This is a genomic window from Candidatus Moraniibacteriota bacterium, from assembly GCA_016699795.1.
Lineage (GTDB): Bacteria > Patescibacteriota > Minisyncoccia > Moranbacterales.
Map to the genome: position 1 here is coordinate 690,842 of CP065011.1, position 57,671 is coordinate 748,512.

The following is a 57,671-nucleotide window of genomic DNA, read 5'->3' on the forward strand; positions in this document are numbered from 1 at the left end:
AATCCTCGAAAAATTTTGGGACGAACACCTTCCCCAATACTATACCCAGAAAAAATGTACGAGCTAAATGGACAAGTTCCTCAAATCGTTTTTCCTTCTGGAGCACTTATTCAGGATGATATTCTTCATATTTATTACGGAGCAGCAGATACCCGCTGTTGTGAAGCTTCAGTTCATTTAGCAGATCTTTTGGAGCAATTACAACAACATCCACCACGGATTAAATGTAAGCGTTTTGAACAAAATCCTATTATTTCTCCTCTCAAAGATCATTCATGGGAAACAAAATATACTTTGAATCCAGGGGCTATTCGCTTGGAGGGATCAACACATATATTGTATAGAGCGATGGGTGAGGAAGATACTTCGGTATTGGGTTATGCGAGATCATCGGACAATGTACATATCGAAGAGCGTTTGAGTGATCCTATTTATGTACCAAGGAAAAATTTTGAAATTAAAAAAAAGGAAGGTTTTTCTGGTTGTGAAGATCCACGACTTACTTTGATAGATGATCGTATTTATATGTGCTATACAGCTTTTAATGGACAAGATACTGCGGGCGTTGGATTTACCTCTATTGCAAAAGATGATTTTCTTTCACGAAAATGGTTTTGGGAAGAACCTAAACTTATTTCTCCCGCAGGAAGATTTGATAAGAATGCATCTCTTTTATCCAAAAAAGTTTATGGAAAATATATTTTTCTTCATAGGCTTGATGATTGTATTTGGGGAGATTATAGAGATAGCCTTGACATTTCTCAAGAGATAAATCCTTTGGGAGGAGAGATTCTTATGGATGTTCGCCCTGAATCTTGGGATAGTTTGAAAATTGGTATTGCTGGACCACTACTTCCTCTTAACGAAGAAGGAACCCAATGGTTACTCCTTTATCACGGAGTATCTAAATATGATAGTCAATACCGTATCGGAGCTGCTATTATAGAAGTTCTTCCTGGAGATGCGAATATAACGCATCGATTGCCTTATCCTATCCTTGAGCCAGAAGAGGAATATGAACATCAAGGATATCGACCTGGAACAGTTTTTGCTTGTGGTTCAGTGGAATCTGAAGAAAAAATTTATATTTATTATGGAGCAGCTGATCAATATTGTGCAGGAGCTTTTGTTTCAAAGAAAAAACTTGTAGAAGAAGTTATGAAATTTTCAGTGAAATAAAATTTTTGCAAAAAAGTATAATGCGAAATATATTCTTTTAGAAAGAAAAAATTGAATACACAGATTATATATAATAGGTTTTCTATGAGAAAAAAAATATTAAAAAAAATGCTACTCGTTTTTATTTTTGGTTTGATTTTTAGCATCCCTGTGATTTCAAAGGCCGCTCCGACAGGGGAGGGTGAGGGATTAGTTCCTTGTGGAGCTACTTCAAAACATTCAGATATGTGCAATTTATGCCATCTCGTCGTGGGAGTTGATAATATCGTTGATTATGTTTTGATGGTATTCGCAATTATTGGCTTTCTTATGCTTGTTGTTGGAGGTATTACCTATATTGTTTCGGGAGGGAATCAATCAATAATAGGAGCTGCAAAAAAAACTATCTGGAGTGCTCTTGTAGGCTTTGCGATTGTTCTTTTGGCTTGGGTTATTATAAATACTGTTCTTCTTTATTTACTACCTCTCTCGGGTAATACGATTGGAGAAAAACTAAAAGCATGGTCTGAATTTAGTTGTGAGACTTAGGATCTTTTTTAGACATTCAAAAAAATACAAATGTGTTTTTAGTAAGGATTATAAAATTTCGTTCGTAAATTTTTAAAATCTTTCTGTCTTTTTGAAAATTTTTAAAGAGAATAAAAATAATAGAGAAAGTGGTGACTTTCTTTAGATAAATTTTGTTTCGAAGTCTTTTATTTTACTTAAAAAGATACTTATTTTTTGAGAGTACTTTTCGATTTTACAGAAATCTTTATTTTGCTTTTTCTGGAGGAATGTCAGTTGGAGAGATAGAAGCTATAATATCATCATATCCACCATCAAGTGTATAAACTTGAAAAAATCCCATATCAAAAAGACGAACACCTGCCTGAAAACTTTCTAAAGCATTGGATCCAAAAACAACAATAGTTTGTCCTCGAGAAAGAGAATCTTTTTCAATTTCAAGTTTTTGAAGAGGGATATTTTTGGTGATATCAAGATGATCTTTTGTATAATCAGAGGGATTACGCACATCGATAGTGAGAATATTTGTTTTCGAAGTAATAAAGGTAAGTATTTCTGAAGATTTTATATATTCAACTTTCGTTTGATCTATAGGATTTGTAGGGTCACCTGCGCGAAGAGTAGGGTAGGAGGCATTTTTCCAAGCTTCAAAACCGCCAGAGAGTGAAAAAACTTTTATACCTGGTAGTGCTGTTGTGAAATATTTAGTAATAACGGAGAGGCTTTCTGATTTCTCAGCATAAGTTACTAAAAGAATAACTTTTTTTGTTTCATTTTTGGAGCGAAGTGTTTCTATGTATTTCGTAATTTCATTTTGAGTGAGATTGATTGAATTAATAAGATGTTCTCTATAAAAATCAGATTCTGAACGGAGATCAAGAGCTTCTAGATTTCCAGATCCTAAGAGCATATTAGCTTCTTTAAGGGATATAAATTCAATATCTTTAAGAGAATAAACAGGTTCTTCTCCTTTTGGATCAGTAATCTTTTCTTGAGAGAAGCGAGGAATACCAAAAGAAAAAATGAGTGTTATTGCAATAAGGATAACTCCCACAAGAAGAACATAAGCTTCATTATTTTTTTGAGGGGCGGACATATTTTAATTTTTTAGAATTATTTTTTAAAAAAGAAGAGTATTTAGTGTATTCCTATAGCCAGAAAGAAATAAATCTGAGGAAATAGGGTTTTTCCCTTCAACTTGAATTTTTTTTATGATAATACTTTTTCTATCCCCGGTAACAACGAAAAGTTTTTTTTCGAACTGTTGTATTGTTCCAGGAGGATTGGAATGAATAGTTATACTATCGGTAGTAATGTCAAGAAATTTTATACGTAAAGATTTATCTTTTATTTTTAGGAAAGCATGAATTCCCGGCCAAGGAGTGAATGCTCTAAAGGTATTATACACGGAATCTGCCGTTTGATTCCAGTTAATATGGCCGTCTTCTTTGTGTATTATTTTGCAGTAGGTAGCTAATTTATCATCTTGCTTCTTTGGCTCAATACAGTTTTTTATCCAATCGGGCAATATCTCTAAGACGAGCTCCGATCCTAAATAAGCAAGTTTTGGGGTAAGTGTTTCGGTTGTATCATTTTTCTCAATAAGAATACTTTTACTTTTAAGTATGGGTCCTGTATCGAGACCTGGCTCCATAATCATGAGAGTTATGCCTGTTTCTGTTTTTCCATCTAAAATTGCATTTTGAATAGGAGAAGCGCCTCTATAGAAAGGAAGAAGGGATGCATGTATATTGAGACATCCTTTTTTGGGAAGAGAAAGAAGTTCTTTGGGAAATATTTTTCCGTAGGCACAAACAATGGCTATATCTGTTTGAAAGGAAGAATAGAGGGAAAAAAAATCAGCATCTAATTTTTTTGGAGTAAGTGTGGGTATGTTTAAGGATTGAGCATTTTGCTTAACAATACTTGAAGTAAGTATTTTTTTTCTTCCAACAAGTGCATCTGGTTTAGTAACGATGACAACAGGAAGATGACCAGCTTTAACAAGGGCTTTGAGAAGTATGTTTGAAAATTCTGGAGTGCCAAAAAAACCTATTCGCAAAGATAATTTATCGTTTTTTATTTTGTTCATGATAGCGGTCAAGAATAATAATTCCATTAAGATGATCAAGTTCGTGTTGGACGGCTCGGGCCAAGAGTCCAGATGCTCGCATTTTTCGTTCAACACCTTCTTCATCGGTATAGCGAACCGTTACTTTCCAATGACGTTCGATGGGAAAAAATTTTCGAGGAATACTCAGACACCCTTCATCATCGGTGTGCATATTTCGGGAGAAAGATGTGATTTTTGGATTAATGAGTGTATGGAGGTTTCCATCAACGTCAATGACGCATATTTGTAAAGCTTTTCCTATTTGTTGGGCCGCAAGACCCACACCCTTAGATTCGTACATAGTTTTCGTCATTTCTTTTGCAAGCTGACGCATACTTTCCAGATCTGAAGTGGATATTTTGGTTCCCGTCGTTTCGAGTACGGGATGAGGATAGAATGTGAGGGGAAGAGTAGTATTTTTCATACGCATAAAAGGGATAGTATTATTGAAGAAAAAATAAAATAAACTTGTGTAAGGAAATTATTTTATAAAAACCTTAGTATAAGGGGATTATCTCATACAATTCCTTCAGAATCAATATCTGAGACCCAATTGATAGGAAGTGATTGAAGATCTTTTATGATTTCCTTTTCAAGAGGATTTGTCCAAATAGTAAAAATTTTTAGAACAAGAGCAAGGTGCTGAAAATGGAGATCTTTTTTTTGAATAGGAATAAAAGATTCTCCAAGATTTAGAATATCTGATGAATATTTTGAAAAAATTTTTCGAATAAAATCAGATTGTTTAAGGAGAAGCGTAGTATCATTATGTTTGCCTAAGAGTGTTATTCTTTTTGCAAAGGGAGGGTATTGTAAAACACGACGTTCTTCGAGAAGTTCTGTTTCGAAAGAATCTTTTCCTTCTTGAGAAAGGAGCGCTTTAATGACTCGGTGATGAGGTTGGTATGTTTGAAGTGTGAATGTGAGTGATTTTTCGGCCAGGTGAGAAAAAAGGTGGAAAGCATTTTCTTCCGCAAGATAATCAGGCCATTTCCAGAAAGAATCTGTATCAATAACGCCGGATCCTCCTATTCTTTTTCCAAAATATCGATAGATGGCTGTGGGTGTTCCTATAATAATGTCATTTTTTGAGAAAAAATCATCCGTTCTTTCTAAATTCTTTATATCTGAATCAATTCGCATGATTGAAGCGTGAGGAAACTGTTGTTTTATGAGCTTTTCTACTGTTTGAGTTCCTTCGATTTTTCGAGTAAATTCCATTTCATGACAGGAAGGACAATGAGCAAATATATCTAAAGTGTAGGAACAATGACCGCAATAATAAGTTCCATTAGAACGTGCTATAAGAGCATGATCGCACTTTGGACAAGAGAGTATGTTCTTACATTGATTACAAACATTAAGAGCTCCCATTCCTCGTCGAGAAACAAGGAGGAAGAAATTACGTTTTTTTTCAAGAGTTCTTTGAATAGTATTTTTAAGGTCATTGGAAATATGAACTGATCCAAAAGGAATCTTTTTATTTTTTGTATAATATTTCTTTTGAAGAATTTTTCTTGGGTACGTGACGTGAAGAGATGGTATAAATCTCGTTTGAATTTTTTGGATGAGCCATTTTTCTTTTTTTGCAAGGAAAAGGGAAGAGATGCTTATAGTAGTGCTTGTAAAAAGAAGTTGAGCAGAATAGATATCGGCAAGTTTTCGAACAACTCTTTTTGTGTCATAACGAGGTGTTATTTCTCTTTGTTTATGAGAAGATCTTTGTTCTTCTTCCAAGATAATAAAACCGAGATTTCTAAAAGGACAGAAAAGAGCGCTTTTGGTTCCAAGTATGAATCGAATTTCTTTTTTTTCTTTTATTGAAGTAAGGGCGAAAAATTTCTTTCTTGGAGTGAGAGATCCATGAAAAATCACGAATGTTTTTGGATCCAAAAATTTTTTTATGAAAGATTCGGCAAAAAAAAGAGATGCTTTATCTGGAAAAAGTATAAGATGTTGTTTTTCAGGTTTTGTTTTTTCTCGTAATGCGAAGAAAATAGCTTGTAATCTTTCTTCACTAGGAGGACTTATAAGGAGTGAATGCCTTTTCTTTTGAAAAAGATCAAGGAAGGAAGTTTCAACCTCGAGATAATTTTTTGGAAGATAAAGCTGTCTGAGAGGAAGATGAGAAAGAGATTCTTTTTCAGGTTTTTTTGGTTTTTTGGGAAGAAGAAAAGATCGGAAGATTTTTTCAGGAGGGGTGAGATATTCTTCTGAAAAGAAACGTGCAAGCTGAATTTGCTTTTTTGTAAGCATATTTTTTTGAAGAACTTTTCTAATGGCTCGGTACTTTCTTTCTTCTGGCTGTTTTTTGTGAAGAGAAACAACAATTCCGGAAAGAATTCTTCGACTAAAAGGAATTTGCACATAATCCCCACACTGAATATTTTTGTCGCAAGTATAGGTAAAGAAAATATATTTTTGTATACCAAAAATTTTAGCAAAAACAGCCACATCAGCAAAATATTGTAATTCAGATTTCATAAAATCATTGTGAATGGCTTTTTTGTGTTTGACAAGATAAAATTATTTAAAAAATCTCGTGTTTATCTTTTGAAATGGTTTTTTCTTTTATTAACTTTTTGAGTTGGGGAAGTATGTTTTTTGTTGCTTTTTCCCCGAAAAGAATTTTATCCTGACCATTAACAAATGTATACCATCGATTTTTTTCAAGATTAATTTCTATGGTGATATCAGCACTTTCTGAATTAAGAAGCGCTAAATGATGCCGAAGAATACGAAGGGAATCATTAGCTATATCGTACCAACCAGGTTTCCATTGTATATTTAAGTAATGCTTGTCTAAATTGACAGCAATAACAATATCAGCTCCCATACCCCGTACGATTCTCGCTGGTACAGGAGAAGATAATCCTCCATCAGCAAGAATTTTCCCTTCTTTTTCTGTTGGTTTGAATACAAGAGGAATGGACATACTTGCTTTAATAGCCGATGCCATAGCACCCTTATTAAGAAGAACACATTCTCCAGTTTTTAAATCAGTAGCTACGGCAGTAAAAGGAATTCGGCATTTTTCTATAGTTTTTTCTTTGAGGGTATCGTTGAGAAAACTTTCAACTTTCCCTCCATTAAGAAGTCCATGCCGAAGATTGGGATCGAAAAGTACAGAAAGGAGCTTTCTCCAATTTGTTCCAGAAGCAAGAGATTCTATTTCAGACACAGACAATCCTGATGCATAATATCCTCCTATCATAGAGCCAATACTAGACCCTGCTATGCAATGAATAGGAATATTATTTTCTTCTAAAATCTTAAGAACTCCAATATGGGCTAAACCTCTCGTTCCTCCACTTCCTAATGCGAGGCCGATAATAGGGGATGAGGAGGATGATTTTTCTGGCATATAATTTTTTGTGAAGAAGTAGAAATATTTTTTGAAAATATATACTGGTGGACTGTTACCAATTTCCATTTTCTATTGCAATTTTCAAATTTTCACTGCAAATTCGATAAAGATTTCATTTACGAAAAGAGATTGACAATAGTTCTATACTAACTTTTATCCAAATAGAGTCTTTTGTCAAAATTTTAAGAGTATAGAGAAAGATGAAAAATTTTTTTGAAAAATCGTAAATATTGTGTATACTCTAAGAAAAGACTAAGATGGAAGTATGGTACGAAAACTTTTTATAGGGATACAAATAGATGGAAGAGCAAATGCTGTAATAGAGAGAAATCTTAAAGAATTTTCTTCTTTTCAAGTTTTTTGGACAGAGGCCCAACAAAGATATATTACATTGCTTTTTTTGGGAAATGTAGATGATGAATATCTTCCTCATATAAGTGAGGGAATCCTTCGCGCTGTTGAGGGAATGGAGGTGTTTGATATTTTTTTAGAAAAAATTTCATCTGGTCCGGACAAGAACAATCCTAAATCAATTCGCGCTTGGGGTGAAGAATCTGATGAATTAAGTAAATTACATGATAGATTAGCAAAAGAATTAAATTCATTTGCGAAAATAGAAAAAAAACGTTTTTGTTCACACGTAACACTGGGACGATTTCGTCGCATAAAAAATAGGAGTGATTTAGGTGAAGAAGATTATTTTTTTGAAAAAAAAATTCATATTCCCGTTTCTGTTTCTACTGTAACACTTTTTGAAAGTGCGGAAGAAAATGGAAAAAGAGAATATTTCCCAGTAGATGTTTTTGATTTATAAAAAAGAAAAAGTTTCGAAAAAAATAAAAATATATGGAATTTTTTTTGTGGTATTATCATGATGGATTAAAAAGCTTTTTCCGTGTTTGGAGAAATTATCTTGAACACGGATGGGATTTTTTTTCTACGAAGGATCTCTTGAAAACACTCTTTTCTCCATGGAGAAAAGACATAACCCCCAAAACATGGAGAGGTCTTGCTCCCTTGAGATCAATGCGAAGATTTATAGAAAATATTTTTTCTCGATTTATCGGATTAATTGTTCGATTCTCAGTAATTATATTTACAATTGTTTGGGAATTTTTTATTTTCTGTATTGGTTCTATTCTACTTTTCATTTGGCTAAGCGCACCCTTTTTGCTTTTAGTTGGTCTTCCTTTGGGATTTCTCTTTGAAACTTTTTTCTTACTTTTCTTTGTAACGTTTTTTGTTTTTCTTTTTTCTTTATTTTGTTTTTTTCAATCAAAGAAGGTGTTTTTTTCGAGAATGGATCTTGCTGACCTATACGAATTCCCAGTATTTTCACGAGTATTGGCGAGAGTGGATATAGATCGTTCTGAAATAAAAAAAGAGGATCTTCTTTCTAAGAAATCAATTATTGCTTTTTTGGAAACGAAAAATGTTCGTTGGGAAAATTTTGTAAAAGCTCTTGATTGGGAAACTTCTTTGGCTGATGAAAAATTTCGAAAATCTTTATTTTGGACTAAAAGTCAGCTTTTTCGTATTCAACCGATAGGAAGACAATGGAAATTTGGATACACACCTCAACTCGATGATGTGAGTGAAGATGTTATTTTTTCTTTATCTGGGGAATTTTCTTCTATGCGAGTATGCTCTCATAAGAGAAATCTTGAAGTTTTGACGCTTATTCTTTCAAGATCGGATCAAGATAATGCTCTTCTTGTAGGAAGATCTGGATCGGGACGAAAAACAATCGTGAATTGGTTTGCTAAATATATACATGAGAGGGTGCTTGAGGGATCTTTTCGAGACGTAAGAATTCTTCGCCCCAACATGGAACAAATTTTTTCTTTGGGATCTCAGATGGGATCTGTCGCGACTTATATTGAACATCTTTTTGCTCAAGCCGCATTTGCGGGCAATGTTATTCTTGTTATAGATAATCTTGAAAACTATATTGGTGAAGGTGCTATAAAAAATGGAAATCCTGACATTACTCCCACGTTAGAAAAATTTCTTCCTCTGGGAAGTTTTCGTCTTATCGCTACTGTTTCTGAAGAGGGTTTTCATTCTTACATAGAAAGAAATAGTTCCATCGTTAAACATATGGAACGTATTGATGTGGAAGAAATTTCTGAAGAAACCGCTATAGATATTCTTTTGGACGAGTTTACTCAGCTCGAAGAGAAAGAAATTGTTTTTACGGTAAAAGCCTTTCGATACATTGTAAGTCAATCAGGAAGATTTAATTCTGGAGTTCCTCTTCCTGAACGAGCATTGGATCTTGCTAAAGAAGTCCTTATTTATAGATCGAACCATCCCAAGGGAGGAAGAATTGATTCTCACGCTGTGAATGAATATATTACTCTTAAAACGGGAATACCTATCGGAGCTATATCAGAACAAGAGCGAGAAAAACTTACTGATTTGGAAGTCCTTATGGCTCAGCGCATAGTAGGACAAAAACATGCGGTTTCGCAGTTGGCGAAATCTCTTCGAAAAGCACGAAGTGGTGTTGAGGAGTCATTTCGTCCTATAGGATCTTTTCTTTTTCTTGGACCTACTGGAGTAGGAAAAACAGAGATGGCTAAAGTGCTCGCAACTACTTATTTTGGAGGAGATGCTCGTATGGTACGTTTGGATATGAGTGAGTTTCAATTGCCCTCTTCTTTGGGAGATCTTATTGGTTCGAGAGAAATGGAAATGACAGGAAAATTAGCTTCTCTCGTTCGAGATAACCCTTACGGAGTTCTTCTCTTGGATGAATTAGAAAAAGCTGATCGCAGGGTTTTGGATATTTTCTTACAGATTTTGGATGAGGGTTTTTTTACGGATGCATTTGGTTCGAAGGTTCGTTTTAATAATCTTATTATTATTGCCACATCTAATGCTGGATCTGTTTTGATAAAAGAATATTATGAAAAAAATCCTGATGGAAATGTTGAGGAAATAGAAAAAAAGGTTTTAAGCGCAATGGTGAATGAAGGAACTTTTCGGGTAGAATTTCTCAATCGTTTTGATGATGTTATTTTCTTTTTTCCGCTTTCTCAAGAAGAGCTTTTGCAGGTTACTGAAATACTTTTAAAGGAATTTGCTCAAAATGTCTGGAAAAATAAACATATACGAGTTTCTTTTGACACAGACATTGCTCAACTTATAGTTACTCATGGCTATGAAGCTTCGTTTGGAGCCCGATCTATTCGAAGATATATAACTGATTCGGTAGAAGCTTTTATTGTAGACGCTATAATTTCTCGGAGTATGAATGAAGGGGAAGAGCTTTTCGTTACGGCTAAAGATTTACAAATTATTTTTTCATAAGAAAAAAAATGGATATTTTGAAATTTTTCTAGTAAATGGTAAAATGAAGATATAATTTTGGAATAAAAATAGTATGATAGAGAATGTTGCAGATATGCTTGTGGAAGCTCGTCGGGAAAGATATGCTGTTGGGGCTTTTAATGTTATGAATTTAGAAACAACACACGCTGTTTTGTTGGCTGCAAAGAAAATAAGAGTCCCGGTCATTCTTCAGTTTACAGAAAGTACTATGAGGTATATTGGGGGGCGTGCAATTTTTTATACAATTAAAAATCTTAGTGAATGGTATTATCCTGATGTTCGAGTGGGTATCCATTTGGATCATGGAAAAAATATAAAAGTAATTCAACGATGTTTGGAAATGGGACTTCCCTCCGTTATGTTTGACGGGTCTCGAAGAGACTATGAAGAGAATATTCGCCTTACTGCTGAAGTTGTTCGTATGGGACATAATCGAGGAGCCTCTGTTCAAGGAGAACTCGGTTCAGTTCCTTATTCTAGTGAAATGAAAGATATTGAAATAGATTGGGATAAATATATGACAGATCCTGATCAGGCGAGAGACTTTGTGGCAAGAACGGGAGTAAATACTCTTGCCGTTGCTATTGGGAATGCTCATGGATTGGCTAGAGAACGAGTAACGCCTGATTATGATCGATTAAGTCGTATCGTTGAAAAAATAAATATTCCTATTGTTATGCACGGCGCTTCTGATTGGGAAAAAGATCGTGTTCACGAAGTCGTTTCTCGAGGAGTTTCTTGTTTTAATGTGGATACTAACTCTAGAGTAGCTTTTGCAGGGAGTCTTTCTCGGGCATTTCAAAAAGAAATAAAATTAAATACGGACTTGCGTCAAATCCTTGGAGATGCTCGAGACACCATGCAAGAAGCTGTTGAGAAAAAAATGCGAATGTTTTCTATGGAATAAATATAAATAATCTAAAAATAAATATGAAAAAAATAGCTATAAATGGGTTTGGACGAATTGGTCGAGCTGCATTTAAAATTGCACTTTCTAAAAATGATATTAAAGTTGTTGCTATAAATGATTTGGCAGATGTCTCGTCTTTGGCACATCTTCTTAAATATGATACGGCGTACGGAAGATACGAAAGAGAAATTTCAAGCAAAGAAAAAACTCTTGTTGTAAATGGTGTTCAATTTCCGGTTTTTTGTGAATCAGATCCAAAGAATCTCCCATGGAGAGATCTTGATGTGGATGTTGTTTTGGAGTGTACTGGAAAATTTGTAAAACATGATGATGCAAAAATGCATCTTGATGCTGGAGCAAAAAAAGTAATTCTTTCAGCTCCTTCTAAAGGAGGCGAAGTCCCAACGGCTATTTTGGGAGTAAGTGATGAGTCGATATTTCAAGAGGGGGATTTTTTTTCTAATGCATCTTGCACAACAAATTGCATTACTCCAGTAGTAGAAGTGATAGAAAGAATCTTTGGTATAGAAAAAGCTATGATGACAACTATTCATTCTTATACTGCTGATCAAAGACTTCAAGATTCTCCTCATGATGATATGAGAAGAGCTCGAGCTGCTGGGGCTAATATTGTTCCCACAACTACGGGTGCGGCTATTGCAACAACGGAAGTTATTCCGAGTCTTTCGGGAAAATTTGATGGACTTTCAATGAGAGTTCCTACTATTGTAGTATCTTTGAGTGATATGACATTTGTCTTGAAACGAAACACTACAGTTGAAGAAATAAATAATGCTTTAACAGAGGCTTCGAGAGAAAATCGTTATCGGGGAATTTTGGGAGTTACTGACAAACCTTTAGTTTCATCTGATTTTATAGGAGATTCTCGATCATCAATTGTTGATTTGGCACTTACTAAAGTGGTGGATGGTAATCTTGTGAAGGTGGTTTCTTGGTATGATAATGAATGGGGATATTCTCAACGATTGGTTGAAATGGCACAAAAAGTATAGATTGAAATTTCTTAGTAATATCCTGATTTAAAATTCTAAATACAGCCATTTTGAAGCAAAAACACTTCAATTTTATTGGTTAAAGTTCTAGAATTTCGGTTTTAAGTTTAAAAAATTTTCTCAAAATATCTGGATATTCTGTTAAACTTTCATCGAAATCACAGTAAAAATTTGAAAATCGCACTAGAAAACGGAGAGACCTTTAATATTTCTCAAAATTTTTGTGAATTTATTTCAGAAATTATTTGATTCATACTTTGAAATAAGAATTTTAAAAAACAATCTCTTGCATAAAGGGTCTTTTTAGGCTTGAATGAATTTTTAAGAATTATTATATGAATGAAATGAAAAAAATAGCAGAAATTATGGCGCCGGCTGGAAACTTTGAATCTTTAGAGGTTGCGATCCAGGCAGGGGCTGATAGTGTGTATTTTGGTGTGACACAACTGAATATGCGAGCAGGATCTTCTTCGGCAAGTTTTGCTTTGAAGGATATAGAGAAAATCGTAGAACGCTGTAAAAAGGCAAAAGTAAAAACATATATTGCAGTAAATACACTTCTCTATGATCATGATATGGAAGTTGCTAAAAAAATAATTAATAGCGCCAAGGAATTTGGAGTGGATGCTGTTATTGCTTTTGACTTTGCTGTGTTGCAATACGCACAAGAAATTTCAATGCCGGCACATATTTCTGTTCAATTTTCTGTATCAAATTATGAAGCGCTTAAATTTTTTGCACCACTTACGAATAGAGTAGTTTTGGCTCGTGAACTTACATTAGAGCAAATAAAAGCAATTCACGAAAAAATTCAAGAAGAACAACTTATGGGAAATGAGGGGCGATTGATGGAAATAGAAGCTTTCGCTCATGGGGCGCTTTGTGTAGCGCAATCGGGAAGATGCTATATGAGCCTTTTTACTGATAATGCTTCTGCTAATCGGGGTGTTTGTCGACAAAATTGTCGTGCTCAATATAAAGTTACGGATGTGGAAACGGGAAAGGAACTCGTTATTGATAATCACTACGTAATGAGCGCTTCTGATATTTGTACTATTGATTTTTTGGATAAACTTATTGACGCTGGTGTGAGTGTGCTGAAAATTGAAGGAAGGGGGCGTTCCCCAGAATATGTTTCTATTGTAGTTTCTACATATAAAAAAGCTCTTAAAGATATTGAAAAAGGTAACTATACCCAAGAAAAAATAGAGAATTATTATAAAGATTTGAAGAAAGTTTTTAACCGAGGACTTTCTCGAGGGAATTATTATCTTGGCCAAGAATTAGGTTCTTATAGCGGAAGCTATGGTTCACAGGCTCAGGAGTCTAAGGAATATATTGGGGAAGTGACGAATTATTTTGGAAAAATATATATTGCTGAAATGAGAATGGATTCTGGAACTTTAGCGTGTGACGATGAGATATACGTTATCGGAGAAACTACAGGAATACTTCGTATAAAGATTCAAGAATTAAGAATTGATAATGGTGAGAAAAGAAATAGCGTAGAAAAGGGTGGGCTTATAAGCTTTCCTTCAAAAGAAAAGCTTCGCAGAAAAGATCGTGTTTATAAAATTGTTTTGGCAAATCGTGAAAAATAATTTTTTAAAAAAGGGGAGGTAAAAATTTGAAAATTTCATGATAGAAAGAGTTTGATGAGGATAGTTTCATAAAGGGAAGGTTTAAAAATACAGAGAAAATATGGATATTCAAAAAATTGAAGAAATTTCACGTAAAATTCGAAATTGGTGCGTAAAAATGACAACTATTGCGGGTTCAGGACACCTAACATCATCTCTTAGCGCTGTAGAAGCTATGGTGGTTTTGATGTTTTCCAAGAAGCATTTTTTTCGTTACGAACTAGAAAATCCTGAGCGTATAGATAATGACCGATTAATCTTTTCAAAAGGACATGCTTCGCCATTATTTTATTCACTTTGGGCTATGGCTGGTGGTGTGAATGTGGAAGATCTCAAAACATTCCGAACATTCGAAAGTGTTCTTGAAGGGCATCCCACAAGAAGATTTCCTTTTACGGAGGTTCCCACTGGATCTCTTGGGCAAGGTATTGGTATTGGTGTAGGAGAAGCACTTTATGTAAAAAAATTTTTTAAGGAAAATCAGAATATTCCTCGTGTGTTTGTTCTCTTGGGGGATAGTGAATTGACTGAAGGTTCAGTTTGGGAATCAGCGATGATAGCTTCTCATTACAAACTTGATAATCTCGTGGCTATTGTGGATGTGAATCGTCTTGGTCAACGTGGAGAAACTGTAGATGGCTGGAATCTTAGTGTGATAGGAAAAAAATTTGAAGCATTTGGTTGGAATGTTGTAAATGTGGAAGATGGACATTCTCCAGAACAAATTGAGAATGCTTACGAACTTGCAAGAGAAAAGAAAAAACCATGTGCAATACTTATGAAAACTTTGAAAGGAAAGGGAATTTCTTTTCTAGAAAATAAAAATAATTGGCATGGAAAAGCGCTTAATGATGATGAAGCAAAGCGGGCTTTGGAAGAAATTGATGATAGGAAAGAGGACTTTTTTTTGAAACTTCCGAAACCTGAAGAATATGAAAAGAGAGAGATTCTTGTTGATCTTTCAGAATATCAACAAGAAACTTTTACTAAAGGCTTACGAATGGCCCCTCGGAGAGTGTGTGGAAAGACTCTTGCTCGTATGGGGAAATATGATGAGCGGATCGTGGTTCTTGATGCAGAGGTGAGTAACTCTACTTCAAGCGAAGATTTTGGAAAGATATACCCAGAGAGATTTCTAGAAATGTTTATTGCTGAACAAAATATGGTTTCGGTCGCAACTGGCATGGCAAGACGTGGGGCGATACCTTTCATTTTTACATTCGGAGCTTTTTTTTCTCGAGCATTCGATCAGATTCGTATGGCTGGCTATAGTGATGTCTCGATGATTTTCATTGGATCGCATGTAGGTGTTTCTATCGGTGAAGATGGTGTTTCGCAAATGGCTTTAGAGGATATGGCTATGTTTTCAACTATTGAAAATGTTCATATTTTTTCTCCTTCAGATGCTGTTTCTATGGAAAAATGTTTATATCTCGGAAAAGATTTAAAGGGGTTAACATATATTCGTTCTACGCGAGCTGAGCTCCCTGTTCTCTATCAAGAGAATGAAATATTTTCCTTGGGCGGATCTAAAACACTTCAAGAAAGTAAGCAAGATGTTGTTACGGTTATTGTTTGTGGAATAACTGTACACGAAGCACTTCGTGCGTATGAGATATTAAAAAAAGAGAATATCTTTATTCGTATTGTAGATGCTTATAGCATCCGGCCTTTAGATAAAGAGATGATTCTTCGAAATGGAGAAGAAACGAGTGCTATCATCACTGTAGAAGATCATAGAGGGCATGGAGGGCTTGCGGATGCTGTGAAAGAGATATTATGTGAAATTGAAGGAATGTCTGTAAGATTTCGATCCCTTGCTGTTCGTAAAAGGCCTCAAAGTGGAAAACCAGAACAACTTCTTCATTGGGAAGAAATTGACGCAGAGGCAATTGTAAAAACAGTAAAAGATCTTTTATAGCGAAGGATTGCTTTGCGAATAGCTATAAATTTATAAAACAAAAAGATATAGACGGGACATACTTTATGAAGATACATGATATAACACAAATGCTTTCTCCTAAGATGTCGATTTATCCTGGAAACCCTCCGGTAGAGTTTGAAATATTTGAAGGAGAAACCTCGACTCATACTAAGGTATCTTTTGGAACACATACGGGAACGCATATTGATGCACCTAAACATGTTTTCAAAGATGGTCTTGGTGTAGATAAAATTCCTTTGGAAGCTCTTTATGGTGTGTGCCGAGTTCTGGATCTTTGTCAGGTAAAGGAATCTATAAAAAAATCTGATTTAGAACTTTACAATATACAAAAAGGAGAACGAATTTTGGTTCGTACAAAAAATAGCACCCTTGATTCTTCATATTTTTATCCTGAATATATCTATTTAGATGGAGATGCTGCTGATTGGCTTGCAAAAAAAGAAATAGCACTTTTTGGTATTGATTATCTTTCGGTTAAAAAGCGTGGAGGAGCTGATCATCGACCACATACAGCACTTCTTGAAAAAGGTATTATTATTTTTGAGGGATTATGTCTTCAGGATATAAAAGAGGGAACGTATGTATTTATAGGGCTTCCTCTTAAATTTGAAGGACTTGATGGAGCTCCTGCTCGAGTTATTCTGATAGAGGAAGAATAAAAATTTTCTTGTATGAGATTAAGAAACTTTTTTAGTCTCTCTAAAATAAAAACTTTCTATTTTAGGTTTATGAAAATCGTACAAGAATTTATAGAACTGTGTCATAAATGAGACAGGAATGTTTTTAAGTCATTTTGTTTTAACTCTAAGGCAAATCGAGGTAATGATACAATCTATTGTAAGAATATTTCACGTATGCTACATTAAAAATAGCTTTTTTAATAAAAAAATAAAATAAATACATAAATAATATATATGTCAAAAACATATCTAGGTTTCAAAAGTAAAAGAATATTCCTGTTTTCTGTTTTTCTTGCTCTTTGTACTATCTCTCTTTTTGTCTATCAGATGTCTGGAAAATTATTTCAAGGCTGGTTTATGAAAGAAGAATCAGCTAACAATCTTTCTTTAGAAAATAAAATAGAAACCATTACTATTATTCCTCAAGAAAAAACTATTCTCAATAGTGATTATTTCTTTATGGAACTCAAATTGGGAGACGTTCATAAAGAAGAAGAAGCTACTTGGAAGTCTTCTGATACTACTATAGCTAATGTGTCAAATACTCCCGGAACAAAAGGTCAAGTGACTACGGGAGGAAAAGCAGGATCAGTTATTATTACTGCTGAGTATGAAGGGAAGATATACACAAGCAAGCTTCAAGTAGAAAATGCAGGATTGGAAGTTTCTTGTTTTCCTCGTAAAAATCCTATAAAAGTAGGGGAAAAAGTTGAATGGGTTCTTCTCTACAAAGAAATAGGTGTCCCTAATTATACCTATGAATGGACAGGAGATATTACTTCGAATATTGCACTGCCTGAAACAAGTTTTGACACTCCGGGAATAAAAAATGTTCATGCAAAAACAGAAGATGTAGTAGGGAATATGGCAGAAGCTCAGTGTGATCCTCTGAAAGTAATACAATAATTTTTTTAAAAACAGAAATATGAAGAATAAATATCTTTTTTCACTGGTTAAACCAATTATTTTTTTTGTAATATTTGTTTTTAGTTTTGTCTTTTCAGATTCTGTTTCAGCTGATTTGAGAGCAATATCGGGCACTTCTTATTGTCGTGGTCAGGATAATAAATATCCTTCGTGGGGTTATCTTTGTGGTGAACAAGCGAATCTTTCTTCTATTGAACACGGGAAAACCTTTGAACCAGGAGATTCGGTTACTTTTAGAGGCTTTGTTCTAGCAAGAGATACGGATATCGCTTGTAAGGCTTCTGTTGGATTTGGTACACAATGGAGTGGGGAGGGTCCACAGGGGAATCAATGGAGTGAAAGTCCAGAAAGAATAAAATATGCTTTAGGTATTATACCGGGCAATCTCGTGGTTCATAGTGATGGGAAAACATATTGCGAATTTAATGAAACACTTACTATTCCCAATGTAGAATTTCGTGAGGATAAGAAATTTAGAGCTATGGTGTATGCTCTTTACCAAGAAGGGGGAATGAGCTCTTACTCAAATCGTGGTACATTTTGGGAACATGTCTATATTAATCCTCCAGGAGGAGAGCGTCCCGTAATGAGAATTCAACTTGATGCTCATGGTTGTTCCGCAGTTACCCTAGAAAGACTTAGTGTTTCAAAGGCTAAAAAAAATGCTCAGCCATGCACCTTTACTTCAACTCCAGATAATGAAGATTGGAATAGTCTCATTCTTACGACAGGTGCGGATGGATCGGGAAGTATCCCTCAGAGTAAGTCTATAAAAACGCCAGATTTTAATAATGGGAGATTAACATTAAATGTCTCTTGCGTAGATGATAATGGGCAATCAGCAAGTTCTTCCGTTGTGACAACTTCTCAGACACCCTGCGCTTGTACTCCTCCTAAGCCAGTTAGTACACTTTGGCATCCAGGTGATAATGAAAATTTAACTGAATCTCAATCTTCGAAATATTCTGAATTTGATAATGAAGAACAATGCGAATTTTATTGTCCAACGGGATCTACTTGGAATGGATTTGCCTGCGTAGTTATTCCTTCCTATTCATGTACAGGGCTCGATCCCGCGAACGCCTTATTGTGTTCAGGCGACGATACTGATCTTTCTGAAAATAGAGCAAAAACTTTAGTAAATAGCTGTAGTCTTCCTGTAGGCTCAGCACCAAAATGCGAATTCATTTGTAAATTTGGATTTACTTTTGACTTAACTTCAAATTCCTGTATTGATAGTACCCCACAATACTCACTTAACGTTTCAAAAGATGGTCCTGGGTCGGTGAGTTGTACACCTACTAATTGTTCTTCAACAAACGTCAATAAGGGAGTTTCTATTACTCTTAGAGCTACAAAGGACGCTAATGCAATTTTTAACGGATGGACTTCTGATGGAGAAAATAAATGTCCTAATATTCTTGAAAATTGTTCTTTTCTTATGACTAAGGACGAAACTATAGTAGCTCATTTTGATTGTGAAAATGGTTATACTCTAATTGGAGGAATATGCCGAGCCGTTGAAGGAAAATGTAATACTACCTATACTACTTCTTGTTATGAAGGGGATCTTTCCGAAAAGGGTGCTGATGAGCTTTGTATTAATTCGAGGTTTGGTTCTCCTAGTGATCCAAAATACGCTTCTGGAAAATGGTCATGGACATGTCAAGGAGGTACTGGAAGTGCTGTTACCTGCGAAACAAATCAATGCGCACGATACAAAGAAGTAACTCCCTAAAAAGTACAAAAACGTAAGAATTTAAAGAATAAAAACTTAGAATAGAAGACTCTTCCTGAGGGAGGAGTCTTTTTGAGAGAATGTGTGTTTTAAGGAGAGGGGATTTGGATGCTTATGGAAACAACGTACGACGATTGTTCTCTTTGTATAACAAATGTAGGTTTGAGACTTTACTTTAAATCATTTTCTGTTAGTATATAAGGATTTTTTAAGATATATTCTATGCGTTTAGCATGTTTGGTTTCAGGGGGTGTGGACAGCTCTGTAGCTCTGACTCTTGCCAAAGATTCAGGTCATGAAGTTCATGCTTTTTATCTTAAAATTTGGCTTGAAGATGAAATGGCATTTCTCGGAGAATGTCCATGGGAAAATGACCTTACTTTCGTTCGTTCAGTTTGTAAAAAACTAAACGTTCCTCTTACGATTGTTCCTCTTCAAAAAGAATATCATGATCGAGTTATTTCGTATGCACTTTCTGAGGTTCGAGAAGGGCGAACTCCTAATCCGGATATTATGTGCAATTCTTTGATAAAATTTGGAGCATTTCAAGAATGGCTTGAAAAGAATGATACTTCGTTTGAAAAAATTGTTACTGGCCATTATGCCCGTTCAGGAGAATACAAAAAAGTTCATGGAGAAACTTTTTCGATTATGAAACTTGCCTGTGATAGAGTAAAAGACCAGACTTATTTTCTCTCTCGACTCACAAAAGAACAACTTAGGAGAACGTGGTTTCCTTTGGGAGAATATGAAAAATCTAAAGTTCGAGAAATGGCAAAAGAGAAAAACCTCCTTACTTTCGATAGACCAGACTCTCAAGGTTTATGTTTTTTGGGAAAGATAAGGTATTCAAGTTTTATTAAACATCATCTCGGAACGATGATGGGAGATATTGTGGATATTTCTACAGGAAGGATTCTTGGAAAACATGAGGGTCACTGGTTTCATACCGTTGGACAACGACACGGATTAGACCTTTCTGGGGGTCCTTGGTATGTAGTGGGGAAGGATATTCAAAAAAATAATATTCTTGTTTCTCATCGACTTAAAATGCCTGAAACGGAAAGAGCCTTTTTTGGTGTACGAAATACTTCATGGTTTTTGGACGAAGAAGATCTTCAAAAAAATTTCTTACAAAAAAAGCTTTTTTGTAAAATTCGACATGGAGAGAAAAGATATCAAGTTATTTTAGAAGGGGTTTCTCAAAATATTTCAGATTTTTCTGTTCGAATTCTTAAAGAAAAAGAAAGAGGAATTACACCTGGGCAATTTGCAGTTTTTTATTCTGATGATATGTGTTTAGGAAGTGGTGTAATTGTAGAATAAAAGAAAAAGAGCAATCTTTAAAAAAGATTACTCTTTGTGAATGAAAGCGTCCTCGAATTGGATAGGATAGAAAGAATGGGAAAAGTTGATACTGGGAATTAAGTATTAAGAAACCCAGAATATCAAGAGATCCCAGAAAATACTTATAAATCCTAGAAAGGCAGCTGCCCAATATTTTTTTATTAGGACTGCAAAGCCAGAGAGTATTACAAATAGCAAGGAAAGAACAGCATAAAGCCCAATAGAAGAACTCATTATAAAACCCTCTCTTTGTATTATGAGATCCAAGAAAATACTTATAAATCCAAGGAAGGTAGCTGTCCAATACTTCTTTATTAAAGCAGCAAAGCCGGAGAGTATTACAAACAGCAAGGAAAGAACAGCGTAAAGTCCGATAGAAGAACTCATTGTAAAACCCTCTCTTTGTGTGAAAAAAAAACATATTCGCCAAATAAAAGCGAACGAATTAGAAAATAAATGGATTTTCATAATTTGTCAAGATGTTTTTTGTCTGATATAGTAAATAAAATTTTGAAAAACTCTATTTTTGAGAATACATTAAAGAAAGAAATTATTATATTTTTTATGATACATGATGATTATCCGGAAAGACTGACCTATTTACAAGATAAACTCCCGCTCGTGCGGGACTCTCTTTGACGTTCCTAAGAAAAAAGAAAAACTTAAAGAGCTCGAACAACTTTCTTTGGCTGGAAACTTTTGGGAAAATAATGATAATGCCAAGGCCATTCTTCAACAAGCAGAAGCTCTTCGAAAAATAATTATACGCTTTGAAAAACTCTCAGAAGACATTTCTGATATCAAGGAATTTTTGGAAATATCTAAAACAGATGAAGAAAAAAGACAGATTGGAGAAATGCTTCGAGTGGGAGAAAAGGAGATGGAGGATTTTGAAAGATTTGTACTTTTTTCTGGTGAATATGATGAAAACAATATTTTTCTTACCATACAAAGTGGAGCTGGTGGAGTGGATGCTCAAGATTGGGCGGAAATGTTGTTACGAATGTATCTTAGATGGTGTGAATTGTCCGATTATAACGCAAGGATTATTGATGAATCTCGGGGGACTGAAGCTGGGATTAAAAGTGTAACCGTTCAAATCGAAGGGATATATGCATATGGAAATCTTAAGCATGAAGCGGGTATTCATCGACTTGTCAGGCTTTCACCATTTAATGCGGACCAGCTTCGTCAGACATCTTTTGCTCGAGTTGAAGTATTGCCAATTATTGATTCTTTGAAAGAAATAATGATTGAAGAAAAAGACCTTCGGATTGATACTTTTCGCGCTTCAGGGGCGGGGGGTCAACATGTTAATAAAACAGACAGTGCTGTTCGTATAACACATCTTCCCTCAGGAATAGTAACAAGTTGTCAGAACGAGCGATCTCAATCGCAAAATAAAGAGCGTGCTATAGCTCTTCTTTTGGCAAAACTTCATCAGCAAGCAATAGAAGTTAAAAAACAAGAAACGAATGAAATTCGAGGAGAAGCAAAAAGTGCGCAGTGGGGAAATCAAATTCGTTCCTACGTACTTCATCCTTATATGCTCGTAAAAGATCATCGAACAGGCGAAGAAACCCCACATACTCGAGAGGTTTTAAATGGAAGTATCGATCGTTTTATCCAGGCATCACTTCGAGGGCAGAAAAAACAAATGTAAATATTAAAGAAGACATTTAAATATTTTCACGTTTTCATTGACAAATAACCTAAATTGTGATTTAAAGAATAGGAGTTTTTTTACAACAACCCATAACCTATCGGAGATTTCAATGAAACAATTTTTTGTTTCCGTTGTCGTAACTCTACTTTTTCTTTTGAATGCGGGATTAAGTAATGCTTCAGAAGAGAGTTTTACTCTTAGCAGAGGTGAGACTCTTTTCGCTCTCTGTGCCAAGATTCGTCCGAATATGACGAAGGATGCCTGCTCTAAGGAAATTCTTTTTGCTAATAAAGATCGACTCAATGCTTCGTGGAATACTGTTTCCGAAGTAGAGCTTTCTTTTGGAAAGAAACTTTGGGCAGGTTATGCATATAACCTTCCAAATGAATTTATTAGTAAAGCCACTGACACTCCGTCACCGTCAGTACCAGCTAAAGAGGGGGATCTTGTCGTTCAAGAGAAACCGATTTCGCAGAAAGAAATCATTAAAGAATCTGGTGAAAAGAAGGAGGGGGGAAATTCTGTGGTGAAGACCCCAGAAACAAAGAATGACCTTTCTTCGGTGGTAAACCAAGAGAAAAAAACGGAAGGCGCAATAATTTCGATAGAGGTAACAAAACTAGAGGAAAATTTAAAGAAAAAGGATGCTATCCTTTTTCAGATTAAGGAGGAAAATTTTCGCCTTCAGCGAGAGTTTGATCGAGTGAAGCAATCCGAAGAAGCCTTGAAAGTTTCTTTGAAGGAGAATACTACTCGTTTGGAAAAACTAAATTCTTCTTCGGGAACACTTCTTCTTGTTTCTCTTGTAACCTCTCTCCTTTTACTTCTCGGAGGAATAGGATTCTTTTTCTCTCGAAGGAATTTGAAGAAAAATGGATTTACTAGGAAAAAAAGGATAGATTCTTTCTATCAAATTCCTAATGAAGAGTTAGAAGAAGATTCTCTTGAAGAAGAAACGTTGCAAAAAGAGAATGAGGAACTCAGGAGAAAAATCACTTCTCTAGAAGAGGAGAATGAAATTCTTTTCGAAAAAAAAGTTTATCTCTCTATTGGAGGAGAAACTCACGCCTTCGAGGTTAAAAGATTCATTCGGGATAAGTGGGGTGGTATCGTTCCGATGATTGCCGTTGATGGGGGTGTTTTATACAAAGCTCAAGGGAAGAAAGTTCCAAAGCAATGGGAAGAACGCCTCAAAAATTTAAAAATGGCAGCTTAAGTATAGGATAGAAAATCTATTCATACTCTTTTTTTAAAAACGCATTTTCTTTAGGAAGATGCGTTTTTTTCTTGCCAGAAAAGATATTTTTTGATAGTCTTTTTTTGTGGGGTTTTCTATTTTAAGATAATGTGTTTGGGGAATCGCCAAGTGGTAAGGCAACGGGTTCTGGTCCCGTCATTCGGGGGTTCGAATCCCTCTTCCCCAGCTAAGATAAAAATCCCTCCTTTGTGGAGGATTTTTTATTTGAGTATGAGAAGGGATTCGAACGGGTGGAAATGAGTCCTCGAATGTCGACAGACGCGAATGAATGAGCGTTTGGCGCCACCCCGGACAACGAAACGTCGTTTCGACGGTGAGGCGAAAATCCCTCTTCCCCAGCAATAAACCAAAACACATTCTTTCTAAATGAAGGTAAAAATTAAGAAATTTTAAAGGCATTTCTTGAAATGAAATGAACTAGGGGAATTATACAATTACGCCATCTTTTAAATTAATGTGACGTGAAGCAAAACTAGCTGTGAAAGTATCATGAGTAACTAAGATTATAGTTTTTCCTTCTTTTTCATTTAAGATTTTTAGGGTCTCCATTACCTCTGAAGAGGAATGACTGTCCAAATTTCCCGTTGGTTCATCTGCTAGAATAATACTCGGATTATTAATAAGTGCTCTCGCAATAGCTACTTTTTGTTTTTGCCCTCCAGAGAGTTCATTGGGATAATGAGAAATCCGATCATGTATTCCAAATTTTTTAGCTAATTCAATAGCTTTTTGTTTATCTTCTTTGCCTGCGTATAAACTTGGTATAGTAATATTTTCGAGGACTGTTAAATCAGGGATTAAATTAAAATTTTGGAAAATAAAACCAATCAAATCGTTTCGAATTTCAGACAAAGAATCTTCCGAAAGTTTGGAAACATCCATACCTTCCAAATAATATTCTCCAGTATCAGGGACATCCAAACACCCGATTATATTCATGAGAGTGGATTTACCACTTCCAGAAGGCCCCATTAAAGCTATAAATTCACCATTTTGTATAGAAATAGTAATAGTATGAATAACGGGAACTAATGTTTTGCCAAGTGTGTAACCTTTGGAAACATTCTTCAGATAGATGCTGTTTTCCATAGGTATTTTTATTTGAGAATAACAACCTCATCTCCTTGTTCTAATCCGCTTTTTATTTCAACCTTTTTTCCATTTGTGAAACCTGTTTGAATCTCTCGTTCGGAAAAATTATCACCATTTTTTAGAGTGACGGTTTGTTTTCCTTTGACGTTTTTTACGGCACCATTAGAAATCATCAAAACATTTTTCGCTTCTTTCGAAATAATTTCTGCTGATCCAGACATGTCACTTAAAAATGTAGTATCTCCATTATTGAGTATCTGTATTATTACTTTATAACTAGACAAACCATTCGTATCTATTTCTGGCACTATAGAAATAAACTCTACTTTAGCCTCGAATTCTTTGTCGGGATAAGCATCTAATGTTAGAGAAACGAGCATATCTTTTTGTGTTTTGAGAGCGTCAGTATCTTCTAATAAAGCTTCAAACCAAAAATTATCTTTATTGATAAGTGTTATAAATCCAGCATTGTTATCTTCTGAATTTGTATTGTTTTGAGTTGCCACATCTCCAACATTGCCATGTATACTGTCTACGACAATATCATTTCTGGGAGCTATTATATTGAAGGCATTGGTATTTTCTAAAGCCAAAGCATAGGTGGAAGAATTTTTTGATGATTCAAGTTTCGCTTTTTTATAATTTTCTTCCACTTGTTTCATTTGATATTTTGCATTATTAACATCAGCTTTGGCCGAAGAAACTTTTACTTTTTGGGCTAATGCTTGTGAGGAATTTTTCCCATTATCTTGAACATACTCATCATACAAATCCTCTTCTTTATCTAATTGATCAAGAGCATCATCATAAGCAACCTTTTTTATCTTATAGTCGACGCCATTCTTGGAAAGCCTATCCAAATCAACGTAAGAAGCTTCCAATATTGATTTTGCTTGCAATGCTTGATTATTGCTCTTTTCGATATCGAGGCTGGCGAGAATTTGTCCTTTTTTGACGATATCACCAAGCTTTACATTGATCGTGTCTACAATGCCTGAATTAAGAAAATTTAATTCCCATTTTTCATAGACAACTTTTCCATCCACCGAAAAAGAAACAGCAACATTGCCACGAACAACTTTCTCAATGGTATATTCAGGGGTTTCAGTATTTTTTTTAAGATCGTTTTTCCAAAATTGCCAAATTCCTACAAAAAAAATAAAGATAACAATAAAGATTATTACAATTTTTTTCATGAAATTCTAATTTAAACCTTTTATTTTGACGGCTTCTATACCAGTTTCTGTTGCCCAAATGGATAGATAAGTTCCTTTTTTTATTTCACTTAAATCTGATTTTAGTAATCCACCAGTACCCGTGCCATCAGCTTTGTAGATAGGGACACCAACAGGAATAGTTAGGGGGGTATCTTCAGTTTTAACATCTGCTAACTCTGAAGCACGAAGAGCCTGACGTTCTACCTCGGTTAATTTTTGTCTCTCAGCTTTCCTTTGTGCCATTTGTTCTTCAGTTAAACTTTCTTTTCCAATTTCTTTTTTTATAATAATTTCATTTCCCTCAATCGAGGAAACAACACCATTTATTTCGGATGCACGAGTCGGAAGAGTCATTTCATCCTGTGATAAAAGTATATTCTTTTGGGATTCTGATTCAACAGTAATCTGATCTTCATTTGTTCCAATACATCCACTAAGGAAGAATACTGAAATTAAGAATGATCCAATGAGAGGTAACTTTTTCATAGCGTTATTTTTTATAATATTACTTATTCGTATCTAATAGTATCTATAGGTTTGAGTTTAGCTGCTTTTAATGCCGGATAATAGCCAAAGAATATGCCAATGCTAACGGTAAAAATTGCGGAAAGTCCATAACTCCACCATATAAAAATAATATCTAATCCATATTTTTTCAATGCATAATAAAGAAGAGAGGCAAGGAGAAGGCCAATAAAAGCACTAAAAAAGCTTAAAATAAAAGCTTCTGTTAAAAAGTGAAAAAGAATATAATTTTTCTTTGCACCGATAGCTTTTCTAATTCCTATTTCTTTGGTTCTTTCTTTAACGACAATACTCATTACATTCATAATTCCAATACCTCCAACTAATAAAACTACCAATCCAACACTTCCTAATAATAAGGCCATAGTTTGGGCGCTGTCTTTAGCTGCTTGCACATTAACACCCATATCTCTTACGCGAAAATCTTCTGGCATATCCGGACGTAAATTGTGCTCTTCACGTAGGATAGCACTAACGTCCTCAATAGCGCTATTAATGCTTTTAATATCTTTGGCCTGTAAGTTTAAATTAAATTTACCATTTATACCGAGGACATAACGATAAGAAGAAAAGTAGGGCATAATAATGCTATCATCTAAAGAAATCGGTCCCAATGAACCACCTTTATATTTGGAAATGCCAATAATTTCAAATTGTTTTTTTCCTATTGTTATTTCTTGCCCGATTACATTAGGATTGGCTGTTCCAAATAATTCTTCTGCTACCGTTGAGCCAAGCACTGCTACTTTGAGGTGCGTATCCTCTTCTTCCTGAGAGAAAAAACGACCCCTTATTAATTCTATATTAGCTAAATCTTTAAGTTCAGTGGTGCTACCAAGAATACCAGCTTGATAGATAGTTTCTTTTGACTGAGTTTGAACTTTTCCTGTTAATTGGGGTACAGCAGAAGAAATAAAAGGACTTTTCATAACAGCTGAAACATCATCAATATTTAAGCGAGAAGCAGCACCTCCTTCAGTTGGAGATGGTGCATTAACGAGGATGGTCGTGACACTCATATTGGAATATTGTTTTTCGATTTCAGCCTTTGCGCCAGCTCCCATTTCGATCACAAGAACGATAGTGGCTGAACCAATAATTATTCCGAGAGAAGTTAGAAAAGAGCGAAATTTATTTTTATTTAAGCTTCGCCAAGCTATTTCGAGAGTTTTTAGGTAAACGTAGGCATTTTTTCCTATGTATTTTGAACGAAGTTTTTTCATGAGATTTTCGATAGAATAGATTAGTATTGTAATAGGAAATGAAATCTATTTCAATTTTTGTTCAGTTGCAGAGTTAAAGTTATTTTTTGAAAGCTTGGTGTATAGCGAAAATCTTTTATAAAAGGTGAAATGCTTAAAAATAGATAAGAATAAAAATGATGAATATTTTTTAGTATTTAATTAATGAGAAATAGCCTTTCTAGATTTTTTCTGAGCATGTTCTTTTTCAAAAGCTTCAAGAGCTAAATAAAGTGAGACCATAAGGAGCCCAACAATATCCCAGCCGATAAAAATATAAGAAGGAACGCCAAAAATAGTATTTTCAACAGAATAAGACCAACGACTAATATTAACAGCAACAAGATCTCCCAATGCTCCGCAACCAAGGGCATTTATGCCAACAATAGCGAAGGGAGCGCTTCTTATTATAAAAACAAGAAAGATATCAATGAGAATAAATAAAATAAAGACAAGAGATGGCTCGCTCCAAAAAAAGTAAATACTTAAAATGGAAAAAATAAAAGCAAAAATAAATGCCAAAAAGATAGTGGAGGATTTTGGAGGATTATGGGGTAAAGATTGAAAAATTTTAAGAGTAAAAATTCCCTTATAAAGACTAATACAGAGAATGCTTATATTTCCCCAAACGAAAGGAAGATAGAGAGGAATTGAAAGAAAAGATGTTTTATCGTAAGTCCAAACATTCATGGAAATAAAAAACATTTCATGAAGGCTTCCAATAAGAGCAAATGTATAATAAACAATGAGGAGTTTTTTACTTTTGGAAGCATAAAGCGCAAGAATCCCAGAAAGTAATATGGGGATTGTTGCAAGCCAGGGAGTGTGCCCAAGAAGCCAAACAGAAAGTAAATTTATAAAAAGAAAACAAAGAAGAATGATAAAATTTTTGAGAGGTGAGTTTTTCTTATGAGAGAAAAGAAAAGAAAACATAAAAAATAAATTACTATATTAGCAAAGATAGTATACAAGAGAGATGTGGAAGAAGAAAGATTTTTTATATACTTAAAATCATAGCATAAAGCTTGAAAATGAATTGTATAGATAGCCTCTTTAAAAAGAAAGTTTTTTATTGGTAGCTGAGGACGTCACGAAGTATCTCACTTGCATGTTCTTCGGGTTTAATTTTTTCGTATATTTTTTGGATTTTTCCTTCCGTATTAATAAGGAAAGATATTCTTTCTGTCCCCATATATTCACGTCCCATAAATTTTTTCTTTCTCCAAGCCCCAAACATTTCTACAAGTTTTCTGTCTTCATCAACAAGAAGGGGAAAGGGAATTTGATATTTTTCTCTAAATTTTTGATGAGATGTAGCATTTTGGATACTTACACCAAGAACTGAAATATTTGCTTCTTTAAATTCTTTCCAAGAATCTCGGATGGCGCAAGCTTCTTTTGTACATCCGGGAGTGTCGTCTTTGGGATAAAAATAAAGAAGGAGCCAACGGCCAAGATATGTTTTTTGTGAGTATTCGAAACCCTTTTCATCAAATGCTTGGAACTGTATTTTTTTGCCAATGGAAATCATATTATTTTTTTGAATGTATATAGTATCTCGAGTATAGCAAAAAAAGAATGAAATACATAAAGGAGTTGTTACTAATTTTCATTTTTTACTGAGCATCGTTGAAGATTTCGTAACAGAAGAAAACTAACAATGATCTTATGTAATAACTTTTCGCAAATAATAGTGTAACGATGTATACTAAAAAAGAAATTTTAGTAACCAGATTGTGCGGAGATTATGATGGTGTGAGGAACGCTTTTGCTTTTTTAATAATTTTTAAAAGCAATTTCAAAAAAAAGTAATAAAAACATATAAATACTATGATAGAAAAATTTTTTGGTTCCCCATGGTATGCTGGAGGAAGTATTATTATTTCTTCTCTTTTTTTAGGGATTGATATATTTTTTCCTTTCCCAATGAGTTCTTTTTTATTAGGAACAGCTGTTGTGATAGGAGGTGCTCCTGTTTTTCTTTTAGGAATTCGCTCACTTTTTCAATGGCATCTTTCTATAGAAGTTTTCAATGCATTTGCTATTATTTTTGCCTTTTCTATAGGAGAATTTCGATCTGCTTGTTTTATTGTTCTTATGCTTGCATTCGCTTCGATTTTGGAATGGAGAACAGAAAGGCGCTCTTCTCGATCAATAGAAGAACTTTTAGCCCTTCGACCGCGTATCGCATTTCGTGAAAGGCAGGGAAAAATTCAAGAAATATCTGTAAATGAAGTTCAGAAAGATGATATTCTTCTTGTTCATACGGGTGAACGAATTCCAGTAGATGGTGTTGTGATTTTTGGTTTTGGAAGTATAAATGAATCTTCAGTAACAGGTGAATCGAAATTAGTAGAAAAAATAGTTGGCGATTTCGTTTTGGGATCAACTCTTAATGAAGGAAATCCTTTAAGAATTCGTGCCACGAGAGTGGGAAAGGATTCAACTCTCGAAAGAATGATTGCTTTGGTTTTAGAAGCTGGTAAAAATAAATCAAAACCAGAGCGTTTGGCTGATCGTTTTGCTGGGATATTTCTTCCTTTCGTTTTACTTTTGGGTGCGATTGCTTTTTGGATTACAAAAGACGCATCGGTAACAGCAGCGATTTTTCTTGTAGCATGTGCAGATGATATCGCCGTTGCTATTCCTCTTGCTGTTACAGCGACCATAGGATATGTGGCGAAAAATGGCGTGATTGTAAAGGGTGGAGGACGTCTTTCTCTTTTGGCGCAAGTAAAAACTATTGTTTTTGATAAAACAGGAACACTTACATTTGGATCTTTAGAGCTTCGAGATATTCACATAGAACCATGGATTCCCCAGAAAGAATTTTGGAAATATTTAGCTATTGCTGAGAAATTTTCGGATCACCCTGTTGGACGCGCAGCATTTCGAAGGGCAAATCGAGAGTATGGAGAAGACGTTCCTGACTCAGATGCTGTGGAAGTTTTAAAAGGAGTGGGAATAACTGTTTCAGTAGAAGGAAAAAAAATATCAATAGGGAAAAATATTCTTTTTGAACCTTTTCTTTCCAAAGATTTACGAACGGCATTATTGGATACCTATGGACAAGATTGGCTTTATTCGGCAGATGCTGTGGTAATAGATGAAAAAATAGCAGGATTTTTCGTTGTAGAAGACATTCCCCGATTAGAGTCAAAAGAAAGTTTAGAAAGACTTCGATCTTTGGGAATTGAGCATCTTGTGATGCTTACAGGAGATGATGAAAAAACTGCTCGAAAAATAGCTTCGGAATTGGGAATAACTGAAGTTTTGGCAGATATGACGCCAGAGCTAAAACTTCGTGTTATAGAAAAATTTTCAAAGAATTCTATTACAGCTATGATCGGCGATGGTGTGAATGATGCTCCATCACTTGCCCGTGCTGATATTGGCATTGCTATGGGAGGAGGAACGGCATCAGCTATTGAAACGGCTGATATTGTTATTCTTTCTGATAATCTTTCTCATCTCGGTGATGCTATAGAGGTAGCCCGAAGAATGCGATCAGTCATATTTTTTGATATGGGTATTTGGTTTGTGACGAATATGATTGGAATAATACTTGTTTTTATGGGAGTTTTCGGTCCAGCACTTGCAGCTTTCTATAATTTTTTTACGGACTTTTTGCCAGTAATTAATTCTCTCCGATTATTTTGGAAAAAAACATAGAAAATGAGAAATATATTTTGGAATTTTTCTTTTGTATGGTATTCTTAAAAAAGAAAATGTTCTCATTATTTTTTGGGAAATCACAACATGGGTATGGCTATTGAAAATGAAAATGAAAAGGGTGCGGAACAATTGGAAAAACAACAAAAACAGTTTAATGATAGAATAGTTACAGTAAGAAATTCCATACGAAATAAATTGCAAGAGACGCGAAAAAAAGAGGGTTTGGAAGAAGGAAATAATTCAGTCGAAAGAGAAAATCCATGGAAGCTTCTTTTTAATGATATAAACTATCATCAAGGAATGTCTTCTCTTACAGAAGAACTGGTAATGGATTTTGAAAAAAGATTTCAGGAGCTTTCGGATAATTCTGTTGGAATGAAAAATGAAGCAACTTCGGAAAATACAAAAGAAAAAATAGCAAATGATTTTTCTAAAGAGATTCAAGAAATGGAAGTATTGGATGTAAAACTCCAAGAAAAACAACGTAGTTTGGATGATATTGATGAACAAATCGAAGAACTTCTTGGTCAGGGTAAAAATATTCAGTTGGATATAGATCAATTGGAAGAAAGAATGGGGACTATTCCGGAAAAAGAATGGTTTGAGGCTTTAAGAGATGTGGAAAATATAAATCATGATATAAAAACAAAACATAGAAGAAAAAGTGAAATTGAAAAAGAAGTAAATACTTTGCATTCGCAAGTTTTGGAACGTTTTGAAAAAATTCCCGAAGAAAAAAAACAAGAACTGAAATTGAGAGAAAGTCTTTTTTCTATAAGGATTTTTGGTGAGCATAAAGAGAAGAAAGTAAATAAAAATGAAGATATGGAGAATTTTTTGAGAGAAAAAGGTGAGCAATTACCCTCCGGGGAGTCTCAAAAAAAACAGGTGAATGAAAAAAGTAATCCTCAAGAGGAGGAAATAGTTCTTTCTTCTCATGATACGCAAGAAGGAAAGAAACATGAAGAACTTCGAGAAAAGATGAGTGATGCAATGCAGGAATTGGCGAAGAAAAAAACTGAAAGAGAGAGGTTTGTGGAGGAGAAACGAGAACTTGAAGATAGGAGTAGAAAATATGGCATAGAATTGAATGAAGATTTTGATAATATTGAAAAACAAATTGAAATAATTGAAAAAGATATACAAAAGCAAGAAGAGTTTGTGCAGGTGATGCAGAAAGAATTTGAAGGGGGTTTTGTGAATAATTCTGGAGGCACCCCGAATGATTTTGAAAAAGAAACTCTCTCACAGTCTTCAGGTGAAACTGAAAAAACACAAGAGGAAGAAAAAGAAAGTAAAGAAAGTGAAATTCTTGAGGGAGAGTATATTCCCAAAAACAAAGTTTCAGGGAGTTCGGAAAGAGAAGAGCGGGTTGTTATTAACGGTGAATACTCGAGAGTGGACGATAAAGAAGAAACAAACTCTTCGCAAAAATCCGAAAAAGGCGAGCAGCGTTTTTCTCCAGAAGAATTTTCAAATCGAAAACAACGTATAGAGGATATTCAAAAGAAAATTGATGGCTATGAGGAAGAGAAGAATAAATTACAAAAAGAATTAAATCTTTTGGGAGGTGAGCAAAAAGAAATCGAAGCAGAATTAAGTTCCTTGGAAGGGGGGATGAAACAAGAGGAGCGAGGCGGAAAGACTGTCTATAGAGGAACGCTTTCAGTGGGAGAGATTGAAGAATTAAAAAAGAGAAGAGATGAAAATAATCGAAAAATACAAGAAAAAAAGGCGTCTATAGAGGTAATTCAAATATCCATCCAAAATGCACAAGATGAACAAAAAGCTCTAAAAGAAAAGTTTATTGCGGATTTTGATATGTACGCGGGTAGAGTTTCTCCGGGGGAAGAAGCTCAGACATTACTTGATTTTTTTGAAGATGCGGAGAGATACCGGAAAGAACTTGATGGTTCTTTAGATATTTTGCCTAAGAATGTTTCTGAAAATAAGGAGGGACCATCAGAAAAAACAGAAGAAAAACCTCTTTCTGCTACGGACGAAAAAAAGAACTCTGAGAAGGGGGATGAAGAAGGTGAATTTTTGCGAAAACTTACGAAGGATTTGGAAGATGCTCGAGAGGCATTTGCTTTGGATATGAAAAATCCCGAGAAGAAAAAAAAGTATGATGAATATTTGCAAAACTACAATAGCGAAGTGGCGAAAAGATTTTCGGATTATATGGAAGCGAAAGAATTTGAACAGATGATGCGTGCCAACGAAATAGGTGAACAAATAAAAATAAAAGAAGCGATAGCGGACGATCGATTGAAGGATGTTTCTTTTATGGGCAAGGCAAAAAATATGTTTATGAGTGGGATAGAGAAGTATCAAAAACTTCCATTCAAACAAAAAATTGCTCTTAGTGTTGGACTTATAGGTGCCGGAGCTTTAGGAGGTGCTGCTGTGGGTGCGACAGCAATAGGCATGACTGCTGCCGGACTTGGAATGCGAGCCCTTTCTTTTACATCGTCTTCTGTGGGTTTCAATACTTTTTTTAAGGATATTTCCGAAAAACTTTATAGTGGTGCAGATAGAGAAAGGGTTGATAATGCAAGAGATTCTTTCGGTGAAATTTATGGGAAAAAAAGTGAATTCTATAAAGAAAATCCTTTAGAAAAAGCGAAATATATTCAGAATTTGTTGGGACAATCTTCTTCTCAAATTGCGGATCGAATAGAAAAAAGAAATTATCGAGATAAATATTTACGATGGACAGGGTCGGTAGGATCCGCTCTTGCTTTAACTATGGCGTCTCGATGTTTGGGAGAAGCTGCTGCAAGTAAAATTGGAGAATGGTTTTCAGACGCGCCTACTTTAAAAATTTCCCCTGAATATATCCAAACGCCACCATCAGATCCTATTACAGGGGGTGGAATGGCGTTGGATGATGCATCTTGGAATAATGATTCAGATTTTCCAAATGGGGGTGATGATGGAGGACAAAGCTCGTTTACACCAGAAACTTCGCAGGGAGTTTCTTCGGAAACTATTCCTGGAGGGGGAGTTTCTTTAGATGAATCATCATGGGAGCAAAATCTTTCGGACAAGAGTCCTGATATGGAGAAGACATTTGAAACTGTTGAAATGAAAATGTCTCCTGAAGAATATGCGAAGGCACATCCAGAACTTTTTAAATCTTTGGAAGGACGTGTTTGGATGGATAATGATACTCAATTAAGAGTTGGTACTGATGGTATGATAACGGGTGCTGATAGGAATGAATTAAGTCTTCGTTGGGGAGGTGGCGGTGATGGCGTAGACGCTCGAGGCAATTATGTTTTTAGTGTGGCTAAAATGACTTCTGATGGTTCTTTTCATAAAGGATTGTCTGAAGATGCAATCAAGGCTATACAAAGTGGAGAATTAAAAATGATTTTTACTTTAAATGAAAACCTTCAGGGACAATATATAGAAGTTCCTGTAGAATCTAATGGAAACATTATAATTGATCCTCAATCTTCTGCAGGAAAAATATTATTTTCTCAAAATGGAGGAAGATCTGTTTTCCTTGGACATACAGCAGAAGTTGGTATTTTTGGAGACGACGGAAAATTCACCGTTCTCGCAACTCATAAAGGAAACGGTTTGGAATCTATTATGGAGAGCGTGCAGAATGAAATTCCTGAGGAAGTTACTTCGAATATTACTACAGAAACAGCTCTTCCTGAGGACTTGTCTATAAAACCATCTCCTGAAATTCCTGAAAAAATGCATTTTGAGGAGTCAAGATTTTTTGGAGAAGATATGCAACATAGGGTAAAAAGTGGTGATCGAATATGGAATATTTTAGGAGAAAGGACAGAGAACTTTTTTTCAGATCGTCCAGATATTTCCTCTGAACAAAGGAAAATATTCATAGATTCTTTGAAAGATTCCTTAGAAAATATGAAGCCTGAGGAATTAAAAGCAGGAGGAATATCGAGTGGAAATATTGATAGAATTTTTGCAGGTCGCGATACTATTGATTTTTCAAAACTTCTCGATGATGAGGATTATCTTCGCGCCATAAAACAATCAGGTATTACTTTGGAGGCGCAAGAAACTATGGCAAGTGAAATACCTTCCCAAATAGAAGTAACTCCTGAGATAACGGAAGCACCTGCCACGTCGTCAGAAGAAGTTTTACAAGCGCAACCAGAAATGGTTACAGAAGAATTTCCTTCAGAAACAGCCACAGAGGAAGTTCTTGAAACAGCGGAAGAAACAATCCCACAAGACGTAGAAACTTCTCCAATTCCAGAAACTTTACCAAAAGAAGAAATTCCTTCAGAAACAGATATAGAGGAAATTCTTGAGACAGTGGAAGAAACAACTCCACAAGACGTAGAAACTTCTCCAATTCCAGAAACCTTACCAACACCAGAAATTCTTTCAATTGGAGAAAGTCGTCCTTTTGGAGAGTTAATCGGGGAGGGTCCTATTACGGAGCAAGGACTTAAGTCTTTGGGTTCTGTGGGAGAGGATATTTGGAAATATGTGAGCACTTCTTTGGAAAGAAATTATCTAGATGTACAAAACTCTACAATACAAGACACATTAAAGGCATTAGAAGTACAGAGACTTTCTGATGGTAGTATCTCTCTTGTTTCAGAAGGAGAGACGTCTTTTCTGGAAGTTATGAGAGAATTTCCCAAAGATGCTCTTGCTTTTGATAGATATGAAGAATTTTTTGATTCTATTTCAGATAAGGATAGAAATGATATTTCCCTTATAGTGGAACAGAATATAAATGATCCTTCAAAATTTGAAAAAAATCTAAGAAGCATATTCTCTTTTAATGGAGTTTCAGAGAATAAAATTGAAGAATTATTAAGATCAAGAATTGGTGAAAGTAGAGAACAATTTTTCCAAAGAACAGTAACTCAAATAGCTATGCTTAAAAATATTAGTAAATAAAAACAATTTTTTATGAATGAAATCATGACTTTTCCTTTGGAGGAAGAAACAAAAAAAGATATTCTTCGAGATCTCGGTGTAGAAAATATACCTCAAGAAAAACAAGAAGAAATACTCTCAGGGATCGGAGAACTTCTTTTAAAAGAGATTTTCTTGGCGACGATAGATCGTCTGTCAAAGGAGCAGCAAGATGAATACGAAGAATTACTTTCCAAAGAAGTCTCTCCTGAAGAGGTTGAAAATTTTTTGAAAAATGCTATTCCTGATTATGAAATGGTTGTAGCTACTGTAACAAAAGATCTCATGGAAGATCTAAAGAAAGATGCGGGTGAAAATATTTCAGAGGAAATGAAAAACCTTGAAGAATAATTTTTCTAGAAATATTACTTATTTTGGTGTATAGTGAAAAATAGATGAGAGTTGTTTTTTAATGAGAAATAGAATAATCATATGGCAGTAACACCTTATAATTTAGAACCGATAGAAGATGATTTGAAAATAAAAAATGAGTCTGTTTTGGAAAAAAAAGAAAATGAAGAAGAAAAAGAGATACTACCCGCAGCAGAAACGCTTGTTGAATCGGAAAATCCTTCTTTAAAAGAAGCGTCTTTTGAAAAGTTTTTGGAGAAAACAAAAATGCAAATAAGTGATCAAATGAATGCTTCTGAACAAGTTCATGCAAAAGAAAATGCGCATGTAGATGAATTATTGGAAACGGATATTGCTACACGAATAACAAAACTTATCGCTGTAGCAGAAGAGCAAGGTATTACGCAGGCTTTTGAAATAGCATTAAAATTTGATGATCTTTATACTATTGATACATTGCACGATACTCTGTCTGGCTCTTTGTATGAAGAGCTAAAGAAAAAAGGTTTGATACACGAAGAATGATGGTAGAATAGAGGCTGAGAGTGGTTTCGAAAGAGGTGTTTAAGACAAAAACAAATGAAAAAAAATGCAACAAGAAACTGTTAATATTATTTTCCTTTTTATTTCTATAGCGTTAGGTCTTTTTGCTTTGGGAAGCGGTGCTTATATTATGTTGTCAGGACTATTTGGTCTCAAGAAAAAAATTGAGATGTCTTTGCAATTTAGTACGGAATTAGTCCGGATGGTTTTAAATGATGTAAAGAGATCGGATGAACGAGAAGTGGGTCCTGAAAAATGGAGAGAAGAAATAGGTGCTATGGAACAACTTTTTTCTTCTTTCGCTAACATGCGTTCGAAGAGAGCTTTTCTTGGATCGTCTATACCTTTTATAATATCGTTAGAAATCGCCAATCCCTCTGATAGTGAAGAGATATTCTTTTATCTATCTTTTCCTCGAAAATATAGAGAGGATATCGAAAAACAAGTGCATAGCTTTTTTCCTCACGCATCTATTGAATCTATAGAAGATTATACTATTTTTCGACCAAAGAGTTTTGTTGCCACAGCAACGTTGGCACTAAAATCAACCTCAGCATTGCCCGTACTTACATATCAAGAAATGAACACGGATCCTCTTAATGAGATAACTAATGCTATGAGCAAACTTCAGACTGAGACGGAAGGAGCTGCTTTGCAATTAATTTTATATCCAGCTGGAGGTTCTTGGCGAAATGAAGGACGAAGTATCGCTCATGAAATGCAACAAGGAAAACGATTAAAAGATGCAAGAAAACAATCTTTCCTTGCAAAATTAGGAGATGGATTAGGCTCAGTATTTCTGAGTGCTTTTTTGGGAAAAAAGATCGAATCTCAAAAAGATGATAAATATATACAACTCACTCCTGAAGAGCAGGATCTTGTAAAAGCTATCGAACAAAAAACAAGGAAACCTGCTTTTTATACGAATATACGAATTCTTTCTTCTGGGGATACACAAGAAAGAGCGACACAAATTCTTTCTCAGATGGAAAATGCTTTCTCTCAATTTGAAAGATCGGATATTAACTTTTTTCGCATAAAAGAACGATCTGAAACAAAAAAAATTGGTTTTCAATACATAATGAGATTTTTTAATCGGCGGGGAGCTATGCTTCTTGGAGTTGAAGAGATTGCTAGTATTTACCATTTCCCCATATCATCTACGAAAACCCCGAAAATAAAATGGCTTAAGGCTGGAAGCGCACCTCCACCCACACTTATTCCTCGAGAGGGAATTTTATTAGGACATAATGATTATAGGAATGTCATAACGGATGTGAGGCTTTCTCAGGCTGACCGAAGGAGACATCTTTATGTCATAGGTCAAACTGGTGTTGGAAAATCTGTTTTTCTTACGGAGCTTATTAAACAAGACGTTCGAGAGGGCCGAGGCGTTTGCTATATCGATCCTCATGGAGATGCTATAGAAGAAATTCTTTCTGCTGTTCCTAAGGAGAGAATTGAAGATGTTATACATTTTGATCCTGCTGATACAGGGAGACCTTTCGGTCTTAATATGCTCGAATATGATAAACCTGAACAGAAGACATTTGTTATAAATGAGATGATTAATATTTTTGATAAATTGTACGACCTACGTCAAACAGGAGGTCCAATGTTTGAGCAGTATATGAGAAACGCCATGCTTCTCATTATGGAGGATACTGAATCAGGATCGACACTTTTGGAAATTCCACGCGTTTTGTCTGACGAGCAATTTCGTCGCATGAAGCTTTCAAAATGTAACAATCCTATTGTAAAGAACTTCTGGATAAAGGAAGCAGAAAAGGCTGGTGGAGATGCAGCTTTAGCTAATGTTGTTCCTTATATAACTTCAAAATTGACACAATTTATTTCTAACGACATGATGCGCCCTATCATTTCACAGCAACGTTCCACTATTGATTTTCGAAAATGCATGGATGAAGAGAAGATACTTCTTATTAACCTATCAAAAGGAAGAATTGGAGAAATTAATAGTTATCTTTTAGGAATGATTATTGTTGGGAAAATTCTCATGGCTTCACTTTCTCGTGTTGATATATCTGAAAACGAACGAAAGGATTTTTATTTATACATCGACGAGTTTCAAAATGTTACAACAGATTCTATATCGCAAATTCTTTCAGAGGCAAGAAAATATCGATTAAGCTTGACCATCGCTCATCAATTTATAGGACAGCTTAGCGAGGGCATTTCTAAGGCAGTTTTTGGTAATGTGGGTTCAATGGCAGCATTTCGAGTTGGTCCGGAAGATGCAGAATTTTTAGAAAAACAGTTTGCTCCCATATTCTCAGCAAGCGATCTTCTTAATGTGGATAATTATAGTTGTTTTGTTCGTCTTCTGCTTAATAATGAATCAACGAAGCCTTTTAATATAAAAACATACCCTTCAACTCAGGGAAATATAGATCAAGTTTCTTTAATAAAACAATATTCTCGCCTTCGATATGGGAGAGACGCTAAGATAATCGAAGAAGAAATACGAAATCGTATTGTTATGTAATTTTATTTTTACAAGAATTCAGTTAAGGGAGAACTATTTTTAGTATATCTCCTGAAGTATTTTCTGTATAAATGGTATTTTCTTGGACTGCGAGTATTCGCTTTGTTTGAAAAAAAGATTTACTCATAAGCTGAGATTGTATTTCTCCGGTATCTTTTTTTGTGAGAACAAAACGACCATTTTCAGAATCAAGAATGAGAAAATTATTCTTTGTTATAGCAATATCTTTTGGATGAGGGGTGGGGGCTGAAGATGATTCTAAAGAAAAATTGGTTTTCTTTCCTTGAAAGTAAGATTCAATAGTTTCTTTATGGGTTATAAAATAGATACTTTCTTCCACATTCCACTTGAAGGGATTTTCTTGTATAGGTGTAGATTTGAACCAAGTTGTGGATTTATCAAAACCTCCTGCTATACGAGGAAAACGAAGAATATTTTTGGTCTTAGTATCAAAGATGTACAGATAAGTAAGGTAGGACTCTAATAGATGAGGACTTGTTCCTGATGGAAGTGGTATTTTGTTTTTTGTATAAGATTGTTTTGCAGGACTAAATTCATACAAATCATTATTTTTAGTAAGAATAAAAAGAAGATTAAGATCTTCCATAAAAGTTGCAAGTGTAAATATTTCATTTCCATTGGGAGGAGGGTAAGATTCCATGGAATTATTTAAAAGGTTGAGAATGACAACGGCATCAGAGGTGACAGCGAGAATCCGATTGTCCCAATACGTTACTTGTAATGTTTTATTTAAAATACTCGGAGGAATTCCTGAAATTGTTTCTATAGCATCTTCTTTTTGAAAAATAACATTTTTTTCTTTTTCCCATTGTTCTGTCCAAGTATCAGGAGACTCTTTTTGGTTTAAAACAAGAGCTGCTTCATCAAATTCAGAAGATATATTTTCTTTTTTGTCGGGTATTATTTTAGGGAGAAAGAAGGGGATAAGAATCATTATTAAAAGAAGAAAAAGAGCGTAAATTTTTTGGCGTTTGTTTAAAGAGAAAAAAAGATGTTTTATTTTATAAAAACTTGGAAGAAACGTTGATTTTGAAGAAATTTCTAATGGTGAATGAATCGTATCCTTCTTGTTTTTCAAAAAGAATAATTTCTCTTTTAAAAACAAGAGAATATTTTTTCTTATTTTTATTTTCTCCAAGAGATTTCTTGTTGAGGTCAAGAGAAGGGTAATGTTTTTTTTGGAAAAAGTTTTTTTATTTGTTAAAAAAAAATCTTTTATCTTTTTTTTTACGTTAGAAAAATCTCTCTTTTTAGATTTTTTATCTTTTTTTTTAGAAGTGAAAGACTGAGCCTTCTTTTGAAGAATTTTTTGAATTTTTTTTGTTGCGTTTGTTAAAAGAGACTCGATTGTTTCCAAAGTAAGGAGCGCTCGTTCTTTCAGTGCTTCTATATGAGGATCTGAACCTGAATGTGTTTGTGAATCAAGAGATTCTTTTATGTGAATATTTCTTCCTTTACTTTTCTCTTCGGGTAAATTTTCTATCTGTGTAGAGATTTCTTCCTCTTTGTTTTCATTTTCTTCTAACAGGGAGTCTTTTAGAATTTCTTTAGAAAGAGCTTTTTTTAGGGATATATTTTTTTGCGTATCTAAGGTGTCTCTACCAAATAAATTTCTTGGCAAAATGAGATCATGAGAAGTTTTTGTATGAACTATGGGCGATGGTGTGTCATCTTGGATCATATCAAGAAGTATGGCTCCAGCGTGTTCGCATTCATTTACAAGGGCTGTATAAAGAAGGGTATAAAATGAATCATAATCTGGAGAACGTGAAATCTCTTTTTTGAGTTGTTCAGGAGAAAAAATCTTAAGAAGCTGACGATCACAGAGAAGAAAAATATCATGAGAAAGAATTTTTCCTGAAGCTATATCTTCAAATGTTCTCAGTGGATGGGGGGCACTCTCTTCTTCATTGGATTCTGTAAGATTAAGGAATTTGTTTTCTCGAAAAAGGAAAAGACGACCTTTTCCACAAGAAGAAAAATGAATAGTATCCTTACTAATAACAACAATCACGCCATCAAGATTTTCTAGCCAAGAAACATTACCCTTGCGAAATGTTTCTCCAAGAATAATATCAATTATTTTTAGAGTTGATTCAAAACTGTCTTCAGCTGAACGTTGAGGTTTTGAATAATATTCTTTTTTTACAACTGAAGCTAAATGATTTGTTATATAGAGAGCCTCTTTCTTTGAAGGATCTATTGAGAAAATACCAAAAATAGTCCCTAAATGTTTTTGAGTTATATTATTGGGAGAAAATTGAAAAACATCGAGAAAAGGTTCTCGTTTTTCCTGAGAAATAGTGATGGGTCGCAAACGAGGAATCATGCAAGTTAAGCATTTTCCCGAATCGCATTTTTTCTTTACCATACTGTTTTTAAAGTATAACATTTTTTTCTTTTTATGGGTAGTTGCTAAGAGAAAGGATTTTTTCTATACTTGAAATAAATACATTTGATTAAGTAATGATTGGTAAAAGAATGATATGGCAACGACAATTGATATTTTTGATGAATTGTTTGGATCAAAAGAAAAAGCGAGACTTATTCGTTTTTTTCTTTTCAATGAAAACCCAAATTTATCGGTAATAGAATTGGCTCAAAAAAATAAGCTGAAATTGGATGAAACTCGTAAAGCAATACGGTCATTGGTAAAAATTGATATGCTTCGGGAGCAGATAAAAAAACGTCGAAAAGTATTTTCTCTCAATGAAAACTTTCCTTATAACGCACAATTGCATAATTTAATTTCTGCCTCAAACACTTTCGGACAATGCAAAAATCTTTCACGTCTTCGTAGATCAGCAGCGGTGAGATATGCTGCAGTAAGTGGATTATTTACGGATAACCCTAAATCTATTGTTGATCTTCTTGTTGTGGTAAGTGATTCTCGTCGTGCCAAGGTTCAACAAGCTATTGAATTTATTGAAGCGGAAGTTGGAAAAGAGATTCGTTATGTTCTTCTGGATGTAGAGGAATTTAAGTATCGAATGGAAATGCTTGATCGTTTTCTTAAGGATTTTTTCGAAGGAAAGCATGAAGAAATCGTAAATAAAATGCCAGGCCTTTCTCGAAACATACAATTATTGCAACAGAAATAAAAAGATATCATGTCTGAATCTTTAGACTCGTCACTTCGTTTGAGAGAATTTCTGGGAAACCATTTTGTTCAATGGACTGTTCTTTTTGCTTTTATAGCAAATGGAATCTCTTGGATTCTTCTTATTTTATTTATAGAACCATCAGAAGCTCCTATTTTTCTTCGTTATAATATCTATTTAGGATCCGATCTTAGTTATGTAGTTCCTTGGTATGAATCCTATCGAATTTTATTATTTTCTTTCATTTTTTTCTTGTTAAATTGCATTATTGCTTTTTTATTTTTTCGTAAAACGGATCGATTTACTTCTCATACAATTCTTTTGGGTAATATTTTTGTTCAATTATTTGTTGTTATTTCTGTAATAGCTATTGTTTTGGTGAATTTGTAAATAAATGTGAAAATTATGTCAGAACAAGAAAAAGTTTTTATATTTCCCGATCCTAAAACGAAAGATCCCGATGAAAGATTTGTACAGAGAATTTTTGAAATTTTTCCTGGAGCAATAACATGGATGATTCTCTTAGGACTTCCATTATTGGCTTTTTTACAACCTATTTGGGTTGCGGTTTTCGTTATTGCTTTCGATCTTTTGTGGATACATAAAAGCTTTTATATTTCTTTGTATACTATTGCTGCATATAAAAGACTTCGAAGGGGGATTAGTATCGATTGGTATGGTCTTTTAAAAGATACAGAAAATATAGTTGAATCCATTAAACGGCGGGAGCGAGAGATGAAAGATATTAAAAAAAATCTTCAGAAGCATTCTTTTTTTTCTTCTGAATTTAGAAAAATAAGAAATATTTTAAAAGATAGAAAATTTGAATTTTCTTTGATAAAGCCTCTTTCTGATAAACAAGAGGAAGTTATACAACACAAAGATATTGTTCATATTGTTTTATTTCCTACGGCAACCGAAGGTGCTGAGATTATTGAGCCTGCTATACGAGCTGTAAAGGAGAGTGATTTTCCTAATGAGCAAATTATTATCGTCCTTGCAACGGAGGAAAATGAAGAAAAGGAGAAAAGGGAAGAGAAAATTCGAATTCTTCGTAAGAAATTCAAAAATGTTTTTCGAGATTTTTTGGTTACGGTGCACAAAGTTAAGGATGGAGAAATGAAATGCAAGGCATCAAATGCTACCTATGCGGCTAAAGAATTATGCCTCTATTTGAATGAAAGAGATATTGATTATAAGAGAGTTATTCTTTCTAACTTTGATTGTGATACTGTTTGTCATAAGAAATATTTTTCAGCACTTACTTTTCTTTATACAACAGATAAAGATAGGTTATGTCACGCATACCAACCATTGCCTATGTATAATAATAATATTTGGGATACAAATGCTATTGTTCGTATTGTTGTTTTTAATTCTACTTTCTGGCACATGTTCAAGAGTACGCGTGATCGAATGGTGACATTTTCATCTCACAGTGAACCTTTTGACACTATCGTGAAATTGAATTTTTGGCCTGTGAATATGATTAGTGAGGATTCAATTATTTATTGGAAAGGATATTCTTATTTTGATGGTAAATACACAACTAAAATTGTTCCATTACCTGTTTCTATGGATGCAGCATTGGCAGACACATATGGAAAAACTCTTGTTAATCAATATAAACAATTACGTCGTTGGGCGTATGGAATGGAGAATCTCGCATTAATAATGAGGTCAAATTTACCGAATAAAAATATTTCTTTTTGGAAAAAATGGCTTGTTGCTCTGGAACTTGTAGAGGGGCATGTTCTTTGGGCAACTGCTCCTATTATCCTAGGATTTATGGGCTGGCTTCCACTTTGGTTTGGTGGAGCAGAGTTTAAAGAAAGCGTTTTAGCACATAATCTTCCTTTTATTTCAGGAACACTTATGTCTATAGCGATGATTGGTCTCTTGATTATTGTATCTCTTAATTTTCTTCTTCTTCCACCAAAACCAAAAGAATATTCTCGATGGAGATATTCCTTTTTTGTTTTTCAATGGCTATTAGTTCCTTTTATGGGGCCGTTTTTTGCAGCACTTCCTGCTATAGATGCTCAAACACGTTTATTACTGGGAAAATATTTCGGCTCTTTTTGGGTTACTGAGAAGATTCGAAAAAAATCAATATCTATGCAATAGACGAGCGTTGTTTATTTGAAATATTTCTATGCGAGAAATACCTCTTTTTTTAACTTTTTTTTCATCACTGAGCTTGTCAATTGTTCTTTTTTCTTTGATTATTTGGGCATACTTGTACACATCAATATTTTCTCGTTTCTATAGAAGAGAAAAAGGAAGATCTAGAAGTAAAATCTTTTTTCGATTAGGAGGATTTTTCGCTATTTTATTTTTTTTGGTAGCTCTTTTGGGAAATTCTTACCTTGTACTTTCAATAGACATTATGTGGCTTTTTTGGGGATCTTTGGCTTTTCTCATTCTTGGTTTTTGGGATGACTTAAAGTCTATTTCTTGGAAATGGCAACTTTATTGGCAAAGTGTTATCATTTTTGTTATCATTTTTTTTGCAAAGATTCGAATAGAAAGTATCCCTTCTCTTTTTTTGGATGAGCGTATATTTTTTGTTGAGAGATGGGAGATTTTAGGATATATTTTTGCTTTTTTATGGTTTTTATTGGTTATAAACTCTCTTAATTGGATTGATGGAATTGATGGTCTTGCGCCAGGGATAATTGTTATTTCCGGGGCTTCTATTGCTGCCGTCAGTCTTCGTCCGGAAGTTTTTCAACCGCCTATCTTTCTTCTCGCATGTATTCTTTGTGGTTCTTTTTTGGGTCTTTGGCTATTCAATATACATCCTGCTCATTTTTTTTCTGGAACAGCGGGAATTTTTGTGGCTGGTTTTATTTTGGCATATCTGTCACTTTTTTCTGGAGTAAAAATTGCAACCCTTTTTCTTGTTTTAGCCCTTCCAATTCTCGATGCTTTACGTGTTCTTTTTTGGAGAATAACCACTTCACAATCTTTAACAAAGCCGGATAGAAATCATATTCATTACACATTGCTTGAATGGGGTTGGAATAAAAAGTATGTAAGTTTTTTTCTTTTAAGTATTGCAACATTTTTTTCTTTTTCAACATTCTTTTTTCAGACTCGAGGAAAAATAATGACAATTTGTATGATAAGTTTTATTTTTTTCGGTTGCTTAATAGCTGAGTATATGTACCGGAAAAAAGATAAAACCCCCGTCAGTTGACGGAGGTTTTATCCACTAAAGAACAAACATTATACAGGAAAATTAAGGAGAGGAAACGAGAACGGAATATTTATGGAGATTCTTAATTTGCATATCCGTTAACCCTTTCGAGGCTTCAATAGCCTGACGAATTAAATCCTTAGAAAAATTAACCTGTGTGCCTACAGCAACTTTTCCCTTATGACCAACTGCTTTTCGAACATAATCTTCAATATAAATTTTATGTTCAGCTGTGAGTGATGCATCTGGGTTTTGAGTCAAATAATCAGCTGTCGCTTTTCTTGCCATATGAGTCAAACCATCGCCTCTCTGAGCTGTTATAAGAAAACCTCCCGAAGTCTCTTGACTGGGTGTTTCTTGTTTGGGCTGTTCGGGAATTTTTACTTCTTCCTTTTGCTCCTTGACTTCTTCAACGGCAACAATTTCTTGGGAAGTTTCTGTTTGCGCGGAACTTACTTCTTCCTTGGGTGTTTCAGCCTTTTCAGTTGAAGGTTCTTCTGTCAAAGATTCAGATTCGGTTATTTCTTCCTCATCAAACGCGTCTTCTTCGAGAAGTATTTGCTCTTGAGTAGGTTCATTGATGGCTATCTTGTTTTCTTGCCCACGCTTGGAGTAGGAATTAATTCCACCAGCAATAGCGAGAACAATAAAAACACTTACGATGAGTCGAAGATTCTCTTCGAACCAAGCTTTTGTCTTGGATCCAGTCAATTCATCGGTTTCAGCGTCGCGTATTTCTTTATCTTTTGTCATTCTTTTCCACCTCCTTTCCGTATTGCATTTCGAGACCTTCATTGAAGGTATTTTGCATATTTCTTGATATTCGACCTTTTCAGGGCTCATTGTACCTGCCCTTTTTAAAAGCGTCAAACAGAGAGGGATAATTATCGAAATTGGGAGGTTTTTTGCAAAGAAAATGATCATTTTTTATGTATAAATAAGGATTAATGGTGTTGTTTTAAAAATACTAAGATGATAACTTATGGATAAAGGGGGTTAATTTTAATTTTTGAAAAATATAGAAAGGTATGAAAAAAATAAAAAAGAAGAATAAAAGTTAAGGAAATATTTTCTTTATAAAGAGAATTTTTTAGATTTATTTTATTTTCCTTACGATTTTTAAAAAAGATGCTAGAATGAAAATATTATCTTTCTTAAGCATATGGTAAAAAAATGGTTAGAAATAATGCGTTCGAGTTTGTTTTTGAAAAATAGCTTTGTCTTGTTTCTTGGTGTTATGGCAACGAATTTTTTTAATTACATCTTTCATTTTGCTATAGGAAGGATGGTAACTCCTTCTGTATATGGAGAAATGGAGATGATTGTGTCTTTACTTGCTATTGTTTCTGTTCCTGGCTCAGCAATAGCACTTATTGCAAGTCGCTATGCAGCGAATGCTAAAGCAAAAAATGATCCTGGTTTAAGTAAAGAAATCTTTCATTGGCTGAATGGGAAGATTATTCGATATGGTTTGCCGGTGTTTGCTATTTCTCTTTTATCGACTCCCTGGGTAGCAAGTTTTTTGAAGGTTGAGCATGAGATTGCTATAATTTTTCTTTGGGCTATGATGTTTCTTTCTTTTTTTTCTTCTGTTTCGATAGGAATATTATCGGGTTGGCAAAGTTTTTCTTGGGTGGGTATTATAAATAGTGTGGGGAGTTTTTTTAAATTAATTCTTGGTGTTTTCTTTGTTTGGATGGGTTTTGCTGTTAATGGAATTATCGGATCTTTTCTCTTATCTTCTTTGATTGGATATATATGCACCTTGTGGGTTTTTCAAAAAATTCAAAAAAATAATAAAGAACAGCATAAAGAGAAAGAAAGCTTCTCGGCAAAAGAATTAACCTCCATAAAGCCATACGCAATAAGAGTTTTTTTTGCATCTTTAGCACTTGCTTTGTTGGGAAATATCGACATGATTTCTGCTAAATATCATTTGGATAGTAATGTAGTAGGGACATACGGAGCGTTATTTATTGTTTCGAGGATTATTTTCTTTGTTTCTGGAATTCTTATTTCGGTCATGTTCTCGATGTCATCGGAAGAGCATGATAAAAAAGCATTAGGAATAAATAAGGGTCAATCAAAGATATTTTTTCATACAGCTTTTCTTATAGGGATTTTTTGTACAGGTTCTTTGATTTTCTTTTTTCTTTTTCCAGAGTTTGTTATGAAAGTTTTCTTTGGAAATACGTATATTCATGCGGCAAATTATTTGATATGGTTCGGCGTCGTGGCTGCTCTTTATACATTTGTGAATCTTTTTATTCAGTATTTTCTTTCTATTAAAGAAACTCGAGTAGTTCGATGGTTACTTTTTATTTCTCTTTTGGAGATCCCATGTATATTTTTCTTTGGGTATGATATTTTGAGTATAGTAATGATTTCAGGATTTGCTCAGGTTTTAGTTATTGGTGTCGCTTTAATTTTCTTTTTAAGAGGCAAGAATTTTTTAAAACGATAAGAGTAAAGATTTTTAGTATGAAAAAAATGATATCCCTTGTTATTCCTGCTTATAATGAAGAAAAAAACTTACCTCTTATAAAAAAGGCGATAGAAAAAGTTTTTAAAAAAATGTCGTATTCTTACGAGATCATTTTTGTAAATGACGGAAGCTCGGATAAAAGTCTGGAAGTACTTAAGAAGATTGCAGAAAAAGATGACTATATCAAAATAATTGATTTTTCAAGAAATTTTGGTAAAGAAATCGCTACCAGTGCTGGGTGTCATATTGCAAAAGGGGATGCTGTGATAACTATGGATGCTGATCTCCAGCATCCACCTGAGCTGATACAGAAATTTTTAGCTCTTTGGGAAGAAGGTGCTGAAGTTGTCTATACAGTCCGTAAAGAAACTTCCGGTGTGGGTTTTTTTAAGAAAATATCTTCTTCTCTTTTTTATTGGTTATTCAATAAAATATCGGATATGAAATCCGAATCAGGTGCGACAGATTTTCGTCTTATGGATAAGAAGGTGATAGACACCTTTCGACAGCTTCCTGAACGAGATCGGATGTTTCGAGGACTTATTGATTGGATGGGATTTCGTCGTGTGCGAGTAGATTTTGTAGCCGCAGAACGAGTAAATGGAAACGCTCGATATTCCTACGGGAAACTTTTTCATTTAGCTATGAATAGCTTCACATCATTCTCTCTTTTTCCACTTCGTTTTGCTGGATATCTTGGTATTTTCGTTGTATTGGTGAGTGGACTTTTGCTTTCGATAATGTTATTATCTAAGTTTTGGGATCCAGGATTATTCACTTCTCTTGCTATATTTACCGTAGGTATTATCTTTCTTGTTGGAATTATCCTTATTTCTTTGGGTTTAATAGCTTTGTACATTGCTAGAATTCATACGGAAGTATCTGGAAGACCCTTATACATTGTTCGAGAAAAAGTAAACATTAAAGAATAATATTATTTTTTTGGGGTGTAGTGAATCTCATCTTCTTTAATAGCAAAATGACGCATAATAAGATCTTTAAAATCAAAAAGATCTTCCCCCATAAAAATCATTCGGGGAATGCTGTGATTTTTCTTCAGAGATGTAAGTGAACAATCTCCGAAAGCACAATTAATAAAAAGGGGAGAATCTTTTTCTTTTACAACACCTTTTATGCGATAAAATTTTTCTTTAGGGAATTCTTTTAGAAGAATGGGAAGAAGCGTTTCTCTATCAAAAATTTTAGTAGGGCGAATTTCTATAAGATCAACTTCAAATCCGTGATGATCCTGATTTATTTCAGAAGCACTTTCTTTTGCAGATTTTTCTGTGGTAAAGAGATTGCTATTGAGGCTAAAAATAATTTCAGGGTGAATATGCCCTCGATCCGTTTTTATTTTTGGAGTGTCAAGATTTATTTCATAAAGATCGTCAAGATTTCTTTCTAGAGTAAATTCATCGAGATCCTCATGTTTATTGATAAGTATAAGATCAGTATATTTTGCCTGAATTTTGAGTGTGGGACTTTTGTGAACATATCCTTGAAAATTTTTGGCATCGATTACGGTAATAACGCCATCCATAACAAGAGAGGGATTCTTTCGTATTTCCCAAACAACAGGCGCTGGAGTTGCTGATCCTGATGTTTCTATAATTATGCGATCAGGATTGGTTTTGGCGAGTTCCTTGAGTGCTTCAGAAAGTTGACCAATCATAACATGACAAATGCAACCCTGAAGCATTTCCTTTACGGTCGCAGTTCGGGATTCTTGAGCGAGTTCTGTATCTACTTGGGTATTTCCCATTTCATTTTTTAGCCAAGCGATAGAATAATTTTTGGGCATCTCTTTAATAAGATTGGTGATGACTGTTGTTTTTCCAGCACCAAGATATCCTGTAAAAAGAGTGACCGGTATTTTTTTTTCGAGTATTTTTTCGGATTGTTGTGAGGATGTTGTTAAGGAAGGGGAAGCTTTCTTTTTCAAAAAAACTTTCTTTTTTGTATCTTCAGAAAAAAGAAAAGGACTTTCCATAGGAGAATCGTTTTTGGACATAGAAATAGAGTTTAAAGACGAGAAATATCTTTTGAATTATAGGGTGTGCAAAAAAAAATATCTTTATGATATACTATACCAGTAATTTTCTAAGTAAAAAAGAATATGACTAAAAAGGTTGGTTCGTTCCTATTTTTGATTATTGTGGTGGCGACATTATCAGGCTGTTCTCTCTTGCCTGAAAAAACACAAGAAAATGAGGACTATAAAAAAATTGATTTAAATGAATTGAAGAAAACAATGCAATCAAACGAGGAATCTCCCACGCCTTCTGAAAAAGATGCGCAAAATAATACGCAAGAAGAAATAGCTAATGTAAATGAAAATATGAAACAATATAAGAGTGCTCCTGAAATGCAAATTGATGTAAATAAAGAATACTCAGCAATTTTGCGTACGAGCCAGGGAGATATTAAAATTTCTCTTAACGCCAAACAAGCACCGATAACGGTAAATAATTTTATCTTTCTTTCTAAGGAGAAATTTTATGAAAACGTTATTTTTCATCGTGTGATAAAAGATTTTATGATTCAAGGAGGTGATCCAACGGGGACGGGCTCCGGGGGACCAGGATACTCCTTTAAGGACGAGTCTATTGTAGAAGAATATACAAAAGGAACGCTTGCCATGGCTAATTCAGGACCAAATACGAATGGAAGTCAATTCTTTATTATGCATGTGGATGTATCATTACCTAAAAATTATGTAATTTTTGGAAAAGTAATTTCAGGAATGGATGTTGTTGATGCGATAGCGTCCGCTCCAGTAAAGGCGGGAATGTTTGGAGAGGCTTCTACACCTGTAAATCCAGTGATTATTCAAAGTGTTGAAATTTCTGAATAATAATTTCTTTCTGCGAACTTGCGTTTTTTCTTGTTTTTCCTTACTTTGAGAGTATATGGAAAAAATATCTACTTCGGAATTAACGAGAAATTTTTGTATTATTGCACATATTGATCATGGAAAATCAACTCTAGCTGATCGATTTTTGGAAGTGACTAAAACGGTAGAAAATCGAAAAATGAAAGAGCAGATGTTGGATCAAATGGATCTAGAGAGAGAACGTGGAATTACTATCAAACTCCAACCTGTACGAATGAGATACGAAAAAGATGGTTTATTGTATACGTTGAACCTTATAGATACGCCGGGCCATGTTGATTTTCAATACGAGGTTTCTCGTTCACTTGCTGCTGTCGAGGGAGCTATACTTTTGGTAGATGCTACGAAAGGAATACAAGCACAGACTTTGTCTAACCTGTATTTTGCAATGGAGCAGGATCTTACTATTATTCCTGTAATAAACAAAATTGATCTTCCGAATGCACAAGTAGAAAAAACAAAAAGGGAGATATCGCATCTTTTGGGTTGTTCGGAAGAAGATATTTTATGCGCTTCAGGAAAAACAGGAATTGGTGTTGAAGCAATTCTTGATGCCGTCATAAAAGAAGTGCCCTTTCCAAAAGGAGAAAGAGAAAAACCTCTTCGGGCTTTGGTTTTCGATAGCCAGTATGATGATTATAAGGGGGTAATTGCTTATGTTCGAATTGTAGATGGAAAAATTGGTGTTGGAGAAAAAATTCGTATGATGGCGGCAGATGCTTATACAGAAGCTGGTGAAGTGGGAATTTTTACGCCAAAACTTTTCCCGCAAGAATTTTTGGAAGCCGGATTGATTGGATATATAGCCACGGGTTTTAAAAGTATCGAACAGTGTCGAGTGGGAGATACCATAACAAGCGCTTCAAAACTAATAGAGACTATTCCTCTGGAGGGTTATCAAATTGTTCAGCCCATGGTATATGCTAGTCTTTATCCTAACGATGGGGAAGATTATAATGCTATGCGAGAATCTTTGGGTAAATTAAAATTGAATGACGCAGCCTTTAGTTTTGAACCAGAAAGTAATCCTGCTCTAGGACGTGGTTTTCGATGTGGTTTTCTGGGCATGCTTCATTTAGAAATTATTCGAGAACGCTTGGATCGAGAATATGCTTTTGAGCCAACCATAACAACTCCAAGTGTTGTGTATCAAGTTCTTTGTAAAGGTTGGAAAAATTCTGAAAGTATTTTTTCTGCTTTTGAATATCCAGATCCTTCCGAAATTGAAAAAACATTTGAGCCTTATGTGAAATTGGAAATAGTAACTCCACAAGAATATGTTGGGGCTGTTATGGAATTATCAACAAAGGCAAGGTCCACCTATAAAAATACTCACTATTTGGATGAAACTCGTGTTGTAATGGAATTCGAAACACCTCTGGCTGAAATTATTGTGAATTTTCATGATGATCTTAAAAGTATTTCATCGGGATTTGCTTCAATGAATTATGAGCCAATTGGATATCGTGAAAGTGATTTGGTGAAATTGGATATTTTTGTAGCAGGAGATATGATAAGTGCTTTTTCTCGAGTTATACCCAAAGAACAAGTTTTTTCCGAAGGAAAACGAACGGTAGAAAAATTAAGAGATACTATTCCTAGACAGTCATTTGTTATCCCATTGCAAGCTTCTGTAGGAGGAAAGGTGATTGCTCGTGAAACTATACGTCCTTATAGAAAAGATGTTACGGCAAAATTATATGGTGGAGATATAACTCGAAAAAGAAAGTTGTTGGAAAAGCAGAAGAAAGGAAAGAAAAAAATGCAATCAATGGGAAAGGTATACATTCCTCCTCAAGCTTTTCTTTCTGTTTTAAAGCGATAAGAAAAAGACTTCTTTTTTTATGTATGATATACTTAAAAAAAGAAATGGTACTATTTTTTAAGCTTAAAAAAGATAGAGATGGTTTATAATTCAGAAAGTATTCATTCGATATTGTAAGGCGGGTAAAAACTCTAAGAAAAAATATGTTTTAGAGGTGGAGAATTAAAACTTTTAAGGATTAAAAATATGAATCGAAAAATGAAGAGAAAGATAGTAAAAATATTTTGGATCATTGCATCAGTTTTGATTATTATTGCTATGGTAGGATTTCTTCTTGCTCCAGCTTTTTATTATAATTAAAAATATGCGTTTTGTTTCTTTTTTTATAATTATTTTGGTAATCATTGGAGCATTTTCAGGCGCATTCTTTTTGGGACGATCGGGTTATGAAGCATATCGAAAGAACCAAACTATAGAAGAAGAAATTGCTAGATTAGAAAGTGAAGCGAAGAGGCTTTCTGTAGAGAATGAAGAATTAGAAAAAAAGATTGTCTATTTTGGAACAGATTCATTTACTGAGCGTGAAGCTAAGGAAAAGTTAAATTTGAAACATCCTGAAGAAAAAGTCGTTCTTGTAAAAGGAAGAGCTGTTGAAAACTTAGAAGAAGATCCAAAAAAACAAGATCCAAAAATTACAATAAATGGAAAAGAAAAGGATTACATTCCTCTTTATAAAAGATGGTGGACCATTTTCTTTTCTCCAAGGAAATAATAAATATATGTATAAAGATTTTTATTTACTCTATGAAATTTAAAATAAAAAAAATAGCCGAAAAGAAGAATATTAAACGCATACTGACTTATTTACGACGCCCGCTAGTTCTCTTTTTTGTAATACTTTCTCTCGCGATTATTCTTTTTTTGTTTTCTCTTGTTCGCGTGTATATGCGAAGTGATATTACTTTACATGAGCCTTCTTCTGGAATTTTTTGGTATCCAGCTCTTTGGATATCTCCTTTTTCTTTTATTTCTTACGAAGAAGTCGCAAGAGATGTATTAGCTATTCAGTCTCATTATAATAATCAAGATTTTTCCTCCGCTGGTTTTCGTGTGGACTTTTCTACTGAAGAAGGAAAAAAACGTCTGAAACTTCGTGAAAAAGAGCTTCTCAATATACTTATTGAGCAAAAAGCTTTTCAAAGAATTGTTCAGGATGCTGATCTTCGCGTTACTGATCAAGAAGTTAACGATAGTGTGGAGCGAAAATTAAGCGAATTTGGGACAAAAGAAAATGTAAAAGAAACCCTCAATCGTCTTTATGGTTGGAATTTGGATGATTTTAAAAATTATATTGTAAAGAATGAAATTTATCGAGAAAAAGCAAAATTTGTTTTTTCTAAAAAAACTGATCACGAGACTGATAAGGAGGCTAAAAAAACTATAGAAAAAGTAAAAGCGGAATTAGATTCCGGAGAAGATTTTGCTGTTTTAGCTGAGAAATACTCCGAAGGAGTGACATCAAAAAATGGGGGTCGTTTTGGCTGGTTGCTTTTAGGGGAAATTATGGAACCTTCTGTAGCAAAGGCTATTATTTCTATGGAAGCGGGATCAACAAGTTCCATTATCGAGAGTGACTTGGGATATCACATTGTTAAAGTGCATGATTCGAAGAAAGATTCTTCAGGAATTCTTTATGATATAAGTCAAATATTTATTAAAAAAATGACTTTTTCTCAATGGATTGAGGACTATATAAAAGCATTGAACGTCAAAGTTTTTCTTAAGGGATATACATGGGAAGCTTCAGAAGGGCTTGTTGTTTTTTCGGATGAAAATATGAAAACCTTTGAGTTGAATCTGCTCAATAATCAACAAATCCCGAAAAATGAAAGTGAAGATGTAAAAAAAGAATCTGAAAAGAAATAATGAAAGAAAATAATTTCTTTCTCGTATTAAAAAATTGTGGGAAGAAAAAAATTTTTTTTAAAGATTTTTTCTCTTTTTAGATTTGTAGTATAGTAAGAAAACGTTCTGATATTTTTTATAGATTTAAAATATTTTTACATATATGGATGAAGAAATTAAACAACAACAAGTATTTAATAAAGGATCTTTTCTTTTTTCTATTGTTCTTTCGATTCTTTCTGGTATATTGGGCGGTGTTTTCGTTTTACTTTTGGCAAATCCTATAGTAACAAAAGAATCTTTAGAGAAATCTCCTTTGGAGAATAATAAAGAAATGGAATCATCTAAAACTACGGTTATCGCTGAAGATGATGCTATTATTCAAGTAGTTGAAAAAGTTTCTCCTAGTGTTGTGAGTATTGTAGTTACGAAAGATCTCTCCCAAATGCAAAGATATTTCAGTAGTCCTTTTGATATGTTTTTTGGAGGAGATCCTTATGCACAAAAAAATGAAGAAGGTCCTTCCGAAATGCAACAAATAGGAGGCGGTACAGGATTTTTTGTCTCTTCTGAAGGTATGGTGGTAACCAATGCTCATGTAGTTGAAGATACATCAGCAACATACACCGTAGTGACACAATCAGGCGATAAATACGAAGCCAAAATATTGGCTACGGATCCTACTCGAGATGTAGCAGTTATTAAAGTAGAAGGAACAAATTTTCCTGTAGCGGAATTGGGAGATAGTGAAGCTCTTCGTTTAGGTCAAACTGTTGTTGCTATTGGATATTCTCTTGGGGAATTCGCTAATTCAGTAAGTAAAGGTATTATTTCGGGAACACAAAGAAGTATTTTCGCTGGGTCTTCTCGCGGACAATCAGAACAGCTTAGCAATGTTATTCAGACCGATGCCGCAATCAATCCAGGAAATTCCGGAGGACCTCTTTTGAATATTCAGGGGAAAGTTATAGGTGTTAATGTCGCTATGGCACAAGGCGCTGAGAATATAGGATTTGCCCTTCCTATTAATTCTGTGCGAAAAGTTATAGATCAAGTTCGTGAAACCGGAAAAATTGTAACACCATTTCTGGGTATTCGTTATCTCATTATCAATGAAGAAATTGCCAAAAAAAATAATCTTGAATATAACTATGGAGCGCTTATTATGAGAGGGGAACAACGGTCTGATTTGGCTGTAATGCCTGCTTCTCCTGCTGATCGCGCAGGTCTTAAAGAAGGGGATGTTATTTTGGAAATTGCGGGTGAGAAAATTACTGAAGAAAAACCTCTAAATTTTCTTATTTCAGAACATAGCATTGGAGAAGAAGTAGCTTTTAAAGTTTGGAGCGATGGAGAGATAAAAGATATGACCATTCTCCTTGAAGCTCGAAAAGAAGATACAAAAGAGAAAAAATAAAATAAATATGGAAGATATAATTGGAAGCCTCCCGTCTTTTTCCGAGTTTCTTACGGGGGATGTTGTCTTGTTCCTTGTTGTTATCGGTGGTGCTATTGCTTTGAGTATAATTTTTGGAAAGTCTCGCTTTGTTCGTTTTGTGTTGTCTATTTATTTGGCATATGCCTTTTTGGCAGTCTTTCCAAAATCTATTCTTATTAAAATTCCTTATGGAGAAGCTCTTATTTTTTTAGGAGCACTTATTCTTCTTGTTTTTTTGGGAAAAAATCTTTTTAACATTTACTATCGTTCTGAAATTCAGGGATGGATACCCACCTTTTTCTTTGCCTTCTTTGTTTCGGGCTTTCTTTTGGGTATTTTTTTCCGTCTTCTTCCCGGGGATGCCTTCTTTTGGGATTTCCTATCCTATCGATCAGCTCAATATCTTATTGGTGAATGGACCTTTCTTATTTGGTTTATTGCTCCTTTGATTATTTTAACAATACTTAATACGAGAAAATCTTAATAAAAACTCCTATAAAAAGAGTAGGGTTTGACTTAGGTTAATTTCTTCGATATAATCGCATACGTATTTTTAGAATTTTTGCGCGCATAGCTCAGTCGGTAGAGCAGTGGCCTTTTAAGCCAACGGTCGGGGGTTCGAATCCCTCTGCGCGCACGAAGTAAGCGCTAAGCATGCAAACTGCTTTGCATGCGTGAGGGATGAGAAAGACGGAACGATGTTTCGCATATGTATGTATGCGAAACCGTGAGTCGGGGTCGAGAAATATTTTCTTAAAATATATTCGTGACCGAATCCCTCTGCGCGCACGAAGTAAGCGCTAAGCATGCAAACTGCTTTGCATGCGTGAGGGATGAGAAAGACGGAACGATGTTTCGCATGTATGCGAAATTTTTTTTGTTTTTTCCTTCGTACTCAACCTTTTCCCCTGCGAAGGCGGGGAATTATTTGATTCTTTTTCCTTTCCCGTCCTTTCGATCGACAAGTCTTCGAGGAGTGGAGACTTAGTCCGCCTTTGGCGGAAAACTTTCCGGATTTCCTTTTCGTTGTTCGGATTCCTCCCCCTTAGAAAAAGGGGGATTGAGGGGGATTTTTTTCCGTCTTTGTGAGCATAGCGAAGTAATCCAGAAATTCAGATGGACCGCCACGTCGCGGACTCCTCGCGGAGACGGAAAAAGAGTCATT

Annotated in this window: 45 protein-coding genes, 2 tRNA genes and 1 pseudogene (1 of these 48 cut by a window edge); 33 read left to right on the forward strand and 15 right to left on the reverse strand. The window is 34.6% G+C overall.

Features of this window, described 5'->3' with window-relative positions:
• Both IPN70_03335 and IPN70_03340 read left to right on the forward strand, forming a co-directional pair.
• Positions 1–1,179 carry the 3' portion of a hypothetical protein gene (locus IPN70_03335; protein ID QQS60900.1) on the forward strand. The gene continues 744 nt to the left of window position 1, outside the view, so the window shows 1,179 of its 1,923 coding nt (coding positions 745–1,923); its start codon lies off the left edge, out of view; the stop codon is at positions 1,177–1,179.
• 84 nt (positions 1,180–1,263) lie between these two features.
• Entirely contained in the window at positions 1,264–1,707 is a 444-nt protein-coding gene (locus tag IPN70_03340; protein QQS60901.1) for a hypothetical protein, read from the forward strand.
• 226 nt (positions 1,708–1,933) lie between these two features.
• Here the strand turns inward: IPN70_03340 and IPN70_03345 are convergent, their stop codons facing one another.
• The 5 genes from IPN70_03345 to IPN70_03365 form a co-directional block, all read right to left on the reverse strand.
• Positions 1,934–2,782, reverse strand: a complete 849-nt coding sequence (locus IPN70_03345; GenBank protein QQS60902.1) for a rhodanese-like domain-containing protein — start codon at positions 2,780–2,782, stop codon at positions 1,934–1,936.
• A 24-nt stretch (positions 2,783–2,806) separates the two neighbouring features.
• The gene (locus IPN70_03350) at positions 2,807–3,778 is read right to left on the reverse strand and encodes a methionyl-tRNA formyltransferase (GenBank protein QQS60903.1); all 972 of its coding nucleotides are present in this window, start codon (positions 3,776–3,778) and stop codon (positions 2,807–2,809) included.
• Positions 3,756–4,223: a peptide deformylase gene (def, locus tag IPN70_03355; protein ID QQS60904.1), complete on the reverse strand. Its 468-nt coding sequence runs from the start codon at positions 4,221–4,223 to the stop codon at positions 3,756–3,758. Before def ends, IPN70_03350 begins: the two co-directional genes overlap by 23 nt.
• Before the next feature lie 92 nt (positions 4,224–4,315).
• Positions 4,316–6,283: a hypothetical protein gene (locus IPN70_03360; protein ID QQS60905.1), complete on the reverse strand. Its 1,968-nt coding sequence runs from the start codon at positions 6,281–6,283 to the stop codon at positions 4,316–4,318.
• 46 nt (positions 6,284–6,329) lie between these two features.
• Complete coding sequence (locus IPN70_03365) at positions 6,330–7,163, reverse strand: patatin-like phospholipase family protein (protein QQS60906.1); 834 nt, start codon at positions 7,161–7,163, stop codon at positions 6,330–6,332.
• A gap of 268 nt (positions 7,164–7,431) precedes the next feature.
• Between IPN70_03365 and thpR the strand changes: the two genes are divergently transcribed.
• From thpR to mnmA, 10 genes are all read left to right on the forward strand, one after another.
• Entirely contained in the window at positions 7,432–7,980 is a 549-nt protein-coding gene (thpR, locus tag IPN70_03370; protein ID QQS60907.1) for an RNA 2',3'-cyclic phosphodiesterase, read from the forward strand.
• A gap of 32 nt (positions 7,981–8,012) precedes the next feature.
• Positions 8,013–10,481: an ATP-dependent Clp protease ATP-binding subunit gene (locus tag IPN70_03375; GenBank protein ID QQS60908.1), complete on the forward strand. Its 2,469-nt coding sequence runs from the start codon at positions 8,013–8,015 to the stop codon at positions 10,479–10,481.
• Positions 10,482–10,554: 73 nt separating this feature from the next.
• Positions 10,555–11,409, forward strand: coding sequence for a class II fructose-bisphosphate aldolase (locus IPN70_03380; protein ID QQS60909.1), 855 nt, complete (start codon positions 10,555–10,557; stop codon positions 11,407–11,409).
• 23 nt (positions 11,410–11,432) lie between these two features.
• A complete protein-coding gene (gene gap, locus IPN70_03385) occupies positions 11,433–12,425 on the forward strand; it encodes a type I glyceraldehyde-3-phosphate dehydrogenase (protein ID QQS60910.1) in 993 nt (330 codons plus the stop codon).
• Positions 12,426–12,769: 344 nt separating this feature from the next.
• Entirely contained in the window at positions 12,770–14,026 is a 1,257-nt protein-coding gene (locus tag IPN70_03390; GenBank protein ID QQS61852.1) for a U32 family peptidase, read from the forward strand.
• 100 nt (positions 14,027–14,126) lie between these two features.
• Entirely contained in the window at positions 14,127–15,986 is a 1,860-nt protein-coding gene (locus IPN70_03395) for a transketolase (GenBank protein ID QQS60911.1), read from the forward strand.
• 65 nt (positions 15,987–16,051) lie between these two features.
• Positions 16,052–16,669: a cyclase family protein gene (locus IPN70_03400; GenBank protein QQS60912.1), complete on the forward strand. Its 618-nt coding sequence runs from the start codon at positions 16,052–16,054 to the stop codon at positions 16,667–16,669.
• Positions 16,670–16,924: 255 nt separating this feature from the next.
• Positions 16,925–17,596, forward strand: coding sequence for an Ig-like domain-containing protein (locus tag IPN70_03405; GenBank protein QQS60913.1), 672 nt, complete (start codon positions 16,925–16,927; stop codon positions 17,594–17,596).
• Positions 17,597–17,615: 19 nt separating this feature from the next.
• On the forward strand, positions 17,616–19,355 hold the full coding sequence (locus tag IPN70_03410; GenBank protein QQS60914.1) for a hypothetical protein: 1,740 nt from the start codon (positions 17,616–17,618) through the stop codon (positions 19,353–19,355).
• Positions 19,356–19,577: 222 nt separating this feature from the next.
• Positions 19,578–20,681: a tRNA 2-thiouridine(34) synthase MnmA gene (gene mnmA, locus IPN70_03415; GenBank protein QQS60915.1), complete on the forward strand. Its 1,104-nt coding sequence runs from the start codon at positions 19,578–19,580 to the stop codon at positions 20,679–20,681.
• A gap of 105 nt (positions 20,682–20,786) precedes the next feature.
• Here the strand turns inward: mnmA and IPN70_03420 are convergent, their stop codons facing one another.
• Positions 20,787–21,089: a hypothetical protein gene (locus IPN70_03420; GenBank protein ID QQS60916.1), complete on the reverse strand. Its 303-nt coding sequence runs from the start codon at positions 21,087–21,089 to the stop codon at positions 20,787–20,789.
• Positions 21,090–21,276: 187 nt separating this feature from the next.
• On the opposite strand from IPN70_03420, the pseudogene prfB reads away from it, so the two are divergent.
• The 3 genes and pseudogenes from prfB (at position 21,277) to IPN70_03435 (ending at position 23,792) form a co-directional block, all read left to right on the forward strand.
• Positions 21,277–22,365, forward strand: a pseudogene (gene prfB / locus IPN70_03425) (peptide chain release factor 2).
• Between the two features lie 112 nt (positions 22,366–22,477).
• Entirely contained in the window at positions 22,478–23,584 is a 1,107-nt protein-coding gene (locus tag IPN70_03430; protein QQS60917.1) for a hypothetical protein, read from the forward strand.
• A 136-nt stretch (positions 23,585–23,720) separates the two neighbouring features.
• A tRNA-Gln gene (locus IPN70_03435) sits at positions 23,721–23,792 on the forward strand.
• Positions 23,793–24,052: 260 nt separating this feature from the next.
• Here IPN70_03435 and IPN70_03440 read toward each other — a convergent pair.
• From IPN70_03440 to bcp, 6 genes are all read right to left on the reverse strand, one after another.
• Entirely contained in the window at positions 24,053–24,715 is a 663-nt protein-coding gene (locus IPN70_03440; GenBank protein QQS60918.1) for an ABC transporter ATP-binding protein, read from the reverse strand.
• Positions 24,716–24,723: 8 nt separating this feature from the next.
• Positions 24,724–25,914, reverse strand: coding sequence for an HlyD family efflux transporter periplasmic adaptor subunit (locus IPN70_03445; protein QQS60919.1), 1,191 nt, complete (start codon positions 25,912–25,914; stop codon positions 24,724–24,726).
• A 6-nt stretch (positions 25,915–25,920) separates the two neighbouring features.
• Positions 25,921–26,421 (reverse strand): hypothetical protein, encoded by a 501-nt coding sequence (locus tag IPN70_03450; protein ID QQS60920.1) that lies wholly within the window; start codon positions 26,419–26,421, stop codon positions 25,921–25,923.
• Between the two features lie 23 nt (positions 26,422–26,444).
• The gene (locus IPN70_03455) at positions 26,445–27,683 is read right to left on the reverse strand and encodes an ABC transporter permease (protein QQS60921.1); all 1,239 of its coding nucleotides are present in this window, start codon (positions 27,681–27,683) and stop codon (positions 26,445–26,447) included.
• Between the two features lie 180 nt (positions 27,684–27,863).
• A complete protein-coding gene (locus IPN70_03460; GenBank protein ID QQS60922.1) occupies positions 27,864–28,634 on the reverse strand; it encodes a hypothetical protein in 771 nt (256 codons plus the stop codon).
• Between the two features lie 136 nt (positions 28,635–28,770).
• Complete coding sequence (gene bcp / locus IPN70_03465) at positions 28,771–29,232, reverse strand: thioredoxin-dependent thiol peroxidase (protein ID QQS60923.1); 462 nt, start codon at positions 29,230–29,232, stop codon at positions 28,771–28,773.
• Positions 29,233–29,531: 299 nt separating this feature from the next.
• On the opposite strand from bcp, the gene IPN70_03470 reads away from it, so the two are divergent.
• The 5 genes from IPN70_03470 to IPN70_03490 all read left to right on the forward strand — a co-directional run bounded on the left by IPN70_03470 (position 29,532) and on the right by IPN70_03490 (position 39,693).
• Entirely contained in the window at positions 29,532–31,373 is a 1,842-nt protein-coding gene (locus IPN70_03470; protein ID QQS60924.1) for a cation-translocating P-type ATPase, read from the forward strand.
• Between the two features lie 93 nt (positions 31,374–31,466).
• Entirely contained in the window at positions 31,467–36,275 is a 4,809-nt protein-coding gene (locus IPN70_03475) for a hypothetical protein (protein QQS60925.1), read from the forward strand.
• A gap of 12 nt (positions 36,276–36,287) precedes the next feature.
• Positions 36,288–36,644, forward strand: coding sequence for a hypothetical protein (locus IPN70_03480; protein ID QQS60926.1), 357 nt, complete (start codon positions 36,288–36,290; stop codon positions 36,642–36,644).
• A gap of 81 nt (positions 36,645–36,725) precedes the next feature.
• Positions 36,726–37,169: a hypothetical protein gene (locus IPN70_03485; GenBank protein ID QQS60927.1), complete on the forward strand. Its 444-nt coding sequence runs from the start codon at positions 36,726–36,728 to the stop codon at positions 37,167–37,169.
• Between the two features lie 64 nt (positions 37,170–37,233).
• On the forward strand, positions 37,234–39,693 hold the full coding sequence (locus tag IPN70_03490) for a type IV secretion system DNA-binding domain-containing protein (GenBank protein QQS60928.1): 2,460 nt from the start codon (positions 37,234–37,236) through the stop codon (positions 39,691–39,693).
• A 22-nt stretch (positions 39,694–39,715) separates the two neighbouring features.
• Here the strand turns inward: IPN70_03490 and IPN70_03495 are convergent, their stop codons facing one another.
• Entirely contained in the window at positions 39,716–42,085 is a 2,370-nt protein-coding gene (locus IPN70_03495; protein ID QQS60929.1) for a protein phosphatase 2C family protein, read from the reverse strand.
• 115 nt (positions 42,086–42,200) lie between these two features.
• Here IPN70_03495 and IPN70_03500 point away from each other — a divergent pair, with 115 nt between their 5' ends.
• Genes IPN70_03500 through IPN70_03515 form a run of 4 tightly spaced genes read left to right on the forward strand, consistent with a single transcriptional unit; the run spans position 42,201 to position 46,017 of the window.
• Positions 42,201–42,815, forward strand: a complete 615-nt coding sequence (locus IPN70_03500) for a hypothetical protein (protein ID QQS60930.1) — start codon at positions 42,201–42,203, stop codon at positions 42,813–42,815.
• 9 nt (positions 42,816–42,824) lie between these two features.
• Positions 42,825–43,205, forward strand: coding sequence for a hypothetical protein (locus IPN70_03505; GenBank protein ID QQS60931.1), 381 nt, complete (start codon positions 42,825–42,827; stop codon positions 43,203–43,205).
• 15 nt (positions 43,206–43,220) lie between these two features.
• Positions 43,221–44,942 (forward strand): glycosyltransferase family 2 protein, encoded by a 1,722-nt coding sequence (locus IPN70_03510; GenBank protein ID QQS60932.1) that lies wholly within the window; start codon positions 43,221–43,223, stop codon positions 44,940–44,942.
• 28 nt (positions 44,943–44,970) lie between these two features.
• Positions 44,971–46,017, forward strand: coding sequence for a hypothetical protein (locus IPN70_03515; protein QQS60933.1), 1,047 nt, complete (start codon positions 44,971–44,973; stop codon positions 46,015–46,017).
• 42 nt (positions 46,018–46,059) lie between these two features.
• Here the strand turns inward: IPN70_03515 and IPN70_03520 are convergent, their stop codons facing one another.
• Positions 46,060–46,770: a hypothetical protein gene (locus IPN70_03520; GenBank protein QQS60934.1), complete on the reverse strand. Its 711-nt coding sequence runs from the start codon at positions 46,768–46,770 to the stop codon at positions 46,060–46,062.
• Between the two features lie 409 nt (positions 46,771–47,179).
• On the opposite strand from IPN70_03520, the gene IPN70_03525 reads away from it, so the two are divergent.
• Together IPN70_03525 and IPN70_03530 are read left to right on the forward strand one after the other, a co-directional pair.
• Entirely contained in the window at positions 47,180–48,481 is a 1,302-nt protein-coding gene (locus tag IPN70_03525; protein QQS60935.1) for an oligosaccharide flippase family protein, read from the forward strand.
• A 17-nt stretch (positions 48,482–48,498) separates the two neighbouring features.
• Positions 48,499–49,434, forward strand: a complete 936-nt coding sequence (locus IPN70_03530) for a glycosyltransferase family 2 protein (GenBank protein QQS60936.1) — start codon at positions 48,499–48,501, stop codon at positions 49,432–49,434.
• Between the two features lie 2 nt (positions 49,435–49,436).
• Here the strand turns inward: IPN70_03530 and IPN70_03535 are convergent, their stop codons facing one another.
• Positions 49,437–50,516 (reverse strand): hypothetical protein, encoded by a 1,080-nt coding sequence (locus IPN70_03535; protein ID QQS60937.1) that lies wholly within the window; start codon positions 50,514–50,516, stop codon positions 49,437–49,439.
• A 354-nt stretch (positions 50,517–50,870) separates the two neighbouring features.
• Here IPN70_03535 and IPN70_03540 point away from each other — a divergent pair, with 354 nt between their 5' ends.
• The 7 genes from IPN70_03540 to IPN70_03570 all read left to right on the forward strand — a co-directional run bounded on the left by IPN70_03540 (position 50,871) and on the right by IPN70_03570 (position 57,143).
• Positions 50,871–51,359 (forward strand): peptidylprolyl isomerase, encoded by a 489-nt coding sequence (locus IPN70_03540; GenBank protein ID QQS61853.1) that lies wholly within the window; start codon positions 50,871–50,873, stop codon positions 51,357–51,359.
• Positions 51,360–51,414: 55 nt separating this feature from the next.
• Positions 51,415–53,223, forward strand: coding sequence for an elongation factor 4 (gene lepA, locus IPN70_03545; GenBank protein ID QQS60938.1), 1,809 nt, complete (start codon positions 51,415–51,417; stop codon positions 53,221–53,223).
• 304 nt (positions 53,224–53,527) lie between these two features.
• Entirely contained in the window at positions 53,528–53,935 is a 408-nt protein-coding gene (locus IPN70_03550) for a septum formation initiator family protein (protein QQS60939.1), read from the forward strand.
• Between the two features lie 32 nt (positions 53,936–53,967).
• A complete protein-coding gene (locus tag IPN70_03555) occupies positions 53,968–55,089 on the forward strand; it encodes a peptidylprolyl isomerase (GenBank protein ID QQS60940.1) in 1,122 nt (373 codons plus the stop codon).
• 142 nt (positions 55,090–55,231) lie between these two features.
• A complete protein-coding gene (locus IPN70_03560; protein ID QQS60941.1) occupies positions 55,232–56,485 on the forward strand; it encodes a trypsin-like peptidase domain-containing protein in 1,254 nt (417 codons plus the stop codon).
• 7 nt (positions 56,486–56,492) lie between these two features.
• The gene (locus IPN70_03565; protein ID QQS60942.1) at positions 56,493–56,990 is read left to right on the forward strand and encodes a hypothetical protein; all 498 of its coding nucleotides are present in this window, start codon (positions 56,493–56,495) and stop codon (positions 56,988–56,990) included.
• 80 nt (positions 56,991–57,070) lie between these two features.
• Positions 57,071–57,143, forward strand: a tRNA-Lys gene (locus IPN70_03570).
• Positions 57,144–57,671 lie beyond the last annotated feature (528 nt).

Coding starts and splice junctions, on each gene's coding strand:
- IPN70_03340 (QQS60901.1), top strand. CDS start 1,264: ATGAGAAAAAAAATATTAAAAAAAATGCTACTCGTTTTTATTTTTGGT.
- IPN70_03345 (QQS60902.1), bottom strand. CDS start 2,782: ATGTCCGCCCCTCAAAAAAATAATGAAGCTTATGTTCTTCTTGTGGGA.
- IPN70_03350 (QQS60903.1), bottom strand. CDS start 3,778: ATGAACAAAATAAAAAACGATAAATTATCTTTGCGAATAGGTTTTTTT.
- def (QQS60904.1), bottom strand. CDS start 4,223: ATGAAAAATACTACTCTTCCCCTCACATTCTATCCTCATCCCGTACTC.
- IPN70_03360 (QQS60905.1), bottom strand. CDS start 6,283: ATGAAATCTGAATTACAATATTTTGCTGATGTGGCTGTTTTTGCTAAA.
- IPN70_03365 (QQS60906.1), bottom strand. CDS start 7,163: ATGCCAGAAAAATCATCCTCCTCATCCCCTATTATCGGCCTCGCATTA.
- thpR (QQS60907.1), top strand. CDS start 7,432: ATGGTACGAAAACTTTTTATAGGGATACAAATAGATGGAAGAGCAAAT.
- IPN70_03375 (QQS60908.1), top strand. CDS start 8,013: ATGGAATTTTTTTTGTGGTATTATCATGATGGATTAAAAAGCTTTTTC.
- IPN70_03380 (QQS60909.1), top strand. CDS start 10,555: ATGATAGAGAATGTTGCAGATATGCTTGTGGAAGCTCGTCGGGAAAGA.
- gap (QQS60910.1), top strand. CDS start 11,433: ATGAAAAAAATAGCTATAAATGGGTTTGGACGAATTGGTCGAGCTGCA.
- IPN70_03390 (QQS61852.1), top strand. CDS start 12,770: ATGAAAAAAATAGCAGAAATTATGGCGCCGGCTGGAAACTTTGAATCT.
- IPN70_03395 (QQS60911.1), top strand. CDS start 14,127: ATGGATATTCAAAAAATTGAAGAAATTTCACGTAAAATTCGAAATTGG.
- IPN70_03400 (QQS60912.1), top strand. CDS start 16,052: ATGAAGATACATGATATAACACAAATGCTTTCTCCTAAGATGTCGATT.
- IPN70_03405 (QQS60913.1), top strand. CDS start 16,925: ATGTCAAAAACATATCTAGGTTTCAAAAGTAAAAGAATATTCCTGTTT.
- IPN70_03410 (QQS60914.1), top strand. CDS start 17,616: ATGAAGAATAAATATCTTTTTTCACTGGTTAAACCAATTATTTTTTTT.
- mnmA (QQS60915.1), top strand. CDS start 19,578: ATGCGTTTAGCATGTTTGGTTTCAGGGGGTGTGGACAGCTCTGTAGCT.
- IPN70_03420 (QQS60916.1), bottom strand. CDS start 21,089: ATGAGTTCTTCTATCGGACTTTACGCTGTTCTTTCCTTGCTGTTTGTA.
- IPN70_03430 (QQS60917.1), top strand. CDS start 22,478: ATGAAACAATTTTTTGTTTCCGTTGTCGTAACTCTACTTTTTCTTTTG.
- IPN70_03440 (QQS60918.1), bottom strand. CDS start 24,715: ATGGAAAACAGCATCTATCTGAAGAATGTTTCCAAAGGTTACACACTT.
- IPN70_03445 (QQS60919.1), bottom strand. CDS start 25,914: ATGAAAAAAATTGTAATAATCTTTATTGTTATCTTTATTTTTTTTGTA.
- IPN70_03450 (QQS60920.1), bottom strand. CDS start 26,421: ATGAAAAAGTTACCTCTCATTGGATCATTCTTAATTTCAGTATTCTTC.
- IPN70_03455 (QQS60921.1), bottom strand. CDS start 27,683: ATGAAAAAACTTCGTTCAAAATACATAGGAAAAAATGCCTACGTTTAC.
- IPN70_03460 (QQS60922.1), bottom strand. CDS start 28,634: ATGTTTTCTTTTCTTTTCTCTCATAAGAAAAACTCACCTCTCAAAAAT.
- bcp (QQS60923.1), bottom strand. CDS start 29,232: ATGATTTCCATTGGCAAAAAAATACAGTTCCAAGCATTTGATGAAAAG.
- IPN70_03470 (QQS60924.1), top strand. CDS start 29,532: ATGATAGAAAAATTTTTTGGTTCCCCATGGTATGCTGGAGGAAGTATT.
- IPN70_03475 (QQS60925.1), top strand. CDS start 31,467: ATGGCTATTGAAAATGAAAATGAAAAGGGTGCGGAACAATTGGAAAAA.
- IPN70_03480 (QQS60926.1), top strand. CDS start 36,288: ATGAATGAAATCATGACTTTTCCTTTGGAGGAAGAAACAAAAAAAGAT.
- IPN70_03485 (QQS60927.1), top strand. CDS start 36,726: ATGGCAGTAACACCTTATAATTTAGAACCGATAGAAGATGATTTGAAA.
- IPN70_03490 (QQS60928.1), top strand. CDS start 37,234: ATGCAACAAGAAACTGTTAATATTATTTTCCTTTTTATTTCTATAGCG.
- IPN70_03495 (QQS60929.1), bottom strand. CDS start 42,085: ATGGTAAAGAAAAAATGCGATTCGGGAAAATGCTTAACTTGCATGATT.
- IPN70_03500 (QQS60930.1), top strand. CDS start 42,201: ATGGCAACGACAATTGATATTTTTGATGAATTGTTTGGATCAAAAGAA.
- IPN70_03505 (QQS60931.1), top strand. CDS start 42,825: ATGTCTGAATCTTTAGACTCGTCACTTCGTTTGAGAGAATTTCTGGGA.
- IPN70_03510 (QQS60932.1), top strand. CDS start 43,221: ATGTCAGAACAAGAAAAAGTTTTTATATTTCCCGATCCTAAAACGAAA.
- IPN70_03515 (QQS60933.1), top strand. CDS start 44,971: ATGCGAGAAATACCTCTTTTTTTAACTTTTTTTTCATCACTGAGCTTG.
- IPN70_03520 (QQS60934.1), bottom strand. CDS start 46,770: ATGACAAAAGATAAAGAAATACGCGACGCTGAAACCGATGAATTGACT.
- IPN70_03525 (QQS60935.1), top strand. CDS start 47,180: ATGGTAAAAAAATGGTTAGAAATAATGCGTTCGAGTTTGTTTTTGAAA.
- IPN70_03530 (QQS60936.1), top strand. CDS start 48,499: ATGAAAAAAATGATATCCCTTGTTATTCCTGCTTATAATGAAGAAAAA.
- IPN70_03535 (QQS60937.1), bottom strand. CDS start 50,516: ATGTCCAAAAACGATTCTCCTATGGAAAGTCCTTTTCTTTTTTCTGAA.
- IPN70_03540 (QQS61853.1), top strand. CDS start 50,871: ATGCAAATTGATGTAAATAAAGAATACTCAGCAATTTTGCGTACGAGC.
- lepA (QQS60938.1), top strand. CDS start 51,415: ATGGAAAAAATATCTACTTCGGAATTAACGAGAAATTTTTGTATTATT.
- IPN70_03550 (QQS60939.1), top strand. CDS start 53,528: ATGCGTTTTGTTTCTTTTTTTATAATTATTTTGGTAATCATTGGAGCA.
- IPN70_03555 (QQS60940.1), top strand. CDS start 53,968: ATGAAATTTAAAATAAAAAAAATAGCCGAAAAGAAGAATATTAAACGC.
- IPN70_03560 (QQS60941.1), top strand. CDS start 55,232: ATGGATGAAGAAATTAAACAACAACAAGTATTTAATAAAGGATCTTTT.
- IPN70_03565 (QQS60942.1), top strand. CDS start 56,493: ATGGAAGATATAATTGGAAGCCTCCCGTCTTTTTCCGAGTTTCTTACG.